53 protein-coding genes and 1 tRNA gene (2 of these 54 running past the window's edge) are annotated in these 56,744 nt (G+C 71.4%); 21 read left to right on the top strand and 33 right to left on the bottom strand.

Annotated features, from left to right (window positions below; translation table 11 throughout):
* From idi to DEI81_RS06395, 5 genes are all read left to right on the top strand, one after another.
* On the top strand, positions 1-294 hold the 3' portion of the coding sequence (gene idi / locus DEI81_RS06375; RefSeq protein WP_111009698.1) for an isopentenyl-diphosphate Delta-isomerase. It extends 240 nt beyond the left edge of the window; 294 of the gene's 534 nt are visible here — the last part of the coding sequence; the start codon falls outside the window, past its left edge; the stop codon is at positions 292-294.
* A 194-nt stretch (positions 295-488) separates the two neighbouring features.
* Positions 489-1,508, top strand: coding sequence for a LacI family DNA-binding transcriptional regulator (locus DEI81_RS06380; protein WP_111009699.1), 1,020 nt, complete (start codon positions 489-491; stop codon positions 1,506-1,508).
* Positions 1,509-1,831: 323 nt separating this feature from the next.
* Positions 1,832-3,355, top strand: coding sequence for a multiple monosaccharide ABC transporter ATP-binding protein (mmsA, locus tag DEI81_RS06385; RefSeq protein WP_111009889.1), 1,524 nt, complete (start codon positions 1,832-1,834; stop codon positions 3,353-3,355).
* Positions 3,352-4,644: a multiple monosaccharide ABC transporter permease gene (gene mmsB, locus DEI81_RS06390; protein ID WP_111009700.1), complete on the top strand. Its 1,293-nt coding sequence runs from the start codon at positions 3,352-3,354 to the stop codon at positions 4,642-4,644. The genes mmsA and mmsB overlap by 4 nt, the downstream gene beginning before the upstream one ends.
* A 133-nt stretch (positions 4,645-4,777) precedes the next feature.
* Positions 4,778-5,875, top strand: coding sequence for a sugar-binding protein (locus DEI81_RS06395; RefSeq protein ID WP_111009701.1), 1,098 nt, complete (start codon positions 4,778-4,780; stop codon positions 5,873-5,875).
* Between the two features lie 145 nt (positions 5,876-6,020).
* Here DEI81_RS06395 and dcd read toward each other — a convergent pair whose 3' ends face one another.
* Positions 6,021-6,608, bottom strand: coding sequence for a dCTP deaminase (gene dcd / locus DEI81_RS06400; RefSeq protein WP_111009702.1), 588 nt, complete (start codon positions 6,606-6,608; stop codon positions 6,021-6,023).
* A gap of 203 nt (positions 6,609-6,811) precedes the next feature.
* Between dcd and DEI81_RS06405 the strand changes: the two genes are divergently transcribed.
* The gene (locus DEI81_RS06405; protein ID WP_111009703.1) at positions 6,812-8,953 is read left to right on the top strand and encodes a cytochrome c oxidase assembly protein; all 2,142 of its coding nucleotides are present in this window, start codon (positions 6,812-6,814) and stop codon (positions 8,951-8,953) included.
* A 53-nt stretch (positions 8,954-9,006) separates the two neighbouring features.
* Here DEI81_RS06405 and DEI81_RS06410 read toward each other — a convergent pair whose 3' ends face one another.
* Together DEI81_RS06410 and DEI81_RS06415 are read right to left on the bottom strand one after the other, a co-directional pair.
* On the bottom strand, positions 9,007-9,354 hold the full coding sequence (locus DEI81_RS06410; protein WP_146244031.1) for a hypothetical protein: 348 nt from the start codon (positions 9,352-9,354) through the stop codon (positions 9,007-9,009).
* Positions 9,344-10,396: a DUF6177 family protein gene (locus DEI81_RS06415; RefSeq protein ID WP_111009705.1), complete on the bottom strand. Its 1,053-nt coding sequence runs from the start codon at positions 10,394-10,396 to the stop codon at positions 9,344-9,346. Before DEI81_RS06415 ends, DEI81_RS06410 begins: the two co-directional genes overlap by 11 nt.
* Before the next feature lie 279 nt (positions 10,397-10,675).
* Here DEI81_RS06415 and DEI81_RS06420 point away from each other — a divergent pair.
* The 3 genes from DEI81_RS06420 to DEI81_RS06435 all read left to right on the top strand — a co-directional run bounded on the left by DEI81_RS06420 (position 10,676) and on the right by DEI81_RS06435 (position 11,810).
* Positions 10,676-10,749 (top strand) — tRNA-Gly (locus DEI81_RS06420).
* Positions 10,750-11,074: 325 nt separating this feature from the next.
* Positions 11,075-11,527, top strand: a complete 453-nt coding sequence (locus tag DEI81_RS06430) for a MarR family winged helix-turn-helix transcriptional regulator (protein ID WP_111009707.1) — start codon at positions 11,075-11,077, stop codon at positions 11,525-11,527.
* A 73-nt stretch (positions 11,528-11,600) separates the two neighbouring features.
* A complete protein-coding gene (locus DEI81_RS06435) occupies positions 11,601-11,810 on the top strand; it encodes a hypothetical protein (protein WP_111009708.1) in 210 nt (69 codons plus the stop codon).
* A gap of 63 nt (positions 11,811-11,873) precedes the next feature.
* Here DEI81_RS06435 and DEI81_RS06440 read toward each other — a convergent pair whose 3' ends face one another.
* Positions 11,874-12,665, bottom strand: coding sequence for an SDR family NAD(P)-dependent oxidoreductase (locus DEI81_RS06440; RefSeq protein WP_111009709.1), 792 nt, complete (start codon positions 12,663-12,665; stop codon positions 11,874-11,876).
* 62 nt (positions 12,666-12,727) lie between these two features.
* Here DEI81_RS06440 and DEI81_RS06445 point away from each other — a divergent pair, with 62 nt between their 5' ends.
* A complete protein-coding gene (locus DEI81_RS06445) occupies positions 12,728-13,453 on the top strand; it encodes an SDR family oxidoreductase (protein WP_111009710.1) in 726 nt (241 codons plus the stop codon).
* 39 nt (positions 13,454-13,492) lie between these two features.
* On the opposite strand, the gene DEI81_RS06450 is transcribed toward DEI81_RS06445, so the two are convergent.
* Entirely contained in the window at positions 13,493-14,353 is an 861-nt protein-coding gene (locus tag DEI81_RS06450) for a phosphatase PAP2 family protein (protein WP_111009711.1), read from the bottom strand.
* Between the two features lie 211 nt (positions 14,354-14,564).
* On the opposite strand from DEI81_RS06450, the gene DEI81_RS06455 reads away from it, so the two are divergent.
* Positions 14,565-15,020: a DUF4383 domain-containing protein gene (locus DEI81_RS06455; RefSeq protein ID WP_146244033.1), complete on the top strand. Its 456-nt coding sequence runs from the start codon at positions 14,565-14,567 to the stop codon at positions 15,018-15,020.
* Positions 15,021-15,240: 220 nt separating this feature from the next.
* Here the strand turns inward: DEI81_RS06455 and DEI81_RS06460 are convergent, their stop codons facing one another.
* The 12 genes from DEI81_RS06460 to DEI81_RS06515 all read right to left on the bottom strand — a co-directional run bounded on the left by DEI81_RS06460 (position 15,241) and on the right by DEI81_RS06515 (position 26,521).
* Positions 15,241-16,536 carry an ATP-dependent RecD-like DNA helicase gene (locus tag DEI81_RS06460; protein ID WP_111009713.1) on the bottom strand — a complete coding sequence of 432 codons (1,296 nt, stop codon included), beginning with the start codon at positions 16,534-16,536 and terminating at the stop codon, positions 15,241-15,243.
* On the bottom strand, positions 16,533-18,497 hold the full coding sequence (locus DEI81_RS06465; protein WP_111009714.1) for a cytochrome c oxidase assembly protein: 1,965 nt from the start codon (positions 18,495-18,497) through the stop codon (positions 16,533-16,535). Before DEI81_RS06465 ends, DEI81_RS06460 begins: the two co-directional genes overlap by 4 nt.
* A gap of 128 nt (positions 18,498-18,625) precedes the next feature.
* The gene (locus DEI81_RS06470; RefSeq protein ID WP_111009715.1) at positions 18,626-18,913 is read right to left on the bottom strand and encodes an HU family DNA-binding protein; all 288 of its coding nucleotides are present in this window, start codon (positions 18,911-18,913) and stop codon (positions 18,626-18,628) included.
* Between the two features lie 346 nt (positions 18,914-19,259).
* Entirely contained in the window at positions 19,260-19,565 is a 306-nt protein-coding gene (gene rpsN / locus DEI81_RS06475; RefSeq protein ID WP_111009716.1) for a 30S ribosomal protein S14, read from the bottom strand.
* A 2-nt stretch (positions 19,566-19,567) separates the two neighbouring features.
* Positions 19,568-19,738 (bottom strand): 50S ribosomal protein L33, encoded by a 171-nt coding sequence (rpmG, locus tag DEI81_RS06480; RefSeq protein ID WP_110823153.1) that lies wholly within the window; start codon positions 19,736-19,738, stop codon positions 19,568-19,570.
* Positions 19,738-19,974: a 50S ribosomal protein L28 gene (gene rpmB, locus DEI81_RS06485; RefSeq protein ID WP_111009717.1), complete on the bottom strand. Its 237-nt coding sequence runs from the start codon at positions 19,972-19,974 to the stop codon at positions 19,738-19,740. Before rpmB ends, rpmG begins: the two co-directional genes overlap by 1 nt.
* A gap of 456 nt (positions 19,975-20,430) precedes the next feature.
* Positions 20,431-21,885: a lipase maturation factor family protein gene (locus DEI81_RS06490; protein ID WP_111009718.1), complete on the bottom strand. Its 1,455-nt coding sequence runs from the start codon at positions 21,883-21,885 to the stop codon at positions 20,431-20,433.
* A gap of 113 nt (positions 21,886-21,998) precedes the next feature.
* Entirely contained in the window at positions 21,999-22,730 is a 732-nt protein-coding gene (locus tag DEI81_RS06495; RefSeq protein WP_111009719.1) for an alpha/beta hydrolase, read from the bottom strand.
* A 99-nt stretch (positions 22,731-22,829) separates the two neighbouring features.
* Positions 22,830-23,330 (bottom strand): Fur family transcriptional regulator, encoded by a 501-nt coding sequence (locus DEI81_RS06500; RefSeq protein WP_111009720.1) that lies wholly within the window; start codon positions 23,328-23,330, stop codon positions 22,830-22,832.
* Positions 23,327-24,259 carry a metal ABC transporter permease gene (locus tag DEI81_RS06505; protein ID WP_111009721.1) on the bottom strand — a complete coding sequence of 311 codons (933 nt, stop codon included), beginning with the start codon at positions 24,257-24,259 and terminating at the stop codon, positions 23,327-23,329. The genes DEI81_RS06500 and DEI81_RS06505 overlap by 4 nt, the downstream gene beginning before the upstream one ends.
* The gene (locus DEI81_RS06510; protein ID WP_111009722.1) at positions 24,256-25,140 is read right to left on the bottom strand and encodes a metal ABC transporter ATP-binding protein; all 885 of its coding nucleotides are present in this window, start codon (positions 25,138-25,140) and stop codon (positions 24,256-24,258) included. The genes DEI81_RS06505 and DEI81_RS06510 overlap by 4 nt, the downstream gene beginning before the upstream one ends.
* Before the next feature lie 133 nt (positions 25,141-25,273).
* Positions 25,274-26,521, bottom strand: coding sequence for a PTS transporter subunit EIIC (locus tag DEI81_RS06515; protein WP_111009723.1), 1,248 nt, complete (start codon positions 26,519-26,521; stop codon positions 25,274-25,276).
* Between the two features lie 131 nt (positions 26,522-26,652).
* On the opposite strand from DEI81_RS06515, the gene DEI81_RS06520 reads away from it, so the two are divergent.
* Together DEI81_RS06520 and DEI81_RS06525 are read left to right on the top strand one after the other, a co-directional pair.
* Complete coding sequence (locus tag DEI81_RS06520; RefSeq protein ID WP_258368533.1) at positions 26,653-26,943, top strand: PTS glucose/sucrose transporter subunit IIB; 291 nt, start codon at positions 26,653-26,655, stop codon at positions 26,941-26,943.
* Positions 26,940-27,392 carry a PTS glucose transporter subunit IIA gene (locus DEI81_RS06525; protein WP_111009725.1) on the top strand — a complete coding sequence of 151 codons (453 nt, stop codon included), beginning with the start codon at positions 26,940-26,942 and terminating at the stop codon, positions 27,390-27,392. Before DEI81_RS06520 ends, DEI81_RS06525 begins: the two co-directional genes overlap by 4 nt.
* Here DEI81_RS06525 and DEI81_RS06530 read toward each other — a convergent pair.
* The gene (locus tag DEI81_RS06530) at positions 27,389-28,159 is read right to left on the bottom strand and encodes a GntR family transcriptional regulator (protein WP_258368534.1); all 771 of its coding nucleotides are present in this window, start codon (positions 28,157-28,159) and stop codon (positions 27,389-27,391) included. The genes DEI81_RS06525 and DEI81_RS06530 overlap by 4 nt on opposite strands.
* Positions 28,160-28,444: 285 nt before the next feature.
* Between DEI81_RS06530 and DEI81_RS06535 the strand changes: the two genes are divergently transcribed.
* A complete protein-coding gene (locus tag DEI81_RS06535; RefSeq protein ID WP_220035639.1) occupies positions 28,445-29,743 on the top strand; it encodes a glycosyltransferase family 2 protein in 1,299 nt (432 codons plus the stop codon).
* On the top strand, positions 29,740-31,260 hold the full coding sequence (locus DEI81_RS06540) for a glycosyltransferase family 39 protein (RefSeq protein WP_146244034.1): 1,521 nt from the start codon (positions 29,740-29,742) through the stop codon (positions 31,258-31,260). The genes DEI81_RS06535 and DEI81_RS06540 overlap by 4 nt, the downstream gene beginning before the upstream one ends.
* A 36-nt stretch (positions 31,261-31,296) precedes the next feature.
* Here the strand turns inward: DEI81_RS06540 and glgX are convergent, their stop codons facing one another.
* Positions 31,297-33,315 carry a glycogen debranching protein GlgX gene (glgX, locus tag DEI81_RS06545; protein ID WP_111009728.1) on the bottom strand — a complete coding sequence of 673 codons (2,019 nt, stop codon included), beginning with the start codon at positions 33,313-33,315 and terminating at the stop codon, positions 31,297-31,299.
* Between the two features lie 114 nt (positions 33,316-33,429).
* Here glgX and DEI81_RS06550 point away from each other — a divergent pair, with 114 nt between their 5' ends.
* Complete coding sequence (locus tag DEI81_RS06550; RefSeq protein ID WP_111009729.1) at positions 33,430-33,843, top strand: hypothetical protein; 414 nt, start codon at positions 33,430-33,432, stop codon at positions 33,841-33,843.
* A 12-nt stretch (positions 33,844-33,855) separates the two neighbouring features.
* Here the strand turns inward: DEI81_RS06550 and DEI81_RS06555 are convergent, their stop codons facing one another.
* From DEI81_RS06555 to DEI81_RS06575, 5 genes are all read right to left on the bottom strand, one after another.
* Positions 33,856-34,704, bottom strand: coding sequence for a CPBP family intramembrane glutamic endopeptidase (locus tag DEI81_RS06555; RefSeq protein WP_111009730.1), 849 nt, complete (start codon positions 34,702-34,704; stop codon positions 33,856-33,858).
* 134 nt (positions 34,705-34,838) lie between these two features.
* Positions 34,839-36,338 carry a dihydrolipoamide acetyltransferase family protein gene (locus DEI81_RS06560; protein ID WP_111009731.1) on the bottom strand — a complete coding sequence of 500 codons (1,500 nt, stop codon included), beginning with the start codon at positions 36,336-36,338 and terminating at the stop codon, positions 34,839-34,841.
* A gap of 55 nt (positions 36,339-36,393) precedes the next feature.
* Positions 36,394-37,353: an alpha-ketoacid dehydrogenase subunit beta gene (locus DEI81_RS06565; protein ID WP_111009891.1), complete on the bottom strand. Its 960-nt coding sequence runs from the start codon at positions 37,351-37,353 to the stop codon at positions 36,394-36,396.
* Positions 37,354-37,439: 86 nt separating this feature from the next.
* The gene (locus DEI81_RS06570) at positions 37,440-38,582 is read right to left on the bottom strand and encodes a thiamine pyrophosphate-dependent enzyme (RefSeq protein ID WP_111009732.1); all 1,143 of its coding nucleotides are present in this window, start codon (positions 38,580-38,582) and stop codon (positions 37,440-37,442) included.
* 29 nt (positions 38,583-38,611) lie between these two features.
* A complete protein-coding gene (locus DEI81_RS06575; RefSeq protein ID WP_111009733.1) occupies positions 38,612-39,685 on the bottom strand; it encodes a histidinol-phosphate transaminase in 1,074 nt (357 codons plus the stop codon).
* A 69-nt stretch (positions 39,686-39,754) separates the two neighbouring features.
* On the opposite strand from DEI81_RS06575, the gene DEI81_RS06580 reads away from it, so the two are divergent.
* Complete coding sequence (locus DEI81_RS06580; protein WP_111009734.1) at positions 39,755-40,153, top strand: phage holin family protein; 399 nt, start codon at positions 39,755-39,757, stop codon at positions 40,151-40,153.
* 150 nt (positions 40,154-40,303) lie between these two features.
* Here DEI81_RS06580 and DEI81_RS06585 read toward each other — a convergent pair whose 3' ends face one another.
* The 6 genes from DEI81_RS06585 to DEI81_RS06610 all read right to left on the bottom strand — a co-directional run bounded on the left by DEI81_RS06585 (position 40,304) and on the right by DEI81_RS06610 (position 49,186).
* The gene (locus DEI81_RS06585; RefSeq protein WP_111009892.1) at positions 40,304-40,762 is read right to left on the bottom strand and encodes an Hsp20/alpha crystallin family protein; all 459 of its coding nucleotides are present in this window, start codon (positions 40,760-40,762) and stop codon (positions 40,304-40,306) included.
* Between the two features lie 204 nt (positions 40,763-40,966).
* The gene (locus DEI81_RS06590) at positions 40,967-44,104 is read right to left on the bottom strand and encodes a glycoside hydrolase family 38 C-terminal domain-containing protein (protein WP_111009735.1); all 3,138 of its coding nucleotides are present in this window, start codon (positions 44,102-44,104) and stop codon (positions 40,967-40,969) included.
* A gap of 142 nt (positions 44,105-44,246) precedes the next feature.
* Positions 44,247-45,077, bottom strand: a complete 831-nt coding sequence (locus DEI81_RS06595) for a carbohydrate ABC transporter permease (protein WP_375334763.1) — start codon at positions 45,075-45,077, stop codon at positions 44,247-44,249.
* Positions 45,078-45,163: 86 nt separating this feature from the next.
* Positions 45,164-46,111, bottom strand: a complete 948-nt coding sequence (locus DEI81_RS06600) for a carbohydrate ABC transporter permease (protein ID WP_111009737.1) — start codon at positions 46,109-46,111, stop codon at positions 45,164-45,166.
* A gap of 160 nt (positions 46,112-46,271) precedes the next feature.
* The gene (locus DEI81_RS06605; RefSeq protein WP_111009738.1) at positions 46,272-47,630 is read right to left on the bottom strand and encodes an extracellular solute-binding protein; all 1,359 of its coding nucleotides are present in this window, start codon (positions 47,628-47,630) and stop codon (positions 46,272-46,274) included.
* A gap of 215 nt (positions 47,631-47,845) precedes the next feature.
* The gene (locus tag DEI81_RS06610; protein WP_111009739.1) at positions 47,846-49,186 is read right to left on the bottom strand and encodes an ROK family transcriptional regulator; all 1,341 of its coding nucleotides are present in this window, start codon (positions 49,184-49,186) and stop codon (positions 47,846-47,848) included.
* 124 nt (positions 49,187-49,310) lie between these two features.
* On the opposite strand from DEI81_RS06610, the gene DEI81_RS06615 reads away from it, so the two are divergent.
* The 3 genes from DEI81_RS06615 (at position 49,311) to DEI81_RS06625 (ending at position 51,345) form a co-directional block, all read left to right on the top strand.
* Positions 49,311-49,763: a GNAT family N-acetyltransferase gene (locus DEI81_RS06615; RefSeq protein ID WP_111009740.1), complete on the top strand. Its 453-nt coding sequence runs from the start codon at positions 49,311-49,313 to the stop codon at positions 49,761-49,763.
* Positions 49,764-49,771: 8 nt separating this feature from the next.
* The gene (locus DEI81_RS06620) at positions 49,772-50,092 is read left to right on the top strand and encodes an MGMT family protein (protein ID WP_181434597.1); all 321 of its coding nucleotides are present in this window, start codon (positions 49,772-49,774) and stop codon (positions 50,090-50,092) included.
* Positions 50,093-50,196: 104 nt separating this feature from the next.
* Positions 50,197-51,345: a glutathione-independent formaldehyde dehydrogenase gene (locus DEI81_RS06625; protein ID WP_111009741.1), complete on the top strand. Its 1,149-nt coding sequence runs from the start codon at positions 50,197-50,199 to the stop codon at positions 51,343-51,345.
* Between the two features lie 21 nt (positions 51,346-51,366).
* On the opposite strand, the gene DEI81_RS06630 is transcribed toward DEI81_RS06625, so the two are convergent.
* The 3 genes from DEI81_RS06630 to DEI81_RS06640 all read right to left on the bottom strand — a co-directional run bounded on the left by DEI81_RS06630 (position 51,367) and on the right by DEI81_RS06640 (position 55,869).
* Positions 51,367-51,891, bottom strand: coding sequence for a DUF805 domain-containing protein (locus DEI81_RS06630; RefSeq protein WP_111009742.1), 525 nt, complete (start codon positions 51,889-51,891; stop codon positions 51,367-51,369).
* Between the two features lie 190 nt (positions 51,892-52,081).
* On the bottom strand, positions 52,082-53,890 hold the full coding sequence (locus DEI81_RS06635) for an ABC transporter ATP-binding protein (protein WP_111009894.1): 1,809 nt from the start codon (positions 53,888-53,890) through the stop codon (positions 52,082-52,084).
* Positions 53,891-54,057: 167 nt separating this feature from the next.
* Positions 54,058-55,869 (bottom strand): ABC transporter ATP-binding protein, encoded by a 1,812-nt coding sequence (locus DEI81_RS06640; RefSeq protein ID WP_111009743.1) that lies wholly within the window; start codon positions 55,867-55,869, stop codon positions 54,058-54,060.
* Positions 55,870-56,424: 555 nt separating this feature from the next.
* Here DEI81_RS06640 and DEI81_RS15965 point away from each other — a divergent pair.
* Positions 56,425-56,744, top strand: partial view of a hypothetical protein gene (locus tag DEI81_RS15965; protein ID WP_146244035.1) — the 5' portion only. The gene runs 199 nt beyond the window's last position; only the first 320 of its 519 coding nucleotides appear in the window; it begins with the start codon at positions 56,425-56,427; the stop codon falls past the right edge of the window.

A 56,744-nucleotide genomic window follows, 5' to 3' on the forward strand; every position in this document is an offset into this window, starting at 1 on the left:
GCGATCGCCCGACGTGCCACGCGCGAACTCGGGATCACCGTGGCGGACGTGACCCCGGTCCTCCCCGACTTCCGGTACCGCGCCGTCGACGCGTCCGGCATCGTCGAGAACGAGGTCTGCCCGGTGTTCCGTGCCACGACGACCGACGTGCCACGACCCGCGGCGGACGAGGTCGCCGAGTGGATCTGGGTCTCCGAGGACGAGCTGCGGGCCGCGGTCGCCGCGGCTCCGTTCGCGTTCAGCCCGTGGCTCGGGTGGCAGCTCGCGGTGCTCCCGGCGCGCGCGCTCGACTGAGGCCGACGCCTGGTGGACCGCCGTCCCCGGTGGTCCGGACGGCGGCCCGGAAGGCGTCCCCTCCACTGCGCGACCCTGCGGCTGGGCCGCCTCCCAGGTGCCGGCGCGAACTCGATGCGGCGACCGACAGCGGAACGTGCATAATGATGTGGCTCGCGATGTGAACGTGCACATCGGGGTGGAATGAGAAGGCAATGGCGTCGGCGAAGACAGAGAAGTCGCGTGCGCCCAGCATCCGGGACGTCGCTCGGGTCGCTGGGGTGTCGCACCAGACGGTCTCCCGCGTCCTCAACAACTCCGACGCGATCCGCGAGGCGACCCGGGACAAGGTCGTCGCCGCCATGGAGCAGCTGCAGTACCGGCCGAACCGGGCCGCCCGCGCCCTGGTCACCAGTCGCTCCCGCACCATCGGGGTCCTCACCTCGCAGCGCTCCCACTACGGGCCGACGCTGACCCTCCAGGCGATCGAGGACGCCGCGGTCCGACGCGGGTACTTCGTGACGACCGCGAACATCGCGGCGCCGGACGACGCGTCGATCCGCCAGGGCCTCGGTCACCTCCTCGACCAGGACGTCGAGGGCATCGTCGTCATCGCGCCGCAGACGCGGGTGTTCGACGTGATCGCCGAGTCCGGCATGCAGACGCCGTACGTCACCCTGCGATCGAGCATCGGTGAGGACCCGACCGCGCTCTGGGTGGACCAGATGACGGGGGCGCGGCTCGCCACGGCGCACCTGCTCGACCTCGGGCACCAGTACGTGCGGCACATCGCCGGTCCGCGGGACTGGATCGAGGCGGACGCGCGCATGCAGGGGTTCCTGCGCGAGATGTCCGACCGTGACATGCCCGTGCAGCCGCCGATCCTCGGGGACTGGACCGCCGACTTCGGGTACCACGCGGGCCGCGAGCTCCTGCGCTGGCGCGACTGCACGGCGATCTTCTGCTCGAACGACGCCATGGCCCTCGGCGTCATGCACGCCGCCCGCTCCTACGGGCTCGACGTCCCCGGCGACCTGTCCGTGGTGGGTTACGACGACATCCCCGAGGCGCAGCACTTCTGGCCGCCGCTCACCACGGTGTCCGTCGACTTCGCCGAGCTCGGGCGCCGATGCGTCGACCTCCTGCTCCCGGTCGAGGGCGACCTCCGGCCCGTCGACATCGTGCCCCGACTCGTCGTCCGCGGCTCCACCGGCTCGCCCCGGAGCCGGTCGTGACCGCCCCTGCCCCCCGTTCCAGGGGCCTCCGGACCGCGTTACCAAACCGCGACCCCGGGGAATTGACAGCCGCCCGGAACCTGTGCGTAATATTGCCCCCGTTCCGCTCGATGTGACCGTTCACATGGCGGACGACCCGGACGCGACAACGGAGTCCGACACAGTGCTGCTGTGACCTCCGCTGGCGCGATCACCAGAAGGACTGCCGACACCTCGGCAGAAGGAGATGCACTGTGGCGTCACACCCGATCGGAACCGGCTCCGGCCAGTTCGAAACCGGCACCGAGACCCGGTCGATCACCGCGAACGAGACGATCCTCGAGATGCGGTCCATCACCAAGGAGTTCCCCGGCGTCAAGGCCCTCTCCGAGGTCAGCCTGACCGTGCGCGCCGGCGAGATCCACGCGATCTGCGGCGAGAACGGCGCGGGCAAGTCGACCCTGATGAAGGTCCTGTCCGGCGTGTACCCCTACGGGACCTACACCGGCGACATCGTCTACGAAGGCGAGGAGGTCCGGTTCGCGAACATCAAGCAGTCCGAGCAGGCCGGCATCGTCATCATCCACCAGGAGCTCGCGCTCATCCCGGAGCTGTCGATCACCGAGAACCTGTTCCTCGGCAGCGAGCCGAGCCGCTTCGGCGTCATCGACTGGACCGCGGCGCAGCTCCGCGCCGAGGAGCTCCTGGCCCGCGTCGGCCTCGACGACGACCCGGACACGCAGATCAAGAACCTCGGTGTCGGCAAGCAGCAGCTCGTCGAGATCGCCAAGGCGCTGCACAAGAACGTCAAGCTCCTCATCCTCGACGAGCCGACGGCGGCCCTGAACGAGAACGACTCGCAGCACCTGCTCGACCTCATCGTCGGCCTCAAGTCCCGCGGCGTCAGCTCGATCATCATCAGCCACAAGCTCAACGAGATCGAGCAGATCGCGGACAGCATCACGATCATCCGTGACGGCAAGTCCATCGAGACGCTCGACGTCCAGGCGGACGGCGTCAACGAGGACCGCATCATCCGCGGGATGGTCGGCCGCTCGCTCGAGAGCCGGTTCCCGGACCGCACCCCGAAGATCGGCGACGTCTTCTTCGAGGTCCGCGACTGGACGGTCCAGCACCCGGTCGACCCCACGCGCCTCGTCTGCAAGGGCTCGAACTTCCACGTGCGCCGCGGCGAGATCGTCGGCTTCGCAGGCCTCATGGGTGCGGGACGCACCGAGCTGGCGATGAGCATCTTCGGCCACTCGTACGGCACCTTCGTCGGCGGCCAGATCATCAAGGACGGCCGCGAGATCAAGGTCAACAACGTCCAGCAGGCGATCGACAACGGCATCGGCTACGTGTCCGAGGACCGCAAGGCGCTCGGGCTCAACCTCCTCGACACGGTCAAGCGCTCGACCGTCGCGGCCGACCTCAAGAAGATCTCGAAGGGCGGCGTCGTCGACTCCCTCGAGGAGTACGACGTCGCCGAGAAGTACCGCAAGATGCTCCGCACCAAGGTGCCCACGGTCGAGGAGGGCGTCGGCAAGCTCTCCGGTGGGAACCAGCAGAAGGTCGTCCTGTCGAAGTGGATGTTCACCGACCCCGACCTGCTCATCCTCGACGAGCCCACCCGCGGCATCGACGTCGGCGCGAAGTTCGAGATCTACGGGATCATCCAGCAGCTCGCGGCCGAGGGGAAGGGCATCATCCTCATCTCCTCGGAGCTCCCGGAGCTCCTCGGCCTCTCGGACCGCATCTACACGATCTTCGAGGGTGCGATCACCAACGACCTCCCCGCCGGTGAGGCGGACCCCGAAACCCTCATGCGAAGCATGACCTCCGCGCGGAAGGGCGCACTCACGAAATGAACAACCTCAGACTGCTCTTCGGCAAGGGCAACAGCGTCGGCCAGTACGGCATGATCATCGCGCTCGTCGCGATCGTGATCATCTTCGAGATCGCCACCGGCGGCCTGACGCTGGACCCGACGAACATCATCAACGTCTTCCTCCAGTACTCGTACATCCTGATCCTGGCGCTCGGCATGGTCATGGTGATCATCGCCGGTCACATCGACCTGTCCGTCGGGTCGGTCGCGGCGTTCGTCGGCATCATCGTGGCGCAGTCCATGGCGGTCTGGCACTTCCCGTGGTGGCTCGCGATCATCCTCGGTCTCGCCGTGGGTGCGGCGGTCGGCGCGTGGCAGGGCTTCTGGGTCGCGTTCGTCCGCGTCCCGGCGTTCATCGTGACGCTCGCCGGTCAGCTGATCTTCCGTGGCGCGAACCAGATCATCGGCAACTCGACGTCGGTCCCCGTGCCGAACGACTTCCAGACCATCGGCGCCGGCTTCATCCCGGACTTCGGCCCGGACTTCGGCTTCAGCAACGGCACCCTGATCCTCGGCATCGTGACCGCGCTCGCGCTCATCTACATGGAGGTCCGCGGTCGCCAGCGTCGAAAGAAGATGCAGGCCGAGGTCCCCCCGGTGTGGGTGTCGTTCGTCCGGACCGGCGTGCTCGTGGCCGTGACCCTGTTCGCGACCTACCTGTTCGCGTCCGGCAACGTCGGCACCTCGGTCCCGGTCGTCGCGATCATCCTCGGCGTGCTGGTCATCATCTACGGCTTCGTGACCCGCAACACGATCTTCGGTCGTCAGGTCTACGCCGTCGGTGGCAACGCGAACGCCGCGGTCCTGTCCGGCGTGAGCGCCCGCAAGGTGAACTTCTTCGTCATGGCGAACATGTCGCTCCTCGCGGCCGTCGCCGGCATGGTGTTCACCGCCTACTCGAACGCCTCGGGCCCGAACGACGGCACCGGCTGGGAGCTCGACGCCATCGCCGCCGTGTTCGTCGGTGGTGCCGCGGTCTCCGGTGGTATCGGTACCGTCTCCGGCTCCATCGTCGGTGGTCTGGTCATGGCCCTCCTGACGAACGGCCTGTCGCTGCTCGGCATCGAGTCCAACATGACGCAGATCATCCGCGGTCTCGTGCTCCTGGTGGCCGTCGCCTTCGACGTCTACTCGAAGTCGCAGGGCCGTCCGTCGCTCATCGGCGGCATGATGCGCCAGTTCCGGCGGCAGGAGACCCAGGAGACGACCATCGCGGACCAGCAGCCGCAGTCGATCCAGGACCAGCCGGACAAGGTCCTCTCCCACTGACCCCATCCATCCCCTGAACCCGCCGGCGGCGCTCACCACCGCCGCCGGCACCCGACGACGGCCTCCGCCGTCGACACGACCCGGGAGGGTCGGCACCGTCCCTCCCCTACCTCAACGAAGAGAAAGCAATCACATGCGCAAGAAGTTCATGATCGGTGCGAGCGTCGTGCTCGTCGCCGGTCTCGCCCTCACCGGTTGCTCGGCCCGCGGTGGCTCGAGCGCGAGCGGTGCGGACATCAAGAAGGGCGACACCATCGGCGTCGCGCTCCCCGCCAAGACGTCGCAGAACTGGGTGCTCGCGGGCGCCGCCTTCAAGAAGGCGATCGTGGCCGCCGGCTTCAAGGCCGACATCCAGTACGCCGCCGCCACGAACACCGTGTCCGACCAGCAGAGCCAGGTCTCCGGCATGGTCACCAAGGGCGACAAGGCGATCATCATCGGCGCGCAGGACGGCTCGCAGCTCGGCTCGCAGGTCAAGGCCGCCAAGACCTCCGGCGCGACCGTCATCGCGTGGGACCGCAACCTGCTCAACACGAAGAACGTCGACTACTACGTCGCGTTCAACAACTACAAGGTCGGTCAGCTGCAGGCGCACGCCCTGCTCGACGGCCTGAAGAAGAGCAAGGGCAACGGCCCGTACAACGTCGAGATCTTCGCCGGTGCGTCCACCGACGCCAACGCGACGGTGTTCTACAACGGTGCGATGAGCGTCCTCACCCCGAAGATCAAGGACGGCACGCTCAAGGTCGTGTCGGGTCAGACCAAGTTCCAGAACGTCGAGACGGACGGCTGGCTCGCCCAGAACGCCCAGTCGCGCATGACGAACCTGATCACGCACTACTACTCGGGCGGCACCAAGCTCGACGGCGTCCTGTCGCCGAACGACACCCTGGGCCGCGCGATCCTGACGGCCACCAAGGCCGCCGGTATGCCGAACCCGATCGTCACGGGCCAGGACTCGGAGACCGCGTCGATCCCGCTCATCATGAACGGCACGCAGTACTCGACGATCTACAAGGACACGACGCTCGAGGCCAACACGGCCGTCGACCTGGTCAAGACCCTCAGCCAGGGCAAGAAGCCCAAGACGGTCCTCGACAAGGCCAACAACAACAACGGCGTCAAGACGGTGCCCGCGATCGAGCTCACCCCGGTCCTCGTGACCAAGGAGAACGCGGTCCAGGCGTACAAGAACAACCCGACGCTCGAGCAGCTCGCCAAGCAGGGCTGACCCGCCGCGTCACCGATGCACACAGGACCCCGTCCGCGACCCAGTCGCGGGCGGGGTCCTCGTCGTTCCGGGCCGGGATGGGCCTCCCGGCGGTGGGCACGACCCGCGCGTCTGCGGGAGCGGCGGGGGGCGAGGAGCCGGCGCGCTACCGCTCCCCCGACACGTCCGTCCGGTGGAAGTTGAGCGCCGAGCGGGACGCCGTCGGACCCCGCTGCCCCTGGTACCGCGACTGGTACTCGGCCGAGCCGTAGGGCTTCTCCGCCGGGCTGGAGAGCTGGAAGAAGCAGAGCTGCCCGATCTTCATCCCCGGCCACAGCATGATCGGCAGCGTCGCGACGTTGCTCAGCTCGAGCGTGACGTGCCCGGAGAACCCGGGATCGATGAACCCCGCGGTCGAGTGCGTCAGCAGCCCGAGGCGTCCGAGCGAGCTCTTCCCCTCGAGTCGCGCCGCGATGTCGTCGGGCAGCGTCACGACCTCGAACGTCGACCCGAGCACGAACTCGCCCGGGTGCAGGACGAAGGGGTCGTCCCCGGTGGTCTCGACGAGCCGCGTCAGGTCGGGCTGGTCGACCGACGGGTCGATGTGCGGGTACTTGTGGTTGTCGAAGAGCCGGAAGAACTTGTCGAGCCGGACGTCGATGCTCGAGGGCTGCACGAGCGACGGGTCGTACGGGTCGAGGCCGATCCGTCCGGCGTCGAGCTGAGCGGTGATGTCGCGGTCGGAGAGCAGCACGGGTCGATCGTATTGCGCGCGGTCCGGACGGTGCCAGCCGCCTCCGCCCGCGACCGTCGTGCACTGAGTGGGGCCGCAGCGCCCGGCCTGTGGAGACTCAGCGGGCGTGTCGGGAGGCGGACGTACGATTGACCGTCCGCGCACCCCGGCCCTCCCGGCCCCGCCGCGCATCCGCTGATGAGAACAGGCCGTCGAGACCAGGCATGACCGTCACCTCCTCCCCCGCCGAGGGCGCCCCCACCACTGCCGACGACCGCGTCGACCCCTCGCGCAGCGCTGGTTCCGACACCGACGGCGCACTGCCGGGAGGCCCAGCACCGGACACCGAGCCCGCTCCGGCCCGCGCGTCCACCGTCGCGACGGTCCTCGCCATCGCGGTGCCGCTCGCGGTGGCCTGTGCGGTGGGGTCGATGGCGTTCACGGGGGCGCTGACGGGCGACCGGTCACTGGTCGACGCCGGGAACTTCGTCGCCGTCAGCCTGCCGATCGCCCGCGCCGTGCACGACGGCATGGCCGCGCTCACCGTCGGGCTGCTCATCGTCGCCGCGTTCGCGCTGCCGGCCCAGCGCAAGGACCCGAAGCAGATGTCGCGGATCCAGCACCGCGCCGCACGGTGGGCCGCCGTGTCGGGGTCCGTCTGGTTCCTCGCCGCGGTCGTCGGGGTGCTCCTCACGGCCGCGACCACCCTCAGCGTGCCGTTGACGAGCCCCGTGTACGCGCGGAACTTCCTGGTGTTCGCGTTCCAGGTCGAGATCGGCGAGTCCCTCGTGGTCTCGGCGGCGGCAGTCCTCATCGCCACGGCGATCGCCGCGTTCGCCACCCGCGTCACGACGCTCGCCGTCGCCACGTGCTTCGCGCTGTTCGCCTTGCTGCCGCTCGCGCTCTCCGGGCACTCGGCGGGGTCGTTGCAGCACGCGAACGCGGTCAACTCGCTCGCGATCCACCTGGTCGGCGTGTGCGTCTGGGTCGGCGGTCTGGTCGCGGTGGTGCTCCTGCGCACGGGCACGAAGGGCGCGACGGGCCGGGTCGTCGCCCGCTACTCGACGCTCGCGGGCTGGTGCTTCGGTGCCGTCGCGTTCTCGGGGATCATCAACGCGTCGCTCCGGATCACCGGCCCCGGCGACCTCGTGACCACGCCCTACGGCTGGCTCATCACGATCAAGGCGACGATCCTCGTCCTGCTCGGGATCGCGGGCGTGGTGCAGCGTCGCCGACTGGTGCCGGGCCTCCTGCGGGACCCGTCCGACCGGCGCCTGTTCGTGCGGTTCGCCCTGGCCGAGATCGTGTTCATGGCGATCGCCATGGGCGTCTCGGTCGGTCTGTCGCGGAGCCAGCCGCCGGTGCCGCAGACGCCGGTCGTGGGCGACGACGCCCGCAGCGGCCTGATCGGGTTTCCGTACCCGCCCGCACAGACCCTGCACACGTTCCTGACCCAGTGGCAGATCGACTGGGCGTGGCTCGCCGTCGCGGTGACGATGGCCGTCTGGTACCTGCTCGCGGTCCGCAAGCTCCGTCGCCGCGGCGACAAGTGGCCCGTCCACCGGACGGTGGCGTGGCTGCTCGGATGCGTCCTGTTCGTCTGGTTCACGAGCGGTGGGCCCGCGGTCTACGGGATGATCCACTTCTCGAGCCACATGATCCAGCACATGGGTCTCATGATGTTCGTGCCGCTGCCGCTCGTGCTCGGCGGCCCCGTGCTCCTGGCGCTGCGGACCCTGCCCGTGCGGAACGACGGCAGCCGGGGCTCGCGCGAGTGGCTCATGCTGTTCGTGCATTCCCGCTACATGCACTTCCTCGGGCAGCCCGCCGTGGCGGGGACCCTCTTCGCGGGCTCGCTCATCGTCTTCTACTTCACGCCCGCGTTCCAGTACGCCATGCAGTCCCACGAGTGGCACGTCGTGATGGTCGTGCACTTCATCCTGAGCGGGTACCTGTTCTTCTGGGTCTTCATCGGGGTCGACCCGGGGCCGAAGCGTCCGCCGTACCCCATCCTGATCATCGCGCTGCTGGCCACGCTCGCCTTCCACGCGTTCTTCGGGGTCGCGGTCATGACGAGTTCCGACGTCTACGCGCTCGATTGGTACCACGCGCTCGGGCAGACGAACGACGCCGCGCTCCTCGCCGACCAGCACACCGGCGGGGGGATCGCCTGGGGCGCCTCGGAGATCCCGATGGTGCTCGTCGCGCTGCTCGTCGTCCGGGGCTGGATCCAGTCGGACGAGCGCACCGCCAAGCGCCTCGACCGGCAGGCGGACCGTGACGGCGACGCCGAACTCAACGCGTACAACGAGCGGCTCGCGGCGATGAACGGCCGTCGGGCTCCCGGCGCTGGGGACCAGCGGTAGCACCCCGGCCGCCTTCCGCTGCGCCGAGCGGGGGAACCGGCGGCCGGGGGTCGTCAGCTCCCCCGGACGATGCAGACCGCGTCGAGCGCTCGGGCTGCCTCCTCGGCGGCGGCGACCCCGGCCTCCCCGTCCGGCCCGTAGGGCGCGACGGCGTCGACCCACCACAGCGGTACGGGCAGCGGGGGCGCGTCGGGCAGGATGCGCTCCACCTCGCTCGCGGCGTCGACCCGGTGCACACCGAGGACGCTGATCACGGGGTGATCGGCGTCACGGCAGACCTGGAGCACGGAGCCGTCGTCGAGGGCGCGCACGCCCCAACCGTCCGCGTGCGCGACGATCGCTTCCGCCACCTCCCGCAGGTCGACGGGCTTGCGGGAGAGCAGGGTGACGTCACGGGGCACCGGCGCCTCCGAGCGTCCGTGCATCGTGCTCGTCGAGGGCGCCCTCGGCCTGCGCCGGCTCGAGCGGGCCACCGCCCACGAGCGTCAGGAAGCGGTCCTCGTCCATGCGGTCGAGGAACGCCTCGAGCGCATCCCAGCCGGAGTCGAACCGGACGAGGAGACCCTCGTGGTCGTCCGACCCGAAGGTCTCGATGCGGGTGTCGGCGGGAGGCCAGTGGCCGCTGCGGTCGAGGAACGCCGTCGCCTCGGGGCCGACGACGACCGCGGCGGGCTCGGGCTCGCCGTACGACACCGCGCGGGCCATGTGGTCAGCATCGCCGTGGCGCCGCATGACGACGCCGAACACCGGGACGACGTCGTTCGCGACCTCGCGGACGGCGTCGAGCACGGCGTCCACTCCGCCGTCCGGCTCGGTGACCATGGCCGAGAGCGTCTCGACCACGAAGCCGTTCGTCATGCGCGCGGTCATGGTGGCCGCCATGCCGTCCCCGATCGCGTACGAGGTGCTGACGTCCGGCGCGCGGTGCTTGGCGTACTGGGTGACGACCCAGCGGTCCCACGGCACGGTGAGCGGCTCGGCGGTTCCCCATCGCTCCGGGCAGCTGTCCGCCGCGTCGCAGAGCGCCTCGAGCGCACCGCCGACGTTGATCTCGCGGTCGGGGTGGTGTCGGAGCGTCAGGTCGATGCTCACCTGCGGGACGGCGTGCGGGGCGACCGGGTGCTCGGGCGACGGTGTCCCGGACAGTTCCGGGCCGCGGAGCACGAAGTCGTCGATGGAGGTCGCACGGACCCCGGTGCGGCCGTCGCGCAGGGAGCCGTCGCGGTCCGTGACGGCCCATGCCGCACCGTGGGCACCGAGGGCGTGCCGGAGCGCGGGTGTGATCGCGGCGTCGGCCTCGGTCCGGAGCACGACGAGGCGTTCGCTCGTCGCGGCTCGGGCGAGCAACGACGCGAGGGCATCGGTGAGCCAGACCACCGGGGCACTCGACTCGACCACGATCGCCGGTCCGACGACGTCGTCGATGAGTGGGTGTCTGACCATCCGCTTCGCCTCCCGAGTGCTGCTCACGGGCCGATGGGCACCGAGCGCAGGGAATCGCTCGGCACCGTGGACGGTACACACGGACGCTCGGAGTGTCCGTGGAGCACGGCCGCTCCCAGGGATCCTGGAGGGACGTGCCGGAGGCGGCCCGGGCCTCCCGGCTGGCACGGGCGCCCCGCTCCGCGTGCCGACGTGCGGCGATCGACCGGGAGGCCCCGCCCACCTCGTGCGCGCGGGTGCCGCGCGCATCCGCTAAGCTGGTTCGAGCCTCCGGGCGACGCGAGTGTAGTTCAATGGTAGAACTCCAGCTTCCCAAGCTGGTAGCGCGGGTTCGATTCCCGTCACTCGCTCCACAGCACCCCGTGTCGACCGCACGTTCCGCGATGCGTCCGCGTCGCTGGCACCGGCAGGGTGGAGGCGGCGACACGCGTGGAACACGACGCCTTCGGGGTCCCGGTCCACTGCGTCCGCTCGACGGGACGGGTAGCGCGTCGACAGGAGCAGGGACCGGGAGGGATACACCGCTCGGACCGGGCACGGGCGGGGTCCGGTCCGTCCGGGTGCAGCGGGTACTCCTCCGAGCGTAGGTGTCGGCCGGACGCCCGACAACGTCCCAGCGCGCCCCAGTTCGAGGGCGGCAGGGCACGAACCATGAGGGTACGAACGTAGGATCGAGCCATGACCGCTGCGCCGGAGACCGTGGACCCGCTCGCCCTCGACCGTCAGCTCTGCTTCGCGCTCGCGGCGACGTCCCGGGCCGTGATCGGGCTGTACCGGCCGCTCCTCGAGCCGATGGGTCTCACGCATCCGCAGTACCTCGTGATGCTCGCGCTGTGGGAGGACTCCCCCAGGTCGGTCCGGGCGATCGCGCGCGAGCTGCACCTCGACTCGGCGACGCTCAGCCCCCTCCTCAAGCGGCTCGAGGCATCCGGCTACGTCCGTCGTGACCGCAGCCCGAGCGACGAGCGCCAGCTACAGGTGTCGTTGACGACCGCGGGTCGCGCTCTGCGCGAGCGGGCGCGGGCGGTGCCGCTCGCCGTCGCCGAGCGGCTCGGGTGGCCGGTCGCCCGTCTGGAGGCCCTGAAGGACGACCTGACGGCCCTCCTGTCGGTCGTCGACGACGCCTCCTGACCCGTCGCTCGTGGTCAGGAGGCAGAACAGCGTCGTACACTGATCATTAGGGCACAAACGAACTGGAGGAGCGATGGCGGGTCGATTCGGACGCTGGTACACGCGCTGGAACACGACGCTCATCGAGAAGATGGGGCCGTCGCAGATCGGCGCCGGGCGGCCCGAGGGCCCCGACGACCGCACGGTGGACCGCGCGTGCCCGATCTGCGGCGCGCCCCTCTCACAGCACCGCGTCGAACGCCGCGAAGGGCAGCGGGCATCGTCGACGTTGCACTGCCCCTGACCCGGGCGCAGCCCCTCCCCGGATCCGGACGCAGCCGCTCTCCGAACCGGGAACCGGACCGCGTCAGTCCGTCGTCGCCGCGATCTCGTACGCCTTCGCCGGGATCTGCGTGGCGAACTTCCCGCCGCTCACGTCGATGAGCGCGCCGGTGACGTACCCGGCCGCTCGGCTCGCGAGGAAGCAGACCACGTCGGCCACGTCGTCGGCGGTCTCCCAGCGGCGGAGCGACAGCGTGTCGAGCAGCCGCGCCTGCGCTGCGTCGTCCATGTCGGCGAAGCCGTTCATCGCCGTCGGCACCATGCCCGGGGCGTAGGCGTTCACCGTGACGCCCCACGGCCCGAGTTCACCCGCCAGGACCCGCGTGAACTGCACGACCGCCGCCTTCGAGGCCGCGTAGGCGGCGCTCCCGACGCTCGGCACGATCGCCGCGAACGACGCCGCGTTGACGATGCGTCCGGACCGCTGCGCCCGCATGGTCGGGATCACCGCTTGGCTCATCAGGAACACCCCGCCCACGTTGACGTCGAAGCACCGCCGCCAGCGGTCGGGGTCGAGCGTGTCGATGGTGCCCTCGACGTTGATGCCGGCGTTGTTCACGAGCACGTCGATCCGTCCGGCGCGCTCGACGATCGTCGCGATCGCGGAGCGGACCGAGGCCGGGTCGCTGACGTCGCACACGAGCTCGACGAACCGGTCGGCCGACGTCGGAGCGGCTCCGTCGTCCGCCGCGCCGAACGCCAGGTCGAGCGCGAACACCGTCGCACCCTCGGCGAGGAACCGCTCCGCGATGGTGCGTCCGATCCCCCGGCCCGCACCGCTCACCACGACCACCTGGTCGTTGAACTCGATCAGCATCCTCGCTGCCTCCACCCGTCCGCGTCGTGCCGCCGAGCATACTGACGACAGGAGGACGGACGATGAGCGATGACGCACGGGTGCTGTGGATCACGGGCGGCGGGACCGGGATGGGGCGCGCGGCGGCGCGGACGGCTGCGGCCGCAGGGTGGCGCGTCGCGGTGAGCGGCCGTCGCCGGGAGGCCCTGGACGCGGTGGTGGCCGAGGTCCGGTCCGACGGTGGGGACGCGATCGCCCTGCCGGTCGACGTGACGGACCGGCGGGCCCTGGCCGCCGCCCACGCCGAGCTCGTCGATCGTCTGGGCCGCATCGACGGTCTCGTCCTCGCCGCCGGTCTCAACGACCCGGCCCGACGATGGGCAGACCAGGACCTCGCCCGCTTCACACAGATCGTCGACACGAACCTCACGGCGGTGGTGGCGGCGGTCGACCTCGCGCTGCCGGAGCTGCGGCGGGCGGCCGGCGTCGTGGTCGTGGTGTCGTCGTACTCGGGATGGCAGTTCTCGCCCGGGGCCGGCGTGGCCTACAGCGCGAGCAAGACCGCCCTGGGATCCGTCGTCCGGACGTTGAACGACCAGGAGGCCGAGCACGGCGTCCGGGCCTGCCATCTGTGCCCGGGAGACGTCGACTCGGACTTCCTGGCGATGCGTCCGGTCGTGCCGGACGCCGACGCCCGCGCGGTGATGCTCACGCCCGAGGACGTCGCCGCAGCCGTGCAGTTCGTCCTCGACGCCCCCGGACACGTCCGCGTCGACGAGCTCGTCATCTCGCCCGTCTCGCAGCGCTGAACCGCGGCGACGGCCTCACGCACTCCGGCCAACCGCTCGTCAGCGGTGACCACCCCCACCGGCGTGGTGCATGCCGTCGGCGAGCCACACCGCGAGCATCGTGAGCACGACGCTCCCCGACGCCGCCATCCGGCCCGCGACGAGCAGTGACGGACCGTCCGCCGCGTCGCTCACCACGAACACGACCGCGGCGACGGCGCCGATGAGCACGGCGATGCCGAGGGCCGCCAGGAGCGCTCCGGTGACGAGGACGCGCGGCCCCCGCGGAGCGTCGCGGTCGCCCCGCAGGCCGAGGTCGACCCGCGGTCCGACCGCCCGGACGATCCCGAGCCAGAAGAGCGCGACCCCACACGCGCCGATGATGTCGCTCATGCGGTGCCAGCCGTAGACGACGGTCTGGTTCGCCACGATCACCGCGTAGGCGGCGCCGACGAGCAGCACCACGGGCCGGAACCGCCGGGGGGTCACCATGAGCACCGCGAACGACGCCGCGAGCGCGATCGTGGCGTGACCCGACGGGAACGAGTTCGGGGTCGTCGACCCGGCGATCTCAGGGCGCGCGGCGATACGCTTGAGCAAGGTCGACGTCCCCGCGGACGCGAGCACCACGACCCCGGCTCCGATGCCCACGCCGAGCCGCCGGCGGCCCAGACCGACGGCGACGATCACGACGACGAGCAGCAGGATCACCGGGACCGAGATGACGTTGAGCGCGGTGTCGGACCCGAACAGGTCCGTGTCCCGGACCCCGCTCAGCGCAGCGTCCTCGAGGCGCTGACCGATCGGGGTCAGCACGGCGGCCGCGTAGACGAGAGGCACGACCACGAAACCCACGGCAGCGAGCAGGAACCACCGTCCCCGACGTGACACCTCACCGGTGCGGTCGGGCGTGAAGGTCACGGGACTCCTCTTGATCGGGGCGGTGGTCGTCGGCGTGGGCATCCGCATCGTGGCGGCGCTCCGATTGGGCCGGTCGGGGCGGGACACGATACCGTTTCCCCGCCCGCCGGAGGCTGAGAGCGACCACCGACCGTCGCGCTCGGCGCGCATCTGGGCGGCACTGACCCACGATCCCGAGGACGACCACGACGTCCGAGGAGAGGAGAACGAGATGTCCATCGTCCAGCCGAGCTTCGCGTCCTCACCGAACCGGGCGCTCGCCATGACGGCGGGTTCGATGTTCGCCATCTGGGGCATCCTGGGCTTCCTCTTCGCGGGCAACGGCGGCCACCACTTCCTCGGCAACGAAGGCGGCTACCTCTGGGGCGCGTTCCTCGTGAACCCCGCCCTGGCGTTCATCTGGACGGCGCTCGCGGCCGCCCTCCTCATCGCCGGCATGGGGACGCTCCCGTCGGCGCGGGGCATGAACCTGCTCGTCGGCGTCATCGTCCTCGTGATCGGCGTCTACGGGTTCGTGTTCATGAACACGAGCGCGAACGTCCTGGCGGCGAACACCACCGACAACGTGTTCCACGTCATCGTCGGCGCGATCCTCGTGCTCACCGCGATCGGTGCCGACAAGCAGAACCTGCGGGCGATCCGCGGCCTCAACCGCGCCGGCGCCTGAGCGCTCCCGTTCCACGCCACCGACGACGCCCCCGGGACATCCCGGGGGCGTCGTCCTGTCCGCGCGGCGCGCCGCATGGGAGGCACTCCCCGGCTCCCCCGTCATCGCCCGGTCTCCGCAGCCAGCGGCCTCGTCATCCCCCGGTCACCGCGTCACCACCGGTCATCGCCCCCCGGTCACCGCGCGATCACCCGGCCACCGCGTCAGCGGACGCGCGAGCTCACCGGGGCGGCGCCGGCAACGCGGTCGCGACGATCCGCGGCGCCTCGGACATGAAGCGCCGGACGTCGTTGTCGACGATGATGTCGCGCGGCCGGAGGTCCCGTGTCATGTAGAGCCCGTCGAGCGAGGTGATCCGGCTCAGCGCGACGTACGCCTGCCCCGCGCTGAACACCCGGTTCCCGAGGTCGACGACGGCGCGGTCGTACGTCTTGCCCTGCGACTTGTGGATCGTGACGGCCCAGGCGAGGCGGAGCGGGAACTGCTGGAACTCGCCGACGACGTCCTTCTTGAGCTCCTTCGTCGCCGCGGAGTACGAGTACTTGACCTTCTCCCACACGCTCGGCTGGACCTCGAACTCCTCGTCGTCGACCTCGACCCAGACGGTGTCGCGGATCTTCGTGACGACGCCGATCGTCCCGTTCACCCACCGCTGGTCGGCGTCGTTCCGCAGGAACATGACGTGTGCGCCGGGCTTCAGCTCGAGCGCCTCGTCGGCGGGGTGGTTCCGGCCGCCGAAGTCCCCGCTCACCTCGGCCTTGGCGGTCTTCACGCGGCCGGGCAGTCGGTCGAGGGCGGTCTTGTTGATCCGCGCGACGGTGTCATTCCGGGTCGCGAGGGTGATCACGCCGTCCGGAGCCGGTCGCGCTCCCGCGGTGTTGAGCGCGTTCGCGACGTCCGCCGTGACCCGCCCGTGGCGCACGGCCGTGAGCATCGCTGCGAACGCGTCGTCACGCTGCCGGTGGATGCGGGCCAGCTCGACGATGTGCAGCTCGGTCTCGAGCCACACCTTGGCGTCGAAGAACCACATCGACCGGTAGTGGTCGGCGAAGTACGCCCGCTCGTCGGCGTCCCCCGGCACCGGCGGCAACTGGTAGGGGTCTCCGAACATGACGACCTGCACGCCGCCGAAGGGCTCGCGGGAGCGCTGGCGTGCCTTGCGGAGGGAGCGGTCGATGGCGTCGAGCAGGTCTGCGTTGACCATCGAGATCTCGTCGATGACGACGGTGTCGATCGTGTTGAGCAGCTTGCGGACCTCGCTGTTCTGCTCGAGGTCGGCGTCCGCGATGAGCCCGATCGGCAGCCGGAACAGCGAGTGGATCGTCTGACCGCCGACGTTGAGCGCTGCGACACCCGTGGGCGCGCAGATGACCACCTGCTTGGCGGTGTTCCACGACAGGTGGTGCAGGAGGGTCGACTTGCCGGTGCCCGCCCGGCCGGTGATGAACACGTGGTCACGGGTGGACTCGATGTACTCGAAGACCGCCCGCTGCTCCGGCGTCAGCTCGGGACTCATGACCGGCCCACCGCCGTCGTCACACCGGCGTCGACCCGGGCCGTCGGACCCGTGGACCGGACGGTCGGCTCACCCTCGGACGAGGAGCGTCGGGACCGCACGAGCACCACCACGACGACGAGCACGAGGAAGGCGATGCCGGCCACGACGAGCACGAGTCCGCCCCGCGCTTGGTCGACCACGGGATCGGGGCCCCACGTCCGGCCCATCGCGCCGAACCAGGACGCCTGGACCAGGCCGAGCGGGCCTCGGAGCACCGAGCCGAGCACCACCATCGACGCCGCGACGAGCGCCCCGCTGCCGATCCGGACCAGTGCCGCGCCGGTGCTCGGGCGCCGAGCCCCGACCGCCACCGGCGTCAGGAGCGTCGGCACGGCGACGAGCCCCACCGCGAGGAACACGACGTCGGTCACCGTGCGGGTGATGCCGTCGTCGGCCGCCCACCGCAGGGCGTCGGTGTCGACGTACGCCCACCAGAGCGCGCCGAGGAGCACGGCCGCGGGGAACGGCTGCGCGAGGTACCGGACGACCACGTTGTCGACGAGGATCCCGGTCCACTCGCGGACGCCGGTGCTGCCGTCCTGCCGTGGGTGCACCGCGGCCCGGATCAGGAGGACCGGACCGGCACCCCAGGCGAGCACCGGCACGAGGAGCCCGAGGAGGACGTGCTCGGCGAGCGCCGACGACACGAGGAACCGGTCGTACCGGTGCAGCGCGCCGTTCGTCGCGGCGAGCAGCACGAGCACCGTCGCGATCGCCGACACGGTCCGCAGCACCGGCCACCGCCGATCCTGACGCCGGAGGCGGATGACCCCGGCCGCGTACACCGCGGCGAGCAGCACGACGGCCATGACCCAGAACAGGTCGAGCGAGCCGCCGGTGAGCCACGTCCACCCACCGGGCGCGGCGGGCAGACGATCGTCGGTGAGCAGTTCGGCGGGCGTGGGGTCGCTGGTCGTGCTCAGGGCGACCTGGTCGACCGGGGGCGCAGTGCGGGCGAGCGCCGCCGCGAAGCCCGACGCGACGCCCATCACCGCGAGCTCGGCGACCACGAGCGTCCAGAAGGGGCGCCGTCGGGCGGGGTCGGCCGCGAGCGCGACGACGGTCCGACGACGCTGCAGTGCGCCGAGCACCCCGATGCCCAGGAGCGCCGCGGTCTTGACGAGCACGAGGACGCCGTACGGGGTGAGCAACGCCCCCCAACTCCCGACGCGGATCGATGCGGAGGCGTACCCCGAGGCGGCCACGAGCACGAAGCACCCGAGCGCGATGCTCGAGTACCGCGCGGTGACGAGCGGCAGCCGCTCGGCGGGGAGGACGCCGCGGAGGAGCGCCAGGGAGAGCAGCCCGCCGACCCAGAGCGCCGCGCCGACGAGGTGCAGTCCGAGTGCCGTGACGGCTGCGTCGTGGCTGGCCGTGCCCGCGGCGTGCCCCTGCTCGGCCATCGGGACCAGGCCGACCATCGCGACGCCGGCGACGAGGGCCACGAGCCCGCGGGAGCGGACCGCGAAGCAGAGGACCGTGACCACGGCGGCGACGAGGACCGTGACGATCCACGCCAACCCGAGATCCGTGCCGGTCAGGAACACGCTGAGGGACTGGCCGAACTGCTGGTCGAGCGTGACCGGGACGTCCACGACGCTGAGGAACGAGAAGAACGTGGTGACCGCGGCGGCGACCGTCCACACGCCGGCGGAGGCGGCGGCGACGTCGAGTGCTCGGTTCCACTCCGGTGCCGTGCGGGACAGCGCGACGGTGGCGAGCCCGAGGCCGCCGATGGTCGCGGCGGCCGCCAGGTCCACCACGGTCTTGGCGATCGGCAGACCGAACCGGACGGCGGCACCGGGATCCGACACGAGCGGGGCGTCCGCCGCACCACCGATGACGAGTGCCACGAGCACGGACACGAACGCCACGAGGAGCAGCACCGCGGGCGCGGCGATCCGGGCGAGACGAGTCACCCGTCCAGCCTACGGCGATGCCCCGGCGACCCCGACCGACTGTGGATCGCGGTCGTGGAACGCACGACAGGCCGGGAACGACGACGGGGACGGCGCAACGCGCCGTCCCCGTCGTCGATTCGCCGTCGTTACTTGACGGCGGCCTTGAGCTTGCTGCCCGCGCTCACCTTGACGCTGTCGCTCGCGGCGATCTCGAGCGCCTCGCCCGTCTGCGGGTTGCGGCCCGTGCGGGCGGCGCGGTGGGTCTTCTCGAACGCGATCCACCCGGGGATCGAGATCTTGGCGCCCTCGCTGAGCGACTTCGACACGACGGAGAAGAGCGCGTCGACGACGCCGTTGACGGCGGCCTGGCTCTGGCCCGACTCGGTCGCGATCGCGGCGACGAGCTCGGTGCGGTTGAGGGACTTGTCAGCCATGGATGTCCTCCTCGGACTCTCAGCGGTACAGACCGGGCGCATGCCGCACCCGAGCGGGGTGACCACGAGGCCGAGGGCCCGTGGAACCGTAGGCGAACCTACCAGCCACCCGGGCGCATCCCGGCCAACTCGCCCGGATTCTCGCGGTTCCTCGGGGCTGCTGGGGCTGCTGTGACCCATGTGACCGAGCGCACGGCCCATCGCATCACCCGCGGACGACCGCATCACCCGCGGACGACCGCATCACCCTGGGTCGACCGCATCACCCAGGGAACGACGAACGCTCCCCGACCCGAGGGACGAGGAGCGTTCGTTCGTGGTGACCCGCCGTGTCAGCGGGTCGGCGTCACCAGGACGACTTGGTGATGCCGGGGAGCTCGCCGCGGTGGGCCATGGAGCGGAAGCGGACACGGCTGATGCCGAACTCGCGGATGTTGCCGCGGGGGCGACCGTCGATGGCGTCGCGGTTGCGGTAGCGGACCGGCGAGGCGTCGCGCGGGAGCTTCTGCAGGCCGACGCGGGCGGCCTCGCGGCTCTCGTCGGTGCCGTTCGGGTCCACGAGGGCCTTCTTCAGCTCGAGACGACGCTCGGCGTAGCGCTCGATGATGACCGCGCGCTGGTCGTTCTTGGCGATCTTGCTCTTCTTGGCCATGCTTAGCGCTCCTCGCGGAAGTCGACGTGCTTGCGGATGACCGGGTCGTACTTCTTGAGCACGAGGCGGTCGGGGTTGTTCCGGCGGTTCTTCTTGGTCACGTAGGTGAACCCGGTGCCCGCCGTGGAACGGAGCTTGATGATCGGACGGATGTCCTGACCGCGCTTGGCCATCAGATCTTCTCCCCACGGGCCAGGATGTCCTTGACCACGGACTCGATGCCGCGGGCGTCGATCACCTTGATGCCCTTCGCGCTGACGGTGAGCGTGACGTTGCGCCGGAGCGACGGCACGAAGTACGTCTTCTTCTGCACGTTCGGGTCGAAGCGGCGCTTCGTCCGACGGTGCGAGTGTGAGATGTTGTGTCCGAAGCCGGGAACGGCGCCGGTCACCTGGCAGACTGCTGCCATGGTCTCCTCCTGAGATGGTTACCGTGCGGCCGGATCGGCCACACCCAAGGTCACTTGCCTGGCGCGCACGCGCTCGTGTCGACCGATCGACAGGAGCGAGGGGGGTGTGCGCACCGCCCCGTCCGTTCCCGAGGGAGCGGATCCGCGCGACCACGGCTGCTGCGATGGTCGGAGGGCAGAACAACAGTTCGCCGCGCGGACGCGACGGACCAAGCGACAAGCCTACGTGAGGCCCGGGCGCGTCGCAAGCCGCGCCTCCCGGCCGGCCGCACGCGGCCACCGCTCGCTCCCGCGCCGAGAGAGCACGACGCGCCGCTCGCGTCCGCCGAGAGAGCACGACTCGCCGTACGGGAGGAACGTGAGTGGCCCGTCTTGCACGCTCGCGAGCCGAGGCCCGACCGGGGCCGGCGGCCGGCCGGGGCCCGGGCCGGCGGCGGGGCCGGACCGCACCCGGGGTCACCGCTCGCGCTGGGGCGCCATCCCCGTCGGACGCACGAGGGTGAACTGCTCCTGCCGCACCCAGTACAGGCCCGTCGCACGGCGCTCCTCACGCGTCGCGAACCGGTACAGGAACATCCGCGCACGGATCCACCGGGGACGCCGCCCGTCGAACGGGTCCACCCGGAGCAGGCGGAGCGTCGGCCGGTCCGCCTCGAGCAGGCGCACGACGAACACCCGGAACCAGCCGTCGTCGGCGCCGAGTGCCAGGAACCACATGAGCCAGTCGAGCCGCAGGTGGTACGGCGCGAACTGCCGCGGGCGCCGGCGCGGGTCCCCCGGTTTCCCCTTGAACTCGTACGGGACCCAGTCGCCCTCCTGCGGGACCTCGGCCTCCGTGCCCTCGACGATCACCTCGGACCGCTGCTGCGTCACGCTGCCGAACGCCCCGTACGCGTTGACGAGGTGCCAGCGGTTGAAGCTCGCGTTCATGAGCTGCCGCTTCGACACCAGGTTCTTCGCGGGCGGCCACGACAGCCAGAGCAGGAGCAGCCCGACGAGCACGGTGAGCACGACGAACCACACGGGCGTCGCGGTCGGCCCCGCGGCAGCGTCCACTGCGGGGATCACCGCGCCGAACGCCCGGTCGTCGATGGCGGCGAACGCCAGCAGCATCGTGAGGACGTTGAGCCACGCGAAGTTGCCGCTCACCACGAGCCAGAGCTGCGTGATGACGACGAGCGCCGCGGCGATGCTCGCGACCGGCTGGGGTGCGAACAGGAACAACGGCACGACGAGCTGCACGACGTGACTGCCGAGCGTCTCGAACCGGTGCACGGGCTTCGGCAGCAGGTGCGCGGTGCGGCTCATGGGATTGGGCATCGGCTGCGTCTCGTGGTGGTAGTACAGCGCGGTCAGGTCCCGCCACGACGCGTCGCCCCGCATCTTGATCATCCCCGCACCGAACTCGAGCCGGAACACGAGCCAGCGGATCGCGAACAGGACGATCACCGACGGGGCGACGTCGTCCGAGCCGAGGAACGCGACCGTGAACCCGGCCTCGAGGAGCAACGACTCCCATCCGAAGCCGTAGAACGTCTGGCCGACGTCGACGATCGACATGTACCCGAGCCACATGAGCAGGAACACGACCGCGGGCACCCAGGCGGGCCCGAGCTGCGGCAACCCGGCGACGACCGACAGCGCGAGCACGACGCCCGCTCCCGCGAGCATCCGCAGCCGCCGGTCGGTGTACGGGATCCACCGCCACACGATCGGCTGCTGCTGCGCGTACCGGAGCCGCATGTACCGGGGCACGGGCAGGAGGCCGTGCTCACCGAGCAACGCCGGGAACTGCGCGAGCGTGGACAGGAACGCGATGGCGTAGACCGCCGCGACACCACGCTGCAGCACCTGGCGCGCCAGGTCGTAGTCGGTTGCGCCGGCCCACGTGGTCAGCGTGCTCACGTCCATGGCCGGGAGGCTACGCGCGTCCGGGTCGGGACCGGTCCGGCCGGGCGCAGGGCAGGTGGGCACCGGGCCGGGCGAGCGCAGGGCCGGCGAATGCCGCGCCGGCGAGCGCGGGGTCAGACCCCCTGCGTCGGCCGCGGCGCGAGCGCCTCGACGATAAGCGCCCCGAGCTCCGCCGGCCGGGTGGACATCGCCCAGTGCCCGGTGTCGAGGCCGACGATGCGGAGGTCCTCGGTCGCCGCGAGCTCGGTCGCCCAGTCCGCGTGCGCCGTGATCCCCGCGGTGAGCTCGTCCGGGCTCATCTCGCTCGTGATGACCGTCGTCGGGACCCGGCGGCGTGCCTCGTCCGTCAGCCGGAAGTGCTGTCGGGTCGCCCCCGCGGGCACGGGGATCGCCCGCGCCTGCAGTGCCGCCCACTGCTCGTCGGTGGTGTCGCGGACCATGGCCTCGCCGAACGCCGAACGCTCCGGGAACGGCACGACGCCGTCGACCACCGGGAACTCGTCGTTGTCCCAGTCGCCCTCCGGGAACGGGATCGCGTCGACGTACACCGCGGCACGGATGCGCGCCGCCCGGCGGTCGACCGCGACGCCGACCACGGCGCCCGAGGCCGAGTGCCCGACGAGGGCGATCGACTCGGCACCCGAGGTCGTGCGGCTCGCCGCGTCGACGCGGTTCACGACGGCCTGGACCTGGTCCTCGAACCCGACCGACGCGGGGTCGTCGCCCGGGTGCATCCCGGGGAGCGTCAGGGCCTCGACCTCGTGCCCGGCGGCGCGGAGGACCGGGGCGACGTCGTCCCACGCGCTCGCGTCGAGCCACATCCCCGGCACCAGGATCACGTACATGCGCCGCAGCCTAACGCCGACCCGGGACGGACGGGGAGGCGTGTGCCGGACCCGCGTGGTGCCTCCCGGCCGGCCCGTGCTGCGGTGCGCCGCCCCGTGTCAGCGCCGCGCGCTGCAGGCCGCGCACTCGCCGAACACGTCGACGACGTGGTTCGCGCGGGTGAACCCGTGCTCCGCGGCGACGCGCTGCGCCCACGACTCGACCTCGTCCGCCTCGATCTCGACGGTGGTGCCGCACGTGCGGCAGATGAGGTGGTGGTGGTGCGTGCCCGGCGTGCAGGCGCGGTACAGGGTCTCGCCGTCCTGCTGCAGGACGTCCGCGGCGCCCTCGTCGGCCAGACCGCCGAGCGCGCGGTAGACGGTCGCGAGGCCGATCGTCGACCCGGTGTCACGGAGCCGGGCGTGCAGACCCTGGGCGCTCACGAAGCCCTCGGTGGCGTCGAGGGCCTCGCGCACCGCCCCGCGCTGCCGGGTCGTGCGCTTGTGCGGGGTCGCGTCGGCGGTGTCCGCCGCGGGCAGGGCGTCCGTCGCGTCCGTCGCGTCCGTCGCGTCCGTCGCGTCCGTCGCGTCCGTCGCGTCCGTCGCGTCCGTCGGGGTCATGCACCCACCTCCGCTGGGGTCGTCGTGGTCACTGGGTCCTCGCGTGCCGCTCGGCGGGCGATGCGGTCCCGCCCCCGAGCGTCCCGCCGACCACCGACGATCCGACAGACGACCCAGATGGCGAACGAGATCGTGGTCACGTACGGGCTGATCGGCAGGCCTCCGCCGAGGGCGAGCAGGATGCCGCCGACGACACTCGTCACCGCGAACACCATCGACAGGACGGGCACGAGCACGGGGTGCACGGTCACGCGGAGGGCCGCCGCGGCGGGGGTGACGAGCAGCGAGAGCACGAGCAGGGCCCCGACGACCTGCACGGACACCGCGGTCGCCAGCCCGAGGACGAGCATGAACAGGAGGGCGAGGGTCCGGACCGGCAGTCCCGCGGCCGCGGCCACGTCGGGGTCGACGCTGGCGAAGTGCAACGGTCGCCAGATGACGAGGAGCGTCACGACGACGATCGCCGCGACGACGAGCAGGATGCCGAGCTGGGGGTCGTCGACGGCCACGATCTGCCCGGTGAGCAGCCCGAACTTGTTCGCCGCGCGGCCCCGGTACAGCGCGAGGCACAGGATCCCGAGGCCGAGGCCGAACGGCATGAGCACCGCGATGATCGAGTTGCGCTCGCGGGCCCGGGAGCCGAGCAGGCCGATGACGACCGCGGCGAGCACGGACCCGACGAGCGACCCCGCGACGACGTCGACGCCCATGAGCAGTGCGGCGGACGCCCCGGCGAACGACAGCTCGCTGATGCCGTGCACGGCGAACGGCAGGTTGCGGGCCACGACGAACGGCCCGATGAGCCCCCCGACGATCCCGAGTACCGCGCCGGCGAGGATCGAGTTCCGCACGAGGCCGAGCAGCGCGCCGAAGTCCTGGAACGAGAACACGGTCGAGAGCAGCTGGTGCAGGTCGGTGGCGAGGATCATCGGCGCGCCGGTCCTTCCGTCGCGTCGTCGGCGATCCGGAGGTCGTGATCGCCCTCGTGGTGGTGGTGCTCACCGAGGTGGTCGTGCGGGTCGTTCGAACCGACGATGACGATCCGCCCCATGGTCCGGACGACGTCGACCGGCGTGCCGTACAGGTCGGACAGGACGTCGGCGCGGAGGACCTCGTCGGGCGCGCCGATCCGGAAGCGGCCGCGCGCGATGTAGAGCACGCGGTCGACGACGTCGAGGATCGGGTTGACGTCGTGCGTCACGAACAGCACGGCGGCGTCCCGCTGGCGACGCTGCCGGTCGATGAGCGCGGTCACCTCGCGCTGGTGCCGGAGGTCCAGCGAGATGAGGGGTTCGTCGCAGAGCAGGAGCGCGGGATCCGCGGCGATCGCCTGGCCGACCCGGGCGCGCTGCTGCTCGCCGCCGGACAGCTCGGCGACCGGGGCGTCGGCGAACGCGGCGGCGCCGACCTCGTCGAGGATCGCGTCGATGCGGGCGCGTTCCGCCGCGCGGGCCGGGCGGAGGCCCCACCGGTGCCCGGTCACCCCGAGCGCCACCAGGTCCCGGGTCCGCAGCGGCGTGCCCGACTCCATGAGCCGCTGCTGGGGGACGTACCCGATGCGCCGGTGTCCGCGGGTGACGGGTTCGCCGAGGAACCGGATCGAGCCGGTCGTGAGCGTCTGCTGCCCGAGCACGGTGCGCAGCAGGCTCGTCTTGCCGGCGCCGTTCGGTCCGAGGACCGCGAGGAACTCACCCGGCCGGACGTCGAGGTCGAGGTCGTGCCAGAGGTGCCGTGACCCGTACGCGAGCCCGGCGCCACGCAGGGACAGGACGGCGTCCTGCTCGTCCTCGTGGGGTGCGCGCGGGGTCACGGCGGTCCTTCCTCGCGGCGAACGCCCGTGCGCTGCCGCCCCTCGACGCTAGACCTGTTGAGAATGATCGTCAAAACCACGGACGGGAGGCGCGGTACCGACCGGCACCGCGCCTCCCGTCCGTCGCGCCACGTCAGGGCGTGGTGGCCGCCTCGACCGACTCGGCCGCCGCGTCGTCCTCGCGCCCCGGGGTCCGGAGGTTCCAGCGTTTGATGACGAAGCTGAAGACGAAGTAGTAGATGACGCCGTAGGCGATGCCGATCGGGATGAGCCAGATCGCGCCCTGCGCCTTGCCGAAGTTGAGCACGTAGTCGATCGCGCCCGCGGAGAACGTGAAGCCGTCGTGGATCCCGAGCGCGTTGACGAGTGCGAGCGACGTGCCGGTCAGGACCGCGTGCACGACGTAGAGCGGCCAGGCCACGAACATGAAGGAGTACTCGAGCGGCTCGGTGATGCCCGTGACGAACGAGGTGAGCGCGGCCGAGAGCATGATGCCGCCGACGACCTTGCGGTTCTGCGGCTTCGCGTGACGCCAGATCGCCAGGGCCGCGCCCGGGAGACCGAACATCATGATCGGGAAGAACCCGGTCATGAAGATGCCGGCGTGCGGGTCGCCCGCGAAGAAGCGGTTGAGGTCGCCGTGCGCGCCGTGGTAGTCGCCGATGATGAACCAGACGACCGAGTTGAGGATCTGGTGGAGGCCCGTCGGGATGAGCAGGCGGTTCGCCGCGCCGTAGATCCCGCCGCCGACGACCGAGTTGGACGCGACCGCGTTGCCGATCCAGGTGATCACGGCGTCGAACGGGATGTAGAGGAACGCCATCGCCACGCCGATGAACAGCCCGGCGAACGCGCTGAGGATCGGGACCAGGCGTCGGCCGGAGAAGAACCCGATGAAGTCGGGCAGCTTCGTCCGGTGGAACCGCTGCCAGAGCACCGCGGACACGAGCCCCATCACGATGCCGCCGAGGACCCCGTAGTTGATCGTGGGCACGGTGCCGGCGGCGTTCTTGTGGGTGCCGAGCACGATGGGCGACATCGCGGTGAACACGCTCGAGAGCACCATGTAGCCGACGACCGCGGCGAGGGCGGTCGACCCGTCGGACTTCTTGGCCCAACCGATCGCGATGCCGACGGCGAAGATGAGCGGCAGCCACGTGAAGACGCCGTTGCCCGCGGCGGAGATGACCGCGGCCCACTGCCCGAAGCCGGGGATGGCGCCGAGCAGGTCGGCCTGCCCGAGGCGGAGCAGGATGCCGGCGGCCGGGAGCACCGCGATCGGGAGCATGAGGCTCCGGCCGAGCCGCTGCAGGTTGGCGAACGCGCGACTGGGCTTCTTGGCCGGTGGGGTGGACACCGGGACGGCTTCGGCCGTGGTCATGGTGGATCCTCTCGTCATCGGGTGGAGCATGGGTGGTTGATGCCCGGATCCCGCGTCGGTACTGTTCGAGAACAGTGCCGGTCCTGTCCGGTCATGACCAGTTCGCTGTAGTCTCCACATCAGCGTGGTCCGTGTCAACAACCCGGTCCCGGCCCCGTCGAGACCGCAGTTCATCCCCTGGAGGAGGACCCATGTCGAAGGCAGAAGCGATCGTGGCAGCACTCGGCGGCGCCGACAACATCGAGGAGGTCGAGGGCTGCATCACGCGCCTCCGCACCGAGGTGGTCGACCCGTCGCTCGTCGACGAGGCCGCGCTCAAGCAGGCGGGTGCGATCGCCGTCGTCGCCATGGGCACCGGCGTGCAGGTGATCGTCGGCCCCGAGGCCGACAACCTGGCGCAGGACATCGAGGACATCCTGTGACGGACGTCCGCACGCCGTTCGCCGGACCGGTCGTCGGGCTCGCCGACGTGCCGGATCCGGTGTTCGCGGGCCAGCTCGTCGGGGCGGGCGTCGCCGTGCGCCCGGACGAGCACGCCCGGTCCGTGACGGCGGTGGCGCCCGTGGCGGGCACGATCGTCAAGCTCCACCCGCACGCGTTCGCGATCGAGGGCGCCGAGGGCACGGACGTCCTCGTGCACGTCGGCATCGACACGGTCAAGCTCGGCGGTGCGGGGTTCGAGCTCCTCGCCGCCGAGGGGGACACCGTCGCGGCCGGTGACCCCGTCGTGCGGTTCGACCCGGCGGCGATCGTGGCGGCCGGCTACGCCCCGGTGTGCCCGGTCGTCGTCCTCGGTTCGACGCCCGACTCGGTCCCCCAGGACGCCGTGGGCAGCTCCGTGCCCGAGGGCGCGACGCTCTACACGACCTAGATCAGCGCGATCGTCCGCGGCGCCTCGGCCGAGACCTCCATCTGGACGCGGTACCGGTCGCTCCGGTACCAGCTCCGGGTGTGCTCCACCGGGCCGGGTTCGGCGAACGACACGCGGTCGAACACGAGCACGGGCGCGCCGGTCCGCGTGCCGAGGAGTGTCGCCACGTCGTCGCTCGCCGGGTCCGCCGCGACCGTCTGCACCGCGCGGACGATCGGCAGCCCGTACCGATCGGCCACCAGCGAGTACACCGAGCCGCTGAGGTCGTGCTCCAGGAGCCCCGGGTACGCGGCGCGCGAGAACCAGGCGTCGTCGATCGACACGGGGACGCCGTCGGCGAGCCGCAGGCGCTTCAGGTGGACGGCGACGTCGTCGGACTCGAGGTGCAGGGCGGCCGCGGTGTCCGCGGGCGCGACCCGTTCCTCCCGGACGAGCACGACCGTGGTCGGCGTGTGTCCGAGCGCACGCATCTCCTCGGTGAACGAGGCGAGGTGGAGCGTCGACTGCACGGGTCGGTGCGCGACGAACGTGCCCTTGCCGCGGACACGCGTCAGGTAGCCCTCGTTGACGAGTTGGCCGAGGGCCTCGCGCACGGTGATGCGGCTGACGCCGTACTCGGTGATGAGCTGCCGCTCCGAGGGGATGGCGGCGCCCGGCTGCAGTCGCTCGGTCACGAGTTCGAGCAGGATCCGCCGGAGCTGCGCGTGCTTCGGGATCGCGCTCTCGGTGATCCGTCGTGCCGCACCCTCGTCGCTGCGTCGTGCCACGCGTCGTACTCCTCGCCCGCAGTGGAGGCCCGGCGACCGGGGGCTGGTCCTGTGCGGACATGACCAGTCGAGCACACAGTAGCGAACAGCGCTGGGAGCGCCAGGGTCATCCGGCGGGACGGGACCGCGGGTGACAGCGGATCCCCGCCCGGGTGAGTGCGTGCCGTAAAGGAGCGACGCCGACGGGCGGATCGGTGCGGTTCGACGTCCTCGACACGTCCGGACCCGCACACCATGCGGTCTCGGGACGCCGACCCCCGACGCCCCGTGATGTGGAGGGACCCCGTGCTCGACGCGCCACTCCTCGCCGCCGCGATCGCCACGCACCTCGCCCTCGCCGCGGCCCTGACGGCCTTCGCGGCCCTCACGCTCCTGTGGTCCCTGCACACGCAGGCATCACCGGAGCGGGTGGCGCGGAGCCGGTTCGACCGGACGCCGCGGGCGTGCACGCGGTCGTTCTCGCTCCTCGTGCCGGCCCGGCACGAGGAGGGGGTCCTCGCGGACACGCTCGACCTGCTCGCCGCCCAGACGCACCCGCGGTTCGAGGTGATCGTCATCGTCGGGCACGACGACCGCGCGACGGCCCGGATCGCCGAGGCCGCGGCGGCCCGGCACCCGGACCACGTCCGCGTGGTGGTCGACCGGGGGCGGGTGAAGACGAAGCCGCGCGCCCTGAACCGTGGGCTCGCGGTCGCCACGGGCAGCGTCATCGGGGTGTTCGACGCCGAGGACGACGTGCACGAGCGACTCCTCGAGCGGGTGGACGCGCGGTTCGCGGAGACGGGCGCGGACGTGGTGCAGGGCGGGGTGCAGCTGATGAACCACGCGCGGTCGTGGTGGCGCGTCCGGAACGTGGTCGAGTACGCGCTGTGGTTCGGGTCACGGCTGCACGCGCACGCGGCGGCGGGGGTCGTGCCCCTCGCGGGGAACACCGTGTTCGTCCGCCGTCGGGTGCTCGAGCGGATCGGCGGCTGGCAGGACGACTGCCTCGCCGAGGACTGCGAGCTCGGCATCCGGCTCTCCGCAGCGGGCGCCCGGATCGACGTCGTCACGGACCCGACGTACTCGACCCGCGAGGAGACCCCGCCGGACCTCCGGGGGCTCCTCCGCCAGCGCGTGCGCTGGAACCAGGGGTTCCTCCAGGTGCTGCGTGGCGGCGCCTGGAAGGGCCTTCCGTCGTGGCGGCGGCGCACGCTCGCCCGCGTCGTGCTCGGCATGCCGTTCGCGCAGGTGCTCATCGGCATGTCGGTCCCGGTGGCCGTCGTCGAGACGCTGGCGGTGCGCCTCCCGGTCCCCGTGACGCTCGTGACGCTCGCGCCCGTGGCGCCGTCCGCGCTCATGCTCGTGGTCGAGTGCCTCGCGCTCGACCAGTTCGGTCGCGCCTTCGGCCGTCGGGTCCGGCCGGCGGACCACGTCCGACTCGTGCTCGGGGCGATCCCGTTCCAGGTCGTCCTGTCCGTCGCGGCCGTCGTCGCGGTGTGGCGCGAGGTGCGCGGCGACCACTCGTGGCAGAAGACGGTGCACACCGGCCTGCACCGGCGTCAGCGGCGCGGTGCCCCCACGCCGGGCCGGGCCCCGGCGTGAGCAGCCGCTCCGCGGTCCTGCGGGGAGTGGTCTGGTGCGGACCCGTGCTCGTGGTCGAGATCGTGGCACTGTGCGTCGGCCTCGGCCGCACGCCCCAGCGCGCCGACGACGAGGGCACGTACGTCGCGCAGGCCTGGTCCTCACTGCACTCGGGCGCGCTCGCCCACTACACCTACTGGTACGACCATCCCCCGGCGGGGTGGATGCAGCTCGCCCTGTGGTTCGGCGCGACGGGTGCGCTGGCACGGCACCAGTCCGCGGTGCTCGCCGGCCGGGAGGCCGTGGTCACCGCCACCCTCGCGGCCACCGTCCTGACCTGGCTGTTGACCCGACGCCTGGGCGGCTCCCCGGTCGCGGCCACCGTCGCGGCGGCGGTCTTCGCGATCTCGCCGCTGGCGGTCGCGTTCCACCGGATGGTCTACCTCGACGACCTCGCCGTGCCGTGGGTCCTGCTCGCGGCGGTCCTGGTCACGGCGCGACACCGTCAGCTGCCGGCCTGGGCCGGCGCGGCCGCCGCGTGCGCGGTCGCGGTCCTCACCAAGGAGACGACGGTGCTCGTCGTCCCGTTCCTGGCGTGGGTCGCCGCGCAGCGCGGGCACCCGGCCGTCCGCCGCACCGCCGCCGGTGTGGCGGTGCCGCTCTTCGTCCTGCTCGTCGCCGTGTACCCGGTGTCGGCCGCGATCAAGGACGAACTCCTCCCCGGCGCGGGTCACGTGAGCCTCCTGGGGTCGGCGTGGTTCCAGGTCGCCGGTCGGGAGGCCGGGGGTTCCGTCCTCGACGCGACGAGCGACACCGCGCGCACGCTGGCGTCGTGGTGGTCCCTCGACGCCCCCTTCGTCGTCGCCGGGCTCGCCGCCGCGGTGCTCGCCACGGCCCGGCAGCGGCTCCGCCCGATCGCCGTCCTCGTGCTCGGACACGTCGCCGTGGCGCTCCGGCCCGGCGGGTACCTGCCCGTCCCGTTCGTCGTCGTGCTCCTGCCGTTCGGTGCCGTCCTCGTGGCGCTCGTCGTGGAGGGCGGCCTGCGCCCATGGCTGCGACACGACCGCCGGTTCCCCCGGTCGTTGACGCGTGCCATGGCGGCCGGCACGGTGCTCGCGGTGGTCGCCGTCGGCGCGTTCTGGGTGCCGAGCGCCACGCAGGGCCTCCGCTGGCTGACGACCGCCGATGCCGACCGTCCGATGCGATCCGCCGAACGGTGGCTCGCCGCCCACGTCGGTCGACACGCGGTCGTGGTGGTCGACGACGCCATGTGGCTCGACCTCGTGCGCGCCGGCCGTGACCCCGACGACGTCGTGTGGTTCCACAAGCTCGACAGCGATCCGGAGGTCCGACGCCGCACCGACGACGGCCGCAGGGTCGACTACGTGGTCACGACCGTGTCCGTGCGCGAGGACCTGCCGCACCTGCCCCTCGTCCGCGCCGCGGTGCGGCGGGCCGTGCTCGAACGACGGTTCGGTTCGGGCGAGGACCGCGTCGACGTGTGGCGGGTGGCACGACGGACGGGTGGCCGGGCGTGACGCCCGACCACCCGTCCGTGGTCCCGCGCGCAGTGCTCAGACGAGCGCGGTGAACGACGCGTCGCGCACCAGGAGCGTCGTCGCGCCCTCCTCGACCTGCTGTTCCGCGTCGCTCGACAGCCCGAGGGACCAGTCGCCGCCGCCCGGGCGCTCCGGCAGCGTGAACTCGACGACGGTCTCGGACGCGTTGAGCAGCACCGCGACGACGTCCTCGCCGTCGGTGAGCAGCAGCGTCACCGCCATGTTGAGCGGGTCCTCCCAGTCGTCGTCGCCGAACGGCTCACCGTCGGCGCGGAGGATCTGCACGGTCTCGACGCCGTGCTCCGGCGCGACGCGGTACCACTCGGGGGTCAGGGCCGGGTGCGCCTTGCGGAACGCGATCGCCGAGGCGGTGAACGCCTGCAGCTCGCGGTCGGCGGCGGCCCAGTCGTACCACGAGATCTCGTCGTCCTGGCAGTAGGCGTTGTTGTTGCCGCCCTGGCTCCGGGCGATCTCGTCGCCCCCGAGGATCATCGGCACGCCCGTCGACAGCAGCAGCGTCCCGAGGAAGTTCCGGCGCTGCAGGTTCCGGTAGTCGTTCACGGAGCTGTCGTCGGTCGGTCCCTCGACGCCGCCGTTGAACGAGCGGTTGTCGCTCTCGCCGTCGTTGTTGTCCTCGCCGTTGGCCTCGTTGTGCTTCTCGGCGTACATCGTCAGGTCGGCGAGCGTGAACCCGTCGTGCGCCGTGACGAAGTCGACGCTGCAGAGCGGGGAGCGGCGGGACGCCTCGTAGACGTCGGGGCTGCCGAGCACGCGCTGGACGGCGGCGCCGAGCGACCCCGGGGTGCCGCGCCAGAAGTCGCGCAGGTCGTCCCGGTACTTCCCGTTCCACTCGGACCAGTCCGCGGGGAACCCGCCGACCTGGTACCCGGCGGTGTCCCACGGCTCGGCGATCATCTTGACCTCACGCAGCACCGGGTCCTGGTGGATGATGTCGAGGAACGCGGAGAACTTCTCGGCTTCGCCGCCCTGGCGGGTGAGCGTCGTCGCGAGGTCGAACCGGAAGCCGTCGACGTGCATCTCCTCGACCCAGTAGCGCAGCGAGTCCATGATGAGCGCGAGGGCGGCCGGGTGGGCCACGTTGAGGCTGTTGCCGGTGCCGGTCGTGTCGAAGTAGTGCTCCTCGTCGCCCTCGACGAGCCGGTAGTACGACGTGTTGTCGATGCCCTTGAACGACAGGGTCGGCCCCATGTGGTTGCCCTCGGCCGTGTGGTTGTACACGACGTCCATGAAGACCTCGAGCCCGGCGGCGTGCAGGGCCTTCACCATCTCCTTGAACTCGCGCACCTGCTGTCCGGCGGTGCCGGACGACGAGTACTCGTTGTGCGGTGCGAGGAAGCCGATGGTGTTGTAGCCCCAGTAGTTCCGCAGACCCTTGTCGGTGAGCGTCGCCTCCTGGACGAACTGGTGGGTCGGCAGGAGCTCGACCGCGGTGACGCCGAGGTCGACGAGGTGCTGGATCGCGGCGGGGTGCCCCATGCCGGCGTAGGTGCCCCGGATCTCCTCGGGCACGTCGGGGTGCTGCTTCGTGAACCCCTTGACGTGCGTCTCGTACACGATCGTGTCGGACAGCGGGGTGCGGAGCGGGGCGTCGTCGTCCCAGTCGAACGCCCGATCGGCCACGACGCACTTCGGCATGGCGCTGGCGGAGTCGGTGTCGTCGATCTCGTCCGGGGCGTCCATCTTGTGCCCGAAGAGCGCCTGACCCCACTCGTAGTCGCCGTCGATCGCGGTGGCGTACGGGTCGAGCAGGAGCTTCGCGGCGTTGTGGCGGAGCCCGTTCACCGGGTCCCACGCACCGTGCACGCGGACGCCGTACCGGGTGCCGACGGCGACGTCCGGGACGATGTCGTGGAACACGTACCCGGTGCGGTTCGTGAGTTCGGTGCGGTGCTCGGTCCCGTCCTCGTCGAACCGGCAGAACTCGACGCGGTCGGCGGTGGCGGAGAACACGGCGACGTTGGCACCATCCTCGACGAGGGTGACACCGAGGGGATGACGGGAGGATCGGCTCATCCGTCCATCCAACCGGGCGAGGGCCGCGCGTGTCCGCAACCGACGTGACGGCCACGTTCCGGGGACAGCCGGGTACCCGACGCGCGTCCATGGAGAGCGCGTACCGTCCCCGGCATGACGGATCAGGAGCACGGACGGATCGACCAGGACGACCCCGAGACGACACAGACGGAACGGGTGACACGGATCCAGGACGACGCAGCGCGTCTCGGGCTCGCCATGGTGGGCGAGGCGACCGCGATGACGACCGGCGACGAGGACGGCTTCCGCGCGAGCGAGGAGAACCTCCGCGAGGTCGTCGCCGAACTCGTCGACGAACCGCTCACGCCGCGACAGGAACAGGTCGTCGAGACCCTCGGGGCCATGGGCGGCAGCCTCACGGCCGGCCTCGGGAGCGCGCTCGCGCAGGAGCAGGACCGTGAGCCCACGGAGGTGCTCGGCGGTGCGGCCGCGAGCATCGTGTGGCAGCAGCGACTCGCTGACGTCGAACAGGACGTCGACGACATCGAGGACGTCGAGGACCGCTGAGCCACCACGCGCTCAGCGCGGGGTCGCCCCGCCGCTGGTGTGGACCCGGTCCTGCGGAGCGCGACGGAGCGCGACGACCATCCCCATGACCGCGGCGACCACGATGACGGCCGTCCCGGCGACCACGAGCAGCGGCGGAACGCCCACGGCGGCGTGCCCGCGGAACCCGAGGATCCCGTTGGAGAGCGCGTGCAGCAGCACGGCACCCCAGAGCGCCCCCGCCACGCGTCGGGCCAGGTAGCAGGCCGAGCCGAGCACGAAGGTCGTCACGACCTGGTAGAGACCACCCGCCGCCTCACCCTGGTTGAGCAGGTGCATGAGGGCGAACACCGCGGTCGACACCAGCCAGACCACCCATTCCGGTGTCGCCCGGCGCAGCCCCGACACGAGGATCCCACGGAAGACGAGCTCTTCGACCACCGCGACCGCGATCACGGCGACGACGAGCGCCCCGAGGTACCCGGCGGCGCCGGAGCGGACCGGAGCGAGGAACGTCAGGACCGCCACCACGACGTACGCGACGAGTGCCGCCACCGCCCACCACGGGCGAGCGGACGCGCTCTCGGCGAGCACCCGACGCCACCCGCCGAACACGGTCACGATCACCGCGAACACGACCAGCAGCACGCCCTCGCCCGCCGACTGGTGCAGGAGCGCCTGCGACGACGACAGCGGGTTCACGCCCGACCCGGTGCTGACGGCCTGCCCGGCGAGGACGGCGAACGGGAGCACCAGCACCACCACGATCGTGACCGCGACGGCCAGCCACGGACGCTCGATGCGCGCCGGGAAGGGTCGTGGTCGGCCGGAGCGGTCGGGACCCGAGCGGGGTCCGGGCGAGGGCACGGGCGAAGCGGACATGGGCGACTCCTCGAGGACGAAACCTGGTATATCGGTCGTGGTCCAAGCCTAGGCGTGATCGAGGACGCCGACGCGCGGGCCCCCGCCGCCCTGGACGTCGCCGCTCCGGACGTGGCCGCTCCGGACGTCGCCCGTCAGTCGAGCAGCAGCGCCGGCTCCTCCATGACGGACGCGACGTCCTGCACGAAGCGGCTGGCGACGTCGCCGTCCACCACACGATGGTCGAAGCTCGCGCCGATCGTGGTGACCATGCGCGATCGGACCTCGCCGTCGACGACCCACGGCTTCGGCTTGATCGTGCCCATCGCGACGATCCCGACCTCGCCCGGGTTGAGGATCGGGGTTCCCGTGTCCATGCCGAACACGCCGATGTTCGTGATCGTGACCGTGCCCGCCGCCATGTCCTCGGGCGTCGTCTTGCCGTCCCTCGCCGTCAGCGTGAGCCGTTCGAGCGCCTGCGCGAGCTCGAACAGCGACATGTCCTGGGCGTCCTTGACGTTCGGCACGATGAGACCGCGCGGGGTGGCCGCGGCGATCCCGAGGTTCACGAAGTGGTGCACGATGATCTCGCGGTCGGTCCACGTCGAGTTCACGGTGGGGTTCCGCCGCACCGCCCAGATCACCGCCTTCGCCATGATGAGCAACGGCGACACCTTGACCCCGGCGAACGTGGGCGAGGTCTTGAGTCGTGCGACGAACTCCATCGCACGGCTCGCGTCGACGTCGACGAACAGGCTGACGTGCGGCGCGGTGAACGCGCTCGACGTCATCGCGGTCGCGATCGCCTTGCGCACGCCCTTGACCGGGATCCGCTCTTCGCGCACGTCGCCCCACTCGGGGGTCTCGAGGTTGCGGAACACCGTGGCCTGGGTCGCGGAGCGGATGACGTCGTCGCGCGTGACCTCGCCCGCGAGCCCGGTCGCGACGACGGCGGTCAGGTCGACACCGAGGTCCTTCGCGAGCTTGCGGATCGGCGGCTTGGCGACGACCGGCAGCGCCGACGCGGCCGGCACGCTCTGGGGGCGACGCGCTGCAGCCGCCTCGTGCGCGGCCTCCTGGTCGGCCCGAGCGGTCGCCCGCCCCGCCTCGACGGCCACGGCGGCAGCGCGACGGGCACCGGGCCGGCGGCGCGACGGCGCACCGGCGGCGGACCCGTAGCCGACGAGGACCGCGCCCGACGCCTCGTCGGTGCCGAGCGGCATCGCGGTGTCGGCGATCTGCGGGGTCATCGTGACGGTCGGTGCGTCGAGGACCGCGGTCGTGCCTCCCGACCGGGCGGGGCCCGCAGCACCCGCCGCGGTGCCGTCCGACGCGGAGTCGGCCGCTTCGGCGCCCGAGCGGGCCCCGGCGGGGCCGCTCTCGCCGGGGCCGCCCTCGCCGGAGCCGACCTCGACCGGGCAGTCGACCTGGATGATCGGCACGCCGACCTCCACCGTGGCGCCCTCGTCCACGAGCAGCCGCGTCACCGTCCCCGCGAACGGCGAGGGGAGCTCGACGAGCGACTTGGCGGTCTCGATCTCGACGAGGACCTGGTCGACACTGACCTCGTCCCCGAGCGCGACGCGCCACTGCACGATCTCGGCTTCGGTGAGGCCTTCTCCCACATCGGGGAGCGGGAATTCTGCGACGGGCATGGTGACTCCGTTCTCGGTCGGGCCGGCGCGGCCAGGGAACCGCGCTCGGACAGGATCAGTAGGCGAGCGCGCGGTCCACGGCCTCGAGCACGCGGTCGGCGTCGGGCAGGTGCAGGTGCTCCAACTTCGACTGCGGGAACGGGATGTCGAACCCCGAGACCCGCAGGGGCGGTGCCTGGAGCGTGTAGAAGGTCCTCTCGGCGATGGTCGCCGCGATCTCGCTGCCGAGACTGACGAAGCCGGAGGCCTCTTGCGCGATCACGACACGGCCGGTCCGACGAGCGGACTCGAGCAGGGGCTCCCAGTCGATGGGCGACAGCGATCGGAGGTCGACGACCTCGAGGCTCGTGCCCTCGGTCTCGGCGATCTCGGCCGCCTGGAGCAGCGTCGACACCATCGCGCCGTGCCCGACCACCGTGACGTCGGACCCCGTCCGGGCGATGCGCGTCGTGTGCATCGGGACGCCGCCGTCGACCAGGTCGACCTGCCCCTTCGGCCAGTACCGGCTCTTCGGCTCGAGGAACACGACCGGGTCCGCCGACCGGATCGCCTCCTGGATCATCCAGTAGGCGTCGTTCGGGGTGCTCGGGCTCACCACGCGGAGGCCCGGGGTGTGCGCGAAGTACGTCTCGGGGCTCTCCTGGTGGTGCTCGACCGCGCCGATGTGGCCGCCGTAGGGGATCCGGATCACGACGGGCACCGACATGTGGGCCGGCAGGCGGTTCGCCATCTTCGCGAGCTGCGACGTGATCTGGTCGAACCCGGGCCACACGAAGCCGTCGAACTGGATCTCGACGACGGGCCGGTACCCGCGGAGCGCCAGGCCGATCGCGGTGCCGATGATCCCCGACTCGGCGAGCGGGGTGTCCATGACGCGCTGCGACCCGAACCGCTCCTGCAACCCCTCGGTGATCCGGAACACGCCACCGAGCGTGCCGATGTCCTCGCCCATGAGCAGCACCCGCGGGTCCTGCTCCATCGCGGCGGCGAGCCCGGCGTTCAGCGCCTTCGCCATCGGGAGGACCGGGGCCGGATCCGACGGGACCGCCCCCGCACCCGGGTGGGTGCGCAGGGTGTAGTCGACGAGCTCCTCGGTCCCGCTCACGCGGCATCGCCTCCTGCGGTGTCGTGGGCCGCCTCGTACGCGCGCAACCACGCGCGCTGCTCGGCGACGCGTGGGTGCGCCTCGCGGTACACGTGGTCGAACATGGCCTCCATCGGCGGGACCTGGAGGGCCGTGGTCCGGCGTCGCACGTCGGCCGCGACGTCCTCGGCCTCCTCCTCGATCGCGGCGAGCCACGACTCGTCCACGCCGCGCGCCCGCAGGTGACGCTCGGACCGGACGATCGGGTCGCGCGCGACCCACGCGGCGAGTTCGTCGTCGCCGCGGTACCGCGTCGGGTCGTCCGAGGAGGTGTGTGCGCCGATCCGGTAGGTCTCGGCCTCGATGAAGCGGGGGCCGCGACCGGCGCGGGCGTCGTCGGCGGCCGCGAGGGTCGTCGTGTAGGCCGCGAGGACGTCGTTGCCGTCGATGTGCACACTGGGGATCCCGAACCCGCGGGTCCGGTCGACGAGCGGCGTCGGCGACTGCACCGACACCGGCACCGAGATCGCCCAGTGGTTGTTCTGCAGGAAGAACACCACGGGCGCACCGGTGCTCGCGGCGAAGACGTACGCCTCGCTGACGTCGCCCTGGCTCGTCGCACCGTCGCCGTAGTAGACGATCGTGCAGGCGTCGACCCCCGGGTCGCCCGTACCGACCACGCCGTCGAGCCGCTGCCCCATCGCGTAGCCGGTGGCGTGCAGGGCCTGGGAGCCGATGACGAGCGTGTAGATGTGGGTGTTGCCCCGGGCGTCCGGGTCCCACCCGCCGTGGGCGTTGCCGCGGAACACGCCGATGATCTCCATCGGGTCGACACCGCGGGTCAGGGCGACGGCGTGCTCCCGGTACGAGGGGAACACGTGGTCCTGCGGACGCAGGGCGTGCGCGGACCCGACCTGGGCGGCCTCTTGCCCGTGGCTCGGTGCCCACAAGCCGAGCTGGCCCTGTCGCTGCAGGTTCGCCGCAGTGTGGTCGAAGCGTCGGGTGACGACCATGTCGCGGTGCAGACCGAGCAGGACGTCGTCGGGGATGTTCCGCGCGACGGCGGCGTACTCGGCGTTCGTGTCGTCCTCGACGAACCGCCCGTCGGGGTCGAGGATGCGGATCGTGGTCGTCGCGGGACCCGCGGCGGGGGAAGGCATGCGGACCAACCTACTGGCCGCGCGAGGCCCTACTCCGTGAGACTCCCGACAACGTGCTGGGCGGTCCGCAAGAGCGTGTCGACAGCCTCCGACTCCCCGATCGACACCCGGATGCCCTCGGGAGCGAACGCGCGCACCATGATCCCGGCCCGCTCGAACACCTCGGCGGCGGCGGCGGTGCGCTCACCCGCCGGCAGCCAGACGAAGTTGCCCTGCGCGACCGGGACGCGCCAGCCCTGGTCGAGCAAGGCGTCGCGCACGCGGTCCCGGAGCGCCGCGATGCGGTCGACCCGCTCGAGGAGTTCCGGCTCACGCTCCAGGCTCACGAGCGCGGCCGCCTGGGCCTGCGCCGTGACCGACAGCGGGATCGCGGTCGACCGGGCGGCGTCGAGCACGGACGCCGGGCCGAGCGCGTAGCCGATGCGGAGGCCCGCGAGCCCGTACGCCTTCGAGAACGTCCGGAGCACGACGAGGTTCGGGTAGCGCTCGAGCAGCCCGGCGCCGCGGACGGCGTCCGGGTCCGTCACGAACTCGGCGTAGGCCTCGTCGAGGACCACGAGCAGGTCGGTCGGCACCGATTCCATGAACGCGGCGAACTCGGCGCCCGTGACGATCGGCCCGGTCGGGTTGTTCGGCGAGCAGACGATCGCCATGCGGGTCCGCTCCGTGACCGCGGCCGCCATCGCCGACAGGTCGTGGCCACCGTCCAGTCGGTTCGGGACCTGCACGCTCTCGGCCCCCGCGACCGTGACGAGTCCGGGGTAGGCCTCGAACGACCGCCAGGCGTAGACGACCTCGTCGCCCGGGCCCGCCGCGGCCTTGGCGAGCTCGTGCAGGATCGCGACGCTGCCGGACGCGACGTGGACCTCGTCCACCGTCAGTCCGAACCGGGCGGCGAGGACCGCCCGCACCGCGATCGCCGAGGCGTCCGGGTACCGGTTGTACGCGGTCTGGCGCTGGACGGCCTCGACCACGCCGGGCAGCGGGTCGAACGGGTTCTCGTTGCTCGAGAGCTTGAAGGCGTCGCCGGGCGCCTGACGGCCCTGCCGGTAGGCCGGGAGTGCCGCGATCTCGGGACGGAGGCGGACGGGCTGCTGGGTCACCCGGTCAGCCTAGCGACGCACACCGTCCGGCCCTCGGCGCAGGACGGTCACCGCGGGCAGTATGGGGGCATGCGATTCCTCGTCCGACTCGTCGTCAACGCCGTGGCCCTCTGGCTCACGACGCTCATCGTCCCCGGCGTGCACGTCGACGCCTTCGGCGATCAGGGGCTCGTCGCCACCGTCCTGACCTACCTGCTCGTCGCGTTCGTGTTCGGGCTCGTGAACGGGATCATCGGGACCCTGATCCGCATCGTCGCGTTCCCGATCTACATCCTGACGCTCGGGCTCGTGTCGTTCATCGTGAACGCCGTCCTGCTGCTCGTCGTCGCCGGGATCTCGACCTCGATCGGTTTCGGTCTGCGGGTCGACAGCTTCGGGTGGGGCATCGTCGGCGCGTTCGTGCTCGCCGTCTTCGCCTGGCTCATCGGCCTCCTGGCCCGCCCGGTCATCCGGCACGCGCGGGCCTGACCCCGCCCTTCGCCCTCTCCTCCCCCTCTCACCCGCGAGATCGCACTCGTTGCCGCTTGGCACGGGTCCAAAGCGGCAACGAGTGCGATCTCGCCTGAGTGGTGGGCACGACGAAGGGCCCCGACCGATGGTCGGGGCCCTTCGCGTGCGTCAGGACTGCAGTTCCGCGGGACCGGCCTCGGCGCCGGCACCGACGCGGAGGGTCTGGCCGCTCGGGTTGCCGGTCGTGACCTCGATCCGGCGGGGCTTGGCGGCCTCGCTGACCGGGATCGTGACGCTGAGCACGCCGTTGTCGTAGCTCGCCGCGATGCGGGCCGTGTCCAGGCCCTGCCCGAGCGTCAGCTGGCGCAGGAACGAGCCCGACTGGCGCTCGCGGGTGATCCACTTGGCGCCGTCCGGGGCCCCGACGGTCCGCTCGGCGCGGATCGTCAGGAGCTGACCGTCGACGTCGATGTCCACCGAGCCCGGGTCGATGCCCGGCAGGTCCGCGCTCAGGACGTAGTGGTCGCCGTCGCGGTAGAGGTCCATCGGCATCACACGGGGACCGCGGGTCTCGAACAGGCTGCTCGCCATGCGGTCGAGCTCACGGAACGGGTCGAAGTTGGCCATCGTCATCAGCTCCTTCGTGTCGAGTGATCGAGGACTTGAGTCGCATCGACTCAAGCTGTGACCAGATTAGCACTCGGGCGGGTCGAGTGCTAGAAGGATGCCGAGAGGTCGCCGAGTCTTCGCCGAGATCCCGGTCGGCCGGTCCGGCCGACCGGTCCGGCCGGCTGGCCGGCTGGCCGGCTGGCCGGCTGGCCGGGACCGCCGTCAGGCCCGCCGCACCCGCAGCGTCGCGATCTCGAACGGACGGAGCGTCAGCGTCACGGGCTCGTCCGCACCCCAGGCACCCGAGCCCGGCTCGCCAGCGGCGAGGTCACGCTCGAGCAGGTCGGTCCGCGTGGCCGAGGCCACGGGGAACCCGAGGTCGACGAGCACGTCCGTCGCCCGCCCGCCGCGTGCCTCGTACAGGCGGACGACGACGTCGCCGGAGCGGTCCTCCGCGAGCTTGACGGCCTCCACGAACACCGCCGGGTCCGACACGGTGACGATCGGTGCGACCGGGGTGTCCCCCGCGACCGCGCGCACCGGCAGGTTGAGCCGGTACCCACTGTCGGCGGCGTCGAGCACCGTCGCTCCCACCCGGAGGACCGTGCGGAACACGTGCCGGCCCTGGTCCGCCGACGGGTCCGGGAACTTCGGCCCGCGCACGAGCGATTCACGCACGAGCGTCGTGGTCCCACCGTCGGGCCGCGTCACGCGGGTGATGTCGTGCCCGTACGTCGAGTCGTTCGCCACCGCGACCCCGAACCCCGGCTCGGCCACGTGCACCCAGCGGTGCGCGCTCGTCTCGAACCGCGCGAAGTCCCACGAGGTGTTCTGGTGGGTCGGCCGGTCGATGTGACCGAACTGGATCTCCGACGACGCCTGGTCGGCCTTGACGTCGATCGGGAACCCGAGCTTGAGCAACTTCTGCTGCTCGTGCCAGTCGACCTCGGTCTCGACGTGGAGTTCCGGCTCGCCGTGGAGGGCCGAGAACCGGGTGGTGACGGTGGAGTCGTGGAACGCACGGGTCACGACGAGCCGGTCCCCCTCGACCGCGATCGTGTCGGCCGTCGCGAGCTCGGTCGCGTGCCGCTGGTACGACCGGTCGATGTCCCAGGCGTCCCACTGGTTCGGGGTGTCGCGGAACACCGTGTACAGCGCGCCCCGGGTGCCGGGGGCGATCGCCTCGCGCCCCGACGCGGCGTCGACGACGGATGCCACGAGCCCGTCGTCGTCGACGGTCGCCACCACGACACCGGTGTCGAACACCCACGCGTCGCCCCGCCGGACGGGAGGAACGGCTTCCGGCTCCGGGACGACCTCGCCAGCCAGCGCGGTCACCCCCTCCGCGCGGACCGGCGCCGCGTTGAAGCGCACGACCGCGCCGGTCGTCCCGTCGCCGCCGACGCCGAGGGCGTCCGCGGTGGTCGGTGCGTCGAGCGGGCCCGCACCGTCGGCGATCGCGGTCGAGGAGGCGGCGACCCCGGCGAGCGCGGCGGCTCCCCCGTTGGCGAGCGCGGACGTCGACGTGCCGATGAGCCCCTCGAGCGTCGCCGCGACGGCCGCGTAGTGCTCCTCCGCGACCTCGTACACCCAGGCGATGCTCGAGCCGGGCAGGATGTCGTGGAACTGCTGGAGGAGCACGGTGTGCCAGGCGTCCTCGAGCGCCGCGTACGGGTAGTCGAGGCCGAGTCGCACGGCCGCGGTCGTCGCCCAGAGCTCGGCCTCGCGGAGCAGGTGCTCCGACCGCCGGTTCCCCTGCTTGGTCCGGATCTGCGACGTGTAGGTGCCGCGGTGGAACTCGAGGTACATCTCCCCCGACCACACCGACGGCGACGGCAGCAGACGCTCGAGCTCCTCGTACACGTCGGCCGGGGTGCCGAGCTCGACGCGCGGCGAGCCCTCCAGGTCGTGCTGGCGGTGCGCCGCGGCGAGCATCTCGGGCGTGGGGCCGCCACCGCCGTCGCCGAACCCGTACAGGAGCATCGAGACGTCGGCGGTGCCGCGCTCCTTGTTCTGCCGTTCGCCGCGGTGCAGGTCCGCCGGGGACAGCTCGGAGTTGTACGTGTCCGCGGGCGGGAAGTGCGTGAGCACCCTCGAGCCGTCGATGCCCTCCCAGTGGAACGACGTGTGCGGCATGACGTTCGTCTCGTTCCACGACGGCTTCTGCGTCAGGAACCACCGGGAGCCGGCCGCGCGGATGATCTGCGGGAGGGCGCCGGTGTAGCCGAACGAGTCGGGCAGCCAGGCCTCGCGGGGTTCGAACCCGAGCTCGTCGATGAAGAACCGCTTGCCGGCGACGAACTGCCGAGCGAGGGCCTCACCGCCGGGGAGGTTCGTGTCCGACTCGACCCACATGCCGCCGACCGGGATCCAACGGCCCTCGGCGACCCGCTCCTTGATGCGGGCGAAGACCTCCGGGTAGTGGTCCCGCATCCACGCGTACTGCTGCGCGCTCGAGCAGGCGAAGGTGAACTCGGGGTCGCGGTCCATGAGCTCGAGGACGTTCGAGAACGTCCGGGCACACTTGCGGATGGTCTCGCGCACGGGCCACAACCACGCCGAGTCGATGTGGGCGTGCCCGACCGCGATCGCACGGTGCGACGCGACCGAGGCGGGCACGTCGAGCACGGCACGGAGCACGGCGCGGACGTCGGCGGCGGACCCGGCGACGTCGTCGGGGTCCAGGGCGTCCGCGGCGCGCTCGAGGGTCCGCAGGACGTCCGCCCCGCGGGTGGAGTCCGTGGGGAGTTCGGTGAGGAGGCCGCGGAGCACCGAGAGGTCCTGCTGCAGCTCCCAGACGACGTCGTCCCGCTCCGCGAGTGCGAGCTCCCGGAGCCGGTAGATGGGCTCGTGCCCCGCCGTGCGCTTCGATCCGAGCGGGGTCGCGTCGTACGCGAAGTGCCCGCCGACGTCGGGGTTCGCGGCCGCCTCGATCCAGAGGTCCACCGTGCCACCCGGCCCGGCCGTGATCGGCACCGCGGTGTTGCGGGGCTCGATCGCCTTGACGGTGCTGCCGTCCGGCCGGAACACGAGCCCCTCGGCCTGGAACCCGGCCTGGCGCGCGCTGAAGCCCAGGTCGACGACGAGGTCGACGCTCGTGCCCTCGCCGGTGCCGAAGTCGTCGGGCACGGTGCCCGTCACGTGGAACCAGGTCGTGCCCCAGGGCTTCCCACCCCACGGGTCGCCGATCGCGAACGGCTCGTACGTCTGCGCGACGGCCTCGGTGAACGCCACGGGTTCGTCCGGCACCTGCCAGGCCGTGATGGTGACGGGAGCGGTCCGGCGGTGCACGTGGGGGTCGATGCGGTCGCGGACGAGCCGGGCGATGCGGCTCTGGACGAGGGGTTCGTCGTGGTGCACGGGGATGCCTTCCTGGTGACGGGCGTGCGTGTGGAGGGGTCGGTGGTGACGGATCCGGTCGTGGCGGGACCGGCGCTGGTGGACGGGCCGGGGCGTGGCGGGGCTGCGGTCCGTGACGGATCGCGGTCGGGCCTCCCGGGCGTCAGCCCTTGATGCCGCCCGCCAGCGCGTTCCCGCCGCCGAGGCCGCGGGAGACGATCACGTAGAGGGCGATCACCGGGACGGAGTAGAGGATCGAGAAGGCGGCGAGCTGCCCGTACGCCACCGATCCGTACTGCCCGAAGAAGTTGAAGATGCTGACCGCGGCGGGTTGCTTGTCGGGCGAGAGCAGCAGGACGAACGGGACGAAGAAGTTCCCCCACGCCTGGATGAACACGAAGATGAACACGACGGCGATGCCCGGACGCATGAGCGGCACGACGATCCGGGTCAGCGTCGCCATCATGGAGGCGCCGTCGGTCCAGGCGGCCTCCTCGAGCTGCACGGGCACGGAGTCCATGAAGTTCTTCGCCATCCAGATCGCCATCGGCAGGCTCGTCGCGGCGAGGAAGAACACGGTCCCGGCGACGTTGTCGATGAGGTTGAGCGACACGAACAGGCTGTAGACCGGCACCATCATCGCGGTGATCGGCAGGCCCGTCCCGAACAGGATCCCGTACAGGAACGGCTTGTTGACCCGCATCCGGTAGCGCGACAACGGGTACGCGGCGAGGATCGCGATGACGACCGTGACGATCGCGCATCCGCCCGACAGGATGAGGCTGTTGAGCAACGGCACGAACGCGAGCTGCGGCGTGAGGACCTTCGTGAAGTTGTCGAGGGTGAAGTGCGTCGGCAGCTTGACGCTCAGGGTCGCGCTCGCGTCGAACGATGCGAGGACGAGCCAGACGAGCGGCACGGCGAAGCAGATCGCGACGATCGCCAGGACGACGTTCGCCACCCAGCGCATCGTCCGGTGCCCCGGGCTCGTCATGTGCAGCGACCGGGCGTGGTCGCGGGCACCCGTGCGCGCGTTCCCCGGCACGGTGGCCGTGGGTTGGTCGATCGTGATGGCCATGGTCAGTCCACCTCCGGCTTCAGCGCCCGGATGTACACGATCGAGAAGACCGCGCCGACGATGAGGAGGATCGTCGCGATGGCCGTCCCGAACCCGAGCTGCGAGAACTTGAACGCCTCCTGGTACGCCAGGATCGGCAGGGTCGAGCTGTTCGTGCCGGGGCCGCCACCGGTCATCACGTAGATGAGGGTGAACACCGACAGGGTCTGCAGGGTGGTGAGCATGAGGTTCGTCGAGATGCTCCGCCGGATGACCGGCAGGGTGATGTACGCGAGCCGCTGCCAGCCGGTGGCACCGTCGACCTCGGCGCTCTCGGTGATCTCGTCAGGAACCTCCTGCACGGCCGCCGAGTAGACGAGCATCGAGAACGCGGTCCCGCGCCAGATGTTCGCCAGGATGATCGCGATCATCGGGTACGTGTAGAGCCAGTTCGCGCCGGTGATCCCGATCATCGACAGGAACGTGTTGAGCGTGCCCTTGTCGTTGAAGAACGCGTAGGCCGCGAACGAGGCGACGATCTCGGGGAGCACCCACGCGGCCACCACGAAGGTGCCGACGAGTGCCCGGATCACCCGGTTCGCCTCCCGCATGAGCAGTGCCAGGCCGAGGCCGAGCACGTTCTGCCCGATCACCGCGGAGCCGATGAGGAACACGAGCGTCAGCAGCACGGACTTCGGGAAGTCCTTGTCCTGGAACAGGTCGACGTAGTTCTTGAGTCCGACGAACTGCTGGCTCGACGCGGCCGCGCCGGTGAGCGCGGAGTTCGTGAACGAGCCGTAGAACGACGAGATGATCGGCCCGACCAGGAACACGACGATGAGGACCATCGCCGGCACGAGCGGCGTCGCCCGTGCGGCCGTGCGCAGGCCGTGTCCGCTCCGCCGCCGGGGCGGGTCCGTTCGTCGGGGTCCGCGGGTGCCGGGCAGGGCCGGCGCGATCTGGGTTGCCATCGGGGTACCGCCTCTTCGCTGGGTCGTGGCCGGTGGGGTGGGGTGACCGGGTCGGGCCGGGAGGCGCGGTGCGGGCCCGTCCGGGCTCGCAGGCTCGCCCGGCGCCCGCCGCGGATCGCTGGCGCGATCCCGCTGAGCGGCGGGCGCCCGGCCGGCCGGCCTACTTGATCTGGACGGTGTGGTCCTGACCGACCACCCCGATCACCGCCTTGTCGTAGGTCGCAGCCGCCTGTTTCGGCGTCTGCTGCCCGGTCATCACGGATTCCATGGCCACCTGGATGGCGTTCGAGATCTGGCTGTAGTCGCTCGTCGCCGGGCGGAAGTTCGTGTGTTCCACGAGTCCGGAGAAGAACTTGAACGTCGGGTTGGACGCGTCGTAGGTCGGGTCCTCGGCGACGTCACTGCGCACCGCGATCTGGCTGTTCTGGATGTCGTACTTGAGCGACCCCTGCTTGTCCAACGCCATCGTGATGAAGTTGAACGCGGCCTGCGGGTTCCCGGAATGCGCCCCGACCGCGAGCGTCCAGCCACCGGACATGCTGTTGTAGCCCGGGGCCTGGCCGTTCTGCGTCGGCATCGGCGCCTGACCGAGCACGCTCGACCACTGCGACCACGGAGCCGTCCCGGTCTTCAGCCACGTGCCGGACTGCCACGAACCGTCGAGGTCGATCGCCAGCTGGCCCTTCGGCAGCCACGTGTTCGCGACGGTCGTGCCGACGTTCGGGTCGAGTTCCTGCTGCGGTGTCGGGCCGAGGCCGCCCTGGTAGACGTCCTTGACGAACTGGAGCGCGTCGACGAACTGCTTCGAGCCCGTCACCCACTTCTTGTTCTGGTAGAGGGTGTTGCCCTTGCCGTCCGCCCCGTACAGGAGCATCTCGAAGCCCTGCATGGTCGAGGCCTCGCCCTGCGGCTTGCCCGAGTACATGTGGAACGGGATGACGCTCGGGTCCTTGGCCTTGATCGTCTTCGCCGCGTCGAGGACGTCCTGCCAGGTCTTCGGCTGCCACGGAACGGGCAGCCCGACCTTCTTGAAGATGTCCTTGTTGTACCAGAGGGCCCGGGTGTCGGTGCCCATCGGGACGCCGTAGGTCTTGCCGTCGACGCCCTGCCCCGCCTGCTTGGCGTTCGTGTAGAACTTGCTCCAGTCGCTCCACTTGGCCGTGTACTTGTCGAGCGGCAGGAGGTACCCGGCCTGCGCGTCCGCCTTGACGAGGAACGTGTCCTCGTACATGACGTCAGGCGCGGTGGCCGACGCCTTGTTCATGAGCGCGAGCTTCGTGTAGTAGTCGTTCTCCTGCGCCTGGATCGGCACCAGGTCGACGGTCATGTTCGGGTACTTCTTCTCGAACGCCGCCTTGACGTCCTTCATGTGGTGGTCGAGCTGCTGGAAGCTGCCGAACTTCTGGTACGCGATCTTGATGGTGTCGCTGCTCGAGGATCCCGAGCTGCTGCACCCGGCCAGGGCCAGGGCTGCGACCGCTGCTGCTGCGACCGCGGCGATGAGACGAGGGCGTTTCATGGTGCTCCTTTGCTCCACAGGACGCTTCGGGCTCCCTTGCCCGGTCCGCGATTAGTCCACCGTATGGACTTAATGCTTGTCAAGCACCACGGGGGTGCGTTTCGCCCCGATCCCGCGAGATCGCACTCGTTGCCGTTCAGCACGCGCTCAGAGCGACAACGAGTGCGATTTCGCGGAGAGGGGGCTGCCTGGCCGACCGGCGGCCGGGGCGGCACTCAGCGGTCGATGAGCAGGGTGGAGGCCCGGGGCGACAACGTCGTGTCGAGCACCAGACACGCCGCTCCCACGGCGGTGACGTCCTCGTCGATCTCGCTCTGCTCGACCACGACGGGGTGCTTCGCCACGAGGACCGGCGACGACGCGATCGCCTGCGCGGCCGCGGGCAGGGCCTCCACGGCGATGCGCGACCAGAAGGGTCCGCCGAACACGACGCGGTCCACGTCGAGCAGGTTGACGATGACCACGACCGCACGGCCCATCGCGGTGCCGGCCGCCGCGGCGATCGCCCGCGCGATCGGGTCGCCCTCCGCGACCAGGGCCGACAGCTCGGAGAACGCGGCGTCGACCGCGGCCACGTCGGTGGGGCCGTCCCCGGTCGCCCAGGGCGCGCCGATGTCCAGTCCGGCCGCGGCGCCGAAGCGGACCAGGCGCTCGGGCGTCACGGTGTCGCCGACCTCGGCCCGGCCCTCCCCCGACCGGGTGGCCCGGGTCGTCACCGGCGCGGTGCCGACCCCCCGGCTGCCGCGGTCCGGTGTCCGGCGCGGGCCCGGCCCCTCGGGCAGCTCGGCCAGCAGGCCCTGGTCGATCATGATGTGGCCGGCGTCGCCGGCGTTCCCGCCCGCTCCGCGGAGCGGCTCGTGGTCGATCACGAGCCCGACGCCGAACCCGGTGCCGTAGTACACGAAGGCGAAGTTCCGGGCCGACGCCTCGTCGGTCAGCCACATCTCGCCGACGGCGGCGGCCGTCACGTCCTTCTCGAGCAGGACCGGGAGGCCCGTGGCCGCGGCGAGCGCGTCGCGCACCGGGACGTCCCGCCACCGGGGCAGGAACGGCGGGTCGAGGACGACGCCCCGTTCCGGGTCGATCGGTCCGGGCGAGGCCACCCCGACGCCGAGCACCGCCGCGCGGTCGACGCCTGCGTCGGTGACGAGTCGCTCGACCGCGTCGGCCATCGTCGACACGACGTCGTCCGGGTTCGCCGCGGAGGGCGTCGGGACGCTCGCCCCGGCGACGACCGCCCCCCTGAGGTCGAGGAGCACGCTCGTGACGACCGCCGGGTCGACGTGGACACCGACGGCGTACCGACTGGTGGGATCGAGTCGGAGGATCGTGCGGGGTTTGCCGCGGCCCGCGACCACGGTGCCCGACTCGACGACCATGCCCGCGTCGATGAGGTGCCGGGTGACGTTGGACACGGTCTGGGGGCTGAGCCCCGTGCGGTCGGCGAGCTCGACGCGACTCAGCCCGTCGGTGCTCCGGCGGATCGCGTCGAGGACCACGGTGCGGTTGAACCCGCCGATGGCCGGGAGGTTGGCACCGCGTCGATGCTCGGCCATCGCTCCTCCGTTCGTCCGGGGCCGACCCTATCGCCCGACCCGCCACGCCCGGGCGTCCTGGTTCTCCGGAAGCTCGTGGCAGCCCCTCTGGTCCGCTCGCAGGAGCACCGCTACCCTGACCGGCATGACGGACCTCCGCCTCGAGCCCCTCTCCGCCGCGACGATCGTCGCGGCGAACTCGCTCACGCTCAAGCCAGGGCAGGAGCAGTACGTCCAGCCGGTGTCGCACTCCATCGCCGAGGCCTACGTCCGACCGACGACGGCCTGGCCGCGCGTGGTGCTCGACGGCGACGAGGTCGTCGGGTTCATCATGGGGAACTTCGACGCCGAGAACAGCCAGGAGGAGCTCCGCAGCTGCATCTGGCGGCTCAACGTCGCCGCTTCGGCCCAGGGCCGCGGAGTCGGCCGGTTCGCCGTGCACGGCCTGGCAGAGGAAGCCCGCTCGCGCGGGTTCGACCGGCTGACCGTCATGTTCGAGCCCGGCGACGACGGCCCCGAGCCGTTCTTCCGCGCGATCGGGTTCCAGGTCATCGGCGAGACGCAGTACGGGGAGCACTTCGCCGCCCTGACACTCTGAACCCGGTGGTGGACGAGCCCGGAGACCCCGGCACGGACTTCGGCGCCGCGGTGGCCGATGTGGTCCGCGGCATCCCGCCCGGCCGGGTGATGACGTACGGCGACGTCGCGGCGGTGCTCGGCTCTCGGGCGTCGCGGCAGGTCGGCCGGGTCATGGCGCACGAGGGCCACGGTCTGCCGTGGTGGCGCGTCGTCCGCGCCGGGGGTCTGCCGCCCGTCGAGCACGAGGCCCGCGCCCTCGAGCACTGGCGCACCGAGGGGACCCCGCTCCGGCCGGGCACCCCGACCTGGAGGGTCGACATGCGTCGGGCGCGTTGGTCGCCCTCCTGAACCGCTCGCGGGGGACACACCCTGACCGGAGTCGGCCTGCACCGCGCGTACCGTCCCGGGGGGCCGGGCGTTCCCGTCGTCCGGCGACGAACAGGAGGAGCACCATGCGAGCAGTCGTCTACAACGGACCGCGCGACGTCAGCGTCCAGGACGTCCCCGACGCCCGGATCGAGAAGCCGACCGACATCCTCATCCGGGTGACCGCCACGAACATCTGCGGGTCGGACCTGCACATGTACGACGGCCGGACGGACATCGAGCCGGGCAGCGTCTTCGGACACGAGAACCTCGGCGAGGTGATCGAGGTCGGCTCCGGGGTCGAGAAGGTCTCGGTCGGCGAGCGCGTCGTCCTCCCCTTCAACATCGCCTGCGGCTTCTGCAAGAACTGCGAGCGCGGCTGGTCGAGCTTCTGCCTGACGACGCAGCCGAACCCGGAGACGGCCGGTGCGGCGTACGGCTACGCGGACATGGGTCCGTACCGCGGCGGGCAGGCGGAGCTCCTCCGCGTGCCGTTCGGTGACTACAACGCACTCCGTCTCGGCGAGGACTCGGTCGAGAAGGAGAACGACTACGCGATGCTGTCGGACATCTTCCCCACCGGATGGCACGGCACCGAGCTCGCGGGGGTGAAGCCGGGCGACTCGGTCGTCGTGTACGGCGCCGGCCCGGTCGGGTTGATGGCGGCACTGTCGGCCACGATCAAGGGTGCCGCGAAGGTCATGGTCGTCGACCGGCAGCCGGACCGCCTGCGTCTGGTGGAGTCGATCGGTGCGATCCCGATCAACGACGCCGAGGTCGACCCCGTCCAGGCGGTCCTCGACCAGACCATGGGGCTCGGGGCGGACGCCGGTGTGGAGGCCGTCGGGTACCAGGCACACGACCCCGAGGGCAACGAGCAGCCGAACCTCGTGCTGAACCGCCTCATCGCGTCCGTGCGGTTCACGGGCGGCATCGGCGTCGTCGGTGTCTACCTGCCGCAGGACCCGGGCGCCTCGGACGAGCTCGCCAAGAACGGGCAGATCGCGCTCGACTACGGCACGTTCTTCTTCAAGGGCCAGCACATGGGCACCGGGCAGGCGCCGGTCAAGCGGTACAACCGGCAGCTCCGCGACCTCATCGCCGCGGGCAAGGCGGAACCGTCCTTCATCGTGAGCCACGACCTGCCGCTCGACCAGGCACCGGACGCGTACCGGCACTTCGACGCCCGCGACGAGGGCTGGACGAAGGTCGTGCTGCACCCCGCCTCGGCCTGACCGGTCGCCGGGCCGCGGCCGTCAGGCGGTCGCGCGCCCGGCCTCCAGGTCGTAGCGGTCGCCCCGCGGGGCGGTCGGCAGGGCGAGCAGCACGAGCAGCACGAGGTTGACGACCGGGACGAGGTCGAGCAGCAGCCACCACCCGCTGCGTCCCGTGTCGTGCAGGCGTCGGACCCCGAGCGCGATCGTCGGCAGGAGCGTGGCGAGGCCCCAGACCGCGCTGACGGCCACGACGACGACGATCGCGATGACGGGCCCGTCCGGGACGCCGCTCGTGGTCGTGCCCGAGGGCAGCGTGGCCACGGTGACCCCGAAGACGATCCCGGCCACGATGCCGAACACGAGACCCACCAGCGCCGCGACGAGCAGCCACCACCAGCACTCGCTGCGGCTCGCGCGGCCCCGCAGCACCACGTAGCCGCGCCAGAACCGGCGGACGGCGACGGGCAGCGGGGCGCCGTACCAGGGCACGCCGATCGGGAGGGCCGCAGCGGGGCCTCCCGTCCGGTCCGGTCGGGTCGTGGTCGGTCGGGCACCGTCGCTCATGGGGACCATCCTGCCCTGTCCGGGGACGCCCCCGCGCCGCCCCCGCGCCGTCCTCGGAGTCGCCGAGATCGCAGAACACGCCGCTCACATGAGGACGTGAGCGGCGTGTTCTGCGATCTCGGCGGGAGGACCGGGCCGGCGGGAGGACCGGAGCGGCCGGACCGGGGCCGGCCGGACCGGGGCCGGCGGGTCAGACCAAGCTGTCCCGCCAGGCCGCGTGGAGCTGAGCGAACCGGCCGGTACCCGCGATGAGGTCGTCCGGCGTGCCGTCCTCGACGATCTGCCCGTGTTCCATGACGAGCACCCGGTGGGCGATCGCGACCGTCGAGAGGCGGTGCGCGATGATCACGGCGGTGCGGTCGGCGAGCAGGGTCTCGAGACCCTCCTGCACGAGCCGCTCGCTCGGGATGTCGAGCGACGCCGTGGCCTCGTCGAGGATGAGCACGCGCGGGTCCGCCAGGAACGCCCGGGCGAACGACAGCAGCTGCCGCTGGCCCGCCGACACCCGGCCACCGCGCTTGTTGACGTCGGTGTCGTACCCGTCGGGCAGCGCCTCGATGAACGTGTGGGCGCCGACGGCCTTCGCCGCCCGCTCGATCTCGGCCCGTGACGCCCCCGGCTTGCCGAGCGCGATGTTGTCCGCGACGGACCCCGAGAACAGGTACGCCTCTTGCGTGACCATGACGATCGCGCGCCGCATGTCCCGCGGGTCGAGGTCGCGCAGGTCGATGCCGTCGAGCCGCACGGAGCCCTGTGACGGGTCGTAGAACCGCGCCATGAGCTTCGCGAGCGTCGACTTGCCCGCGCCCGTCGACCCCACGAGCGCGATCGTCTGACCGGCCGGGATGTGCAGGTCGAACTCGGGGAGCACGACCGTCTCGGCGTTGTACGCGAACACGACGTCGTCGAAGTCGACGCGGCCCTTCGCCTGGGCGAGGTGCTGCGGCCGGACCGGGTCCGGCACGCTCGGCTCCTCCTCGAGCACGCCCGAGATCTTCTCCATCGCAGCGGACGCCGACTGGTACCCGTTGTAGAACATCGCGAGCTGTTCGGCCGGGTCGAAGAACCGCCGGGCGTACAGGGCGACGGCGAGCAGGGCGCCGATCTCGAGCGAGCCATCGACGACGCGGAACGCGCCGATGATGACGACCGCCGCGAGCGTCGCGTTGCCGATGAGCACGAGGCCCGGATCGAACGTCCCGAACAGGTTGAACACCTTGGCGTTCGCGGCGCGGTAGTCCTCGACGTACCCGGCGTACTCGTCGCGGTTGCGGGACTCCTTGCGGAACGCCTGCACCGCCCGGATGCCCGTCATGGTCTCGACGAAGTGCACGATCACCCGGGCGCTCGTGACACGCGTCGCCCGGAACAGCTGCTGCGAGCGCTTCTGGAACCACCGGGTCAGGAACCACAGCGGCACGAGGGCGATCGCGAGCACGAGGCCGGACGTCGGGTCGAGCGACACGAGCGCGATGGCGGTGAACACCATGTAGAGCACGCCCTGGATGAGCTGGTTCAGCCCGGAGTCGAGGAGTTCGCGGATCGAGTCGAGGTCGCTCGTCTGGCGCGAGATGATCCGCCCGGACGTGTAGGTCTCGTGGAACTCGAGGCTCAGACGCTGGGTGTGCAGGAACACGCGCTTGCGCAGGTCGAGCAGGATCTTCTGGCTGATCTTCGCCGCGAGCACGGTGTACCAGGCGGTGAGCAGCGCGCCCGCGACGGCGACGACGATGTAGCCGGCCACCACGAGGTACGCGGGGAGCCAGTCCTGTCGGTGGAGCACCGACGGCAGCGCGCTGTCGATGCCGTACGCGATGAGGGTTGGACCGGCCACCTGCGCGCCGGTCGACACCACCACGACGATCGCGATCGTCCACAGGTCGCGCCGGAGCGGTCCGAGCAGCGAGCGCATGAGCGCGAGCGACCGACGCCGGAGCCGTCGGCTCTCGGCCTTCGTGAAGTGCTCCCGCTCCTCGCCGCGCACACCGCGCACGGTGATGGAGGCGGTGACCGGCTGCCCGTCGTCGGCCGCGGTGACGGCGGCGGCCGGGCCTCCCGGCTGTGCGGTGTCCGTGGCGGGCTGGGCCCGCTCCTCGAACTCGGTCTGGTACTCGTCCTCGGGCTCGCCGGGGGCGTCCGGCCTGGCCGACGTCCGCTGGGGGTCGCTCATGCCAGTGCCTCCTCTCGCGCGGTCGCGTCGTCCTCGTCGAGCGAGGAGATGACGTAGCGGTAGTGGTCGTTCGTGGCCATCAGGTCGTGGTGCGTCCCGACGGCGGTGATGCGCCCGTCCTGCATGAGCGCGACCCGGTCGGCCAACGTTACGGTGGAGGGGCGGTGCGCGACGATGAGCGAGGTCGTCTCGGCGAGGACGCGTCGGAGTCCCGCCTCGACCCGGGCCTCGGTGTCGACGTCGAGCGCCGACAACGGGTCGTCGAGCACGAGCACGCTCGGTCGGGCGGCGATCGCCCGGGCCAGTGCGAGCCGCTGCCGTTGCCCGCCGGACAGGCTCAGGCCCTCCTCGCCGACGCGGGTGTCGACGCCGTCCGGGAGCCGGTCGACGAACTCCGCCTGCGCGACGTCGAGCGCCTCGCGGAGCAGGGCCTCGGCCTCGTCCCCCGAGACGTCCGGGCGGCCGAGGAGCACGTTGTCCCGCACCGAGGCGCTGAAGAGCGTGGCGTCCTCGAACGCGACGCCGACCCGGTGCCGCAGTTCCTCGCGCGTGAGCTCGCGGACGTCGACACCGTCGATCGTGATCGAGCCGCCCGTGACGTCGTACAGACGCGGCACCAGGGCGAGCAACGTCGTCTTGCCCGACCCGGTGAGCCCGACGAGCGCCATCGTCTCGCCCGGCTGCAGGACGAGCTCCACCCCGTCGACGAGGTCCGGCGTGCCCGCGGGCGCGTCCTGGTAACGGAAGTGCACGTCGGTGAACGTCAACGCACCACGGGGGTCGGTGATCGTGCGCGGACGCTCCGGGTCCTGGATCGTGTTCTCGGAGTCCATGACCTCGAAGAACCGGTCGACCGCGGTCCGGGTGTCGAACGTCATCGACAGCAGGAAGCCGATGGACTCGATCGGGAACCGGAGGACCGCCGCTGCCGAGAAGAACGCGAACAGCTCCCCGACCGTCAGGTGGCCCTGCGACGCCAGCCAGATCCCGGCGAGCAGGCACAGTGCGAACGCGACGTCGGGCACGAGCAGGAGCCACAGCCAGATGCCGGCGATGGCCCGGGCCTTCTCGATCTCGGTGCCCCGGAGCTGCTCGGCCTGTTCGCTGAACTCGTCGAGCTTGTACCGGCCGCGGCCGAACGCCTTGAGCACGCGGATGCCGTGCACCGACTGCTCCACACTCGTCGCGAGGTCACCCACCTGGTCCTGGCTGCGCCGGGCGACGACCGAGTACTTGCGCTCGAACACGAGGCCGTTGATCCAGATCGGGATCGACGCGACCATGAAGATGAGCGCGAGCAGCCAGCTCCACGTGAACAGCACGCCGAAGCCGACGATGATCGTGACGATGTTGACGACGAGCAGCACGATGCCGAACGCCAACCAGCGTCGGATCAGGCTGAGGTCCGACACCGACCGCGACAGCAGCTGACCCGACTGCCACCGGTCGTGGAACGCGACCGGCAGGTCCTGGAGCTTGGCGTAGAGGGCGTTCCGCATGCGCGACTCGACGTACGTGCCCGGCCGGAGGACCAGGCGACGGCGGGCGGCGATCATGAGGGCCTCGAGCACCCCGAGGCCGAGCACCGCCAGGCCCGCGGGGACGATCTGGCCACGGTCGCCGGACTTCAGCGGCCCGTCGACCAGGGCCTGCAGGACGAACGGGATCGCGAGCGCGACGAGCGACGCGACCATCGCGGCGACCATGCCGAGCACGATGCGCCCGATCGCGGGCTGGACGTAGGGGTAGATCCGCGCGATGGCGCGGAAGGTGGACGGACGCGCTGCTGCAGCGGGCGTTCTCGACATGGGGAGACCTCATCGTCGAACCGGTCGGGACCGGAGTGCGGATTGATGCGACCTCCGACCCGTCGGGCGGGCCGGGAGGCGGGACCTCCGCCCGACGTCATGGTGACGATGGGCGTGGCCGGGTGGGGCGGGCGGGGGCGGACGCCGAGGCGTCACGCGCCGCGAGCGGCGGACCGGTGACCCGTCGGCGGCGTGCTGGTCCCCGCGGGGGCGACTAGCGGAACGTCGGTCCCTCGACGGACGGGGCGACGACTCCGAAGGCGTCCAGGCCGGCGGGAGCCAGGGTGCTGGTCATCGCGTTCATCGTCACTCCAGTCGTCGTCATCGTCACGCCGACCACCGGGCCGCGCTGGTGGGGCGTGTCGAGGCCGGTCGGAGCCTCACAGACTATTCGCAGCCGCCCTCAGGTCGCAACGAGGTCCGGCGTGTCGCCCTACTCGCGTTGCACCCGCCTGTCCTGCGGCGGTTCCGGCGCCTGCGAACGGCTGGGGACATACGCCTCCTGTAACCGCTCCCCGCATCACAAGCGACGGCCAAAGTCGTTATGCTCCCCCCGTGGCACGGGACGGCGACGCGGCGAAGCATGGCTATCGCGTTGGGAACCACGAACTTCACTTCGGCGTCCGTTTTTGGGTAGCCCTTTTCCTTGCCATAGGACTTGTCGCAATCGGCATGTACACCTCGCCGAGAAATCTCACGGCCGGAGTTCTGGTCGGCGTTGCCGGCGTGATTGGCGCGCTGCTTGGCGTTCTACTTGATATCACTCCTGTTTCGACGGACCGATCAGTTGAGGCTCGGAGCGCGATTCGCGCACTACACCGTTTGAGCCAAGATATTGAGAGCATCCAAGCACGGGTAACTCTGATCGCAGCAGA

Source organism: Curtobacterium sp. MCBD17_013 (assembly GCF_003234565.1).
Classification (GTDB): domain Bacteria; phylum Actinomycetota; class Actinomycetes; order Actinomycetales; family Microbacteriaceae; genus Curtobacterium.

Bases quoted from the DNA above. Each gene is read 5' to 3' on its own strand.
- DEI81_RS06460 (WP_111009713.1), bottom strand. From the start codon at position 16,536: ATGAGTCCCGAGCTGACGCCGGAGCAGCGGGCGGTCTTCGAGTACATC.
- DEI81_RS06610 (WP_111009739.1), bottom strand. From the start codon at position 49,186: ATGGCCGAGCATCGACGCGGTGCCAACCTCCCGGCCATCGGCGGGTTC.
- DEI81_RS06605 (WP_111009738.1), bottom strand. From the start codon at position 47,630: ATGAAACGCCCTCGTCTCATCGCCGCGGTCGCAGCAGCAGCGGTCGCA.
- DEI81_RS06600 (WP_111009737.1), bottom strand. From the start codon at position 46,111: ATGGCAACCCAGATCGCGCCGGCCCTGCCCGGCACCCGCGGACCCCGA.
- DEI81_RS06615 (WP_111009740.1), top strand. From the start codon at position 49,311: ATGACGGACCTCCGCCTCGAGCCCCTCTCCGCCGCGACGATCGTCGCG.
- glgX (WP_111009728.1), bottom strand. From the start codon at position 33,315: ATGAGCCGATCCTCCCGTCATCCCCTCGGTGTCACCCTCGTCGAGGAT.
- DEI81_RS06445 (WP_111009710.1), top strand. From the start codon at position 12,728: ATGAGCGATGACGCACGGGTGCTGTGGATCACGGGCGGCGGGACCGGG.
- DEI81_RS06505 (WP_111009721.1), bottom strand. From the start codon at position 24,259: ATGATCCTCGCCACCGACCTGCACCAGCTGCTCTCGACCGTGTTCTCG.
- DEI81_RS06500 (WP_111009720.1), bottom strand. From the start codon at position 23,330: ATGACCCCGACGGACGCGACGGACGCGACGGACGCGACGGACGCGACG.
- DEI81_RS06495 (WP_111009719.1), bottom strand. From the start codon at position 22,730: ATGTACGTGATCCTGGTGCCGGGGATGTGGCTCGACGCGAGCGCGTGG.
- DEI81_RS06435 (WP_111009708.1), top strand. From the start codon at position 11,601: ATGGCGGGTCGATTCGGACGCTGGTACACGCGCTGGAACACGACGCTC.
- DEI81_RS06625 (WP_111009741.1), top strand. From the start codon at position 50,197: ATGCGAGCAGTCGTCTACAACGGACCGCGCGACGTCAGCGTCCAGGAC.
- DEI81_RS06550 (WP_111009729.1), top strand. From the start codon at position 33,430: ATGACGGATCAGGAGCACGGACGGATCGACCAGGACGACCCCGAGACG.
- DEI81_RS06440 (WP_111009709.1), bottom strand. From the start codon at position 12,665: ATGCTGATCGAGTTCAACGACCAGGTGGTCGTGGTGAGCGGTGCGGGC.
- DEI81_RS06595 (WP_375334763.1), bottom strand. From the start codon at position 45,077: ATGACGAGCCCGGGGCACCGGACGATGCGCTGGGTGGCGAACGTCGTC.
- DEI81_RS06630 (WP_111009742.1), bottom strand. From the start codon at position 51,891: ATGAGCGACGGTGCCCGACCGACCACGACCCGACCGGACCGGACGGGA.
- mmsA (WP_111009889.1), top strand. From the start codon at position 1,832: ATGCGGTCCATCACCAAGGAGTTCCCCGGCGTCAAGGCCCTCTCCGAG.
- DEI81_RS06430 (WP_111009707.1), top strand. From the start codon at position 11,075: ATGACCGCTGCGCCGGAGACCGTGGACCCGCTCGCCCTCGACCGTCAG.
- DEI81_RS06570 (WP_111009732.1), bottom strand. From the start codon at position 38,582: ATGCCTTCCCCCGCCGCGGGTCCCGCGACGACCACGATCCGCATCCTC.
- DEI81_RS06490 (WP_111009718.1), bottom strand. From the start codon at position 21,885: ATGGACGTGAGCACGCTGACCACGTGGGCCGGCGCAACCGACTACGAC.
- DEI81_RS06470 (WP_111009715.1), bottom strand. From the start codon at position 18,913: ATGGCTGACAAGTCCCTCAACCGCACCGAGCTCGTCGCCGCGATCGCG.
- DEI81_RS06380 (WP_111009699.1), top strand. From the start codon at position 489: ATGGCGTCGGCGAAGACAGAGAAGTCGCGTGCGCCCAGCATCCGGGAC.
- DEI81_RS06455 (WP_146244033.1), top strand. From the start codon at position 14,565: ATGTCCATCGTCCAGCCGAGCTTCGCGTCCTCACCGAACCGGGCGCTC.
- rpmG (WP_110823153.1), bottom strand. From the start codon at position 19,738: ATGGCCAAGCGCGGTCAGGACATCCGTCCGATCATCAAGCTCCGTTCC.
- rpsN (WP_111009716.1), bottom strand. From the start codon at position 19,565: ATGGCCAAGAAGAGCAAGATCGCCAAGAACGACCAGCGCGCGGTCATC.
- DEI81_RS06560 (WP_111009731.1), bottom strand. From the start codon at position 36,338: ATGCCCGTCGCAGAATTCCCGCTCCCCGATGTGGGAGAAGGCCTCACC.
- DEI81_RS06415 (WP_111009705.1), bottom strand. From the start codon at position 10,396: ATGGTCAGACACCCACTCATCGACGACGTCGTCGGACCGGCGATCGTG.
- DEI81_RS06515 (WP_111009723.1), bottom strand. From the start codon at position 26,521: ATGACCACGGCCGAAGCCGTCCCGGTGTCCACCCCACCGGCCAAGAAG.
- DEI81_RS06565 (WP_111009891.1), bottom strand. From the start codon at position 37,353: ATGGCGAAGGCGCTGAACGCCGGGCTCGCCGCCGCGATGGAGCAGGAC.
- DEI81_RS06405 (WP_111009703.1), top strand. From the start codon at position 6,812: ATGACCGTCACCTCCTCCCCCGCCGAGGGCGCCCCCACCACTGCCGAC.
- DEI81_RS06555 (WP_111009730.1), bottom strand. From the start codon at position 34,704: ATGTCCGCTTCGCCCGTGCCCTCGCCCGGACCCCGCTCGGGTCCCGAC.
- DEI81_RS06585 (WP_111009892.1), bottom strand. From the start codon at position 40,762: ATGGCCAACTTCGACCCGTTCCGTGAGCTCGACCGCATGGCGAGCAGC.
- mmsB (WP_111009700.1), top strand. From the start codon at position 3,352: ATGAACAACCTCAGACTGCTCTTCGGCAAGGGCAACAGCGTCGGCCAG.
- DEI81_RS06395 (WP_111009701.1), top strand. From the start codon at position 4,778: ATGCGCAAGAAGTTCATGATCGGTGCGAGCGTCGTGCTCGTCGCCGGT.
- rpmB (WP_111009717.1), bottom strand. From the start codon at position 19,974: ATGGCAGCAGTCTGCCAGGTGACCGGCGCCGTTCCCGGCTTCGGACAC.
- DEI81_RS06640 (WP_111009743.1), bottom strand. From the start codon at position 55,869: ATGTCGAGAACGCCCGCTGCAGCAGCGCGTCCGTCCACCTTCCGCGCC.
- DEI81_RS06580 (WP_111009734.1), top strand. From the start codon at position 39,755: ATGCGATTCCTCGTCCGACTCGTCGTCAACGCCGTGGCCCTCTGGCTC.